This window comes from Desulfosporosinus sp. OT (assembly GCF_000224515.1).
Taxonomy (GTDB): domain Bacteria; phylum Bacillota; class Desulfitobacteriia; order Desulfitobacteriales; family Desulfitobacteriaceae; genus Desulfosporosinus.
Window position 1 is genome coordinate 1 of record NZ_AGAF01000061.1, and the last position, 41,816, is coordinate 41,816.

The following is a 41,816-nucleotide window of genomic DNA, read 5'->3' on the forward strand; positions in this document are numbered from 1 at the left end:
TCTGCTGGCAGACCGCGTCAGTCTAATTGTATTCGGTATGGCTGCAGTGATTTCGGTATTTGCTGCGCTGTATTTACCTGGTAAGTGGTATATTATTATCGCCTGTCTTACAGCCAGTTTAATAGGAGGCTTATTAGAGGGGGAAAGTGACCATGCGTAGTGAGGTTTTTTACATCATTATCGGGATGACTTTAGTTACTTATTTCACCAGATTTGGTACTCTAGCTTTATTCCGGTTTACGGGGGTACCAACCTGGTTAAACAGATGGTTAAAATATGTCCCGGTTTCCATATTGACAGCCTTAATCATACCGTCCTTACTTTTACCCAAGGGATATTTGGATCTTAGTTTAAACAATCACTACCTGATTGCGGGCATAGCAGCAGCTTTTGTGGCCTATAAGAGCCGGAATATTATTGCCACCTTATGTCTGGGAATGTCGATTATGTTCGTCCTGAAGTTAATGTAAGTTAATGTAGATAACCTTAAATAGCCCCTCATTCCTTTGAATGAGGGGCTATTTAAGGTTATGATGTGAGCGATGCAGATCATAACGACTCCTAAACGCCATCGTAATATGTCATATTACCATAGCACGGAAGAATGACAAAATAAAGGATTTTTGCTAATAAATGTAGAAAATTATACTTATTCGAGACAAGGGAGGAAATACCTTGAAAAAACAGATAACTGAAAAGGAGTCTCTTCCAATCTCAACACTAAGCAGCAGTTTAATTTTAGAAAGGATAATCGATGCTTTCTTTGCACTCGATGAAAATTTTCGGTTTATATACTTAAATGATCAAGCTGGAAGAATCTTCATGCGGTCAAAAGAAGAATTAATGAATAAATCTATTTGGACTGTTTATCCAGATTCGACCAATACAATAATATATGAAGAACTCCATAAATCTTTGCAAAATAAGGAACCTGTACATTTTGAACATCATGGTTGCAGAACAGGTAAATGGTACGAAGTTAAAGCATATCCATCAGAAAGCGGATTGTCAGTTTTCTTCATTGATATTACCGAGAAAAAATTAATAGAAAAAGAATTATTTAAATTAGAAGCGCTTAATATTATCGGGGAAATATCAGCGAGTATTAGTCATGAAATAAGAAATCCTTTAACTACTATAAAAGGGTTCCTCCAATTACTTCAAGGTCGGGAACCTAAAAATAACGAGTATTACAGAATAATGATTGACGAGATTAATAGGGCTAACTCCATTATTACAGAGTTTCTATCCTTAGCAGGTACTAAAACGGCTTCGGTTAGTTCAACAAACATTAACTCAATTATAGATTTAATGAGTCCCTTAATCGAAGCCGATGCTCTCTCCACTGATAAAGAGATAGAATTCCTTAAAGGAGATATCCCAAATCTGTTATTAAATGAGCATGAAATTAGGCAACTCATTCTAAATCTGGCTCTTAATGGCCTTGAGGCCATGCCTGCTGGCGGAAAACTAACCATACAGACATTTAGCGAGGAAAATGAAATTATATTGTCTTTTAAAGATCAAGGAACGGGCATTAGTCCTGAAATATTAGACAGAATTTGGGTTCCCTTTTTTACTACTAAAGATAAGGGTACAGGTTTGGGTCTAGCGGTGTGTTATAAAATTGTTGACCGACATAAAGGTAGAATAGAAACAATTACCTGCTCAACAGGAACAACGTTTTTAGTCAGATTCAAAAACAATCATTAAGTCTGGTTCTTATTCGTGACCAACGATCTGAGCTCGATTAATAGAATTCTGTTAAAGCATGTAGAAATGGATAATACTAAAATAACAACTCGCAGGGAGAGGTGATAATCTTGATCGAGGGATTCAACAATTTTGAAGTTGATTCGGATCAACAACAGACGACAACTAATGGCGTAGAAGGTTCCTTGTCGTTTACCGATCTTTTTACATCGGAATTTATGCAACTGAACACTCAGTTTGACTCTATCGAAGAACTTCTATCTGCTGGCGGATTTGTAATAAATTCCGAGGAAGATTACGAGGCTATCCCAGATGAAGACATTGATGCTCATGTTGCAAAAACTACCAAATTTGATTCTTGGAAAGAACTGCTTACCAACGCGATAGAAACCACATTTACTTTGAAGAATTAGGTATTAAGAAAACTTACATGGTTATCGTACATCGGCCCCGCAAAATTCAAAATACTGGCAAGTTGTGCTTTAGAACCTAAATCCACATTCTTCAGCATCTCCTCTTTAAAAATAGGATAGCCCGTTCGATCCACGATGTACCCCACATGTTCTTTGGGAAGAGAGCGATCAATGTGCTTATCAATATAGACATAAAGGTTAGCACAAAGTTTCAAGACCACTTCGCGTTCTGCCCATTCCAAGAAAGTGGCAGCTACGCGAGGATTCTTTTTCCCAGTTCTCCCCATAATCACCACTCGATAATATTTTCCTCCCCGAGTCCAAGCAGCTGTCGGGCATTTTAGTACACACTCACCACAGCCAATACAACGTGAGGCATCTCGTTTTACTTTATAATTAACCAGGGTAAGAGCTCCTGTGGAAACCTTGTGACAATTATTAATACAGGCCTGGCAGCCTATACAACGTTGAGCATCATAAAGCGGTTCAACCTGCCCTAAAATTCCTATATCATGCATATGAACCTTTACACAGTCATTTGGGCAGCCAGTGACAGCAATCTTAACGTGCGGATTATTAGGATAGATTATTTTCTCAATATCTTTCGCTAAAGCCGTCGTATCAAACACAGCATTGGTGCAAACCTTGTTGCCAATACAGGCTACAACATTACGTGTCCCAGCTGAGGGATATCCTTGATCAGGTTGATCAATAGTTACTCCAATCTTAACTTCAAGCTCTTCAATTAGCGGTGTCAGCAAAGCATTAATTTCGGTCATATGTTCGAAGGCGATTCCGGGAATTTCAAACCCTTGCCGAGTAGTAATATGCACTGCGCCATTACCAAAGCGTTCAGCAATCTCCTGGATAAGCGGAAGTAACTTCACGGGTAAATACCCGCCAGGCACCCTAATACGCAAGCACGTAAGATTCCTGTCTCTGGTGATACGCCAGGCATTTTTCATAACCCTTTTCGTATTAATCGTCAAAATAATCCCTCCTACTTTAATCCAAGAGAGTTTGCGCTTTAGTAAAATTAAACACAGGTCCTTCCAAACAAACATAGGTCTCGTCGATCTTGCAGTGCCCACATTTGCCGAGCCCACAGGACATCTTACGTTCGAAGGAAACCCAGATATTCTCTTGCTTCAAGCCTCTACACAGAAATTCTTGAGCGGTATATCTCATCATTATAGGTGGCCCAACGATGACAACTCGCACATCCTCAAGTGAGGGGAGCTGAACTTCTGGGATCAGGCTAGTAATTAGGCCTGTTTTACGCGAGCAGGAATTAGGTATAACTTCGAGATTCCCAAACTCGTCCAGTTTATCCACCGTGACTTCAACCCTAAAGAGTTGCGACCATTTATCTAAATCGCTTGTAAATAAGACATCACTGGGAGTTTTAAACCCGGTTAAGATATCACATTGTTTCAGAAGTTCTGGATGAGCATAGAAGTAATTAATGATACTCTTGACCGGAGCTAATCCAGTTCCACCGGTTGCGATAATTAAGTGTTTATTATAAAATGACTCAATCGGGAACCCAATCCCGTAGGGACCACGCAGATATAGATAATCTTCCGGGTTCAGTTTTTCAATACCCTCAGTCACTTGGCCAACTGTGCGAATCGTCATTTCAATATAACCCTCACCAAAATCACTGATCGAAATCGGGCACTCCCCAACTCCCGGGAGAGAAACTTCCATAAACTGACCAAAGATTGGCTTTATCTGGCATTCTAAACGATATGTCCAATCCAGTTCAGTTTGTTGGTACTTGTCTAAGATCTTTGCCTTAAATGGCAAATAATTATTGTTAACCACAGTTGCCTACCTCCTCTTTGCCCAATCGATCGATGCAGTGAGCCAAGGAGATATATTCCGGACAGGCATTATCACAACGTCCACATCCTACACACATATGAACTCCAAATCTTTGTTTAAAGTCGTTAATTTTGTGCATGACCTTAAAGCGCATGCGTTCCCCGTTGGTGCGGCGAAAACTATGCCCACCTGCCATATCTGTAAATCCATCAATATGACAACTAGCCCACACACGCCGTCTCTCTCCACATTTAGGATTATCTTCATAGAAAATATCCTGCATCGTATAACAACTACAGCTTGGACAAACTACCGTACATCGTCCACAAGCAATACAGCGAGCACCATACTCCTCCCAGATAGGATTTATGGCAACTGACTCTAGGTTTAGATTTTGCGGAACCTGAACCATTTGCTTATTGGTCTCAACAAACTGGGGAGATACCTCAAATTGCTCACCATAGAGAGCAAACAATCCGTCAATATCTATCTTGACATCACTAAGGTAGAGACCATTTTCATAACGCACTGAAGCACTATAATTCTTAGTGGTATTCGTCCCCATGCTGACACAAAAACAACTGTCAAAGCTTTCTTGACAATCCATAACAATAAATTTAAGGTGCTTTCTCAACCGCTCATAATAATAGTCCGGTGAGAGACCGTTTTCTAACATAATCTTATCCAGACGTTCTACAGCTTGAATATCACAAGCGCGAAGGAAAACAATGATACCCTTTTCATCGACGACGGATTCCTTAAACTCATCTCCGGCAAAATAAAATAGTGTCTGGGTAATCGGATAAAAGGTTTCCTTGGGGGAAAAATACGATTTCTGATTAAATACAACCTCTTCAACTCTCGCTATTTCGTCATAACCAACCAAATCGGCATCCGAAAACTTTCCCTTACCTTTTAATAAGATTGGAGCATAAACTCGATGTTTTTTCCTTAGATTCTCAAGAAGTTGATTAAATGCTGCGGCAGTATACTTATAGCCCAAACTTAACACTTCCTCTGATTTTCTTAACTTCAAGTATAAACCACTGATTCCTTTGTGACTGTGATTCCTATCACAATAGAATGAGACTATAAAGGGAGAGCCATTAAAGCTCTCCCTTTATAGTCTCCAAAACCGATCACCACCAAAATAGTTTTTCTAGAGCAATGCCGATTTTCGTAAGGACCCGTAAACACTCTTCGTCAGAATACCTGCCACAATTGTTCCTACTAGGGCAGTTATGCATGAACTTAAAAGTGCGATCTTCCAATCAAGATGAATGACATAAATTAATCCCGCCATTACGCATAGATTGCCAGTAACAGTACAACCGATCTGCGCCAGTATATGGTGGCTTAATTTTTCCATGGAAAATTTCATGGCAATTAGTGAGTAGACAATCGATCCAATGGTATTAGCAAATAAGAAGAAAAAGGCCAGTGGTGAGTAAGCTGTAGCCATAGCTACAATAGCTTCAACTAAACCAGCTATAATACCCGCCGGTTGTTTGTACATTAAAACTATGAGACCTGTAAAAAATGCCCAGCATGTACCATTGAGCAGTAAGAGGGTCGGGTCCAAAACAGCATCAATACGTCCAGTTACCTGCTCCATAATCACAAATACGATTCCAATAATAACTGCGCCAACAAGTGCTTTAGTATCTGTTCTGACTAACTTCTCTTTCATTTTTAACTCTCCTCCTAAATTTATGATAATTATATTAATGGTAATACCTTGCTTGTAAGGCTGATGATCATTACCAATAACATCGCTGTGATTAAAGCAATATCGTATTGCTTAATAGCTAAAGCAGAAGAAAAAGTTCGGGTTCTGCTTCGTCCATATCCCCTCAACTCCATAGCCAGAGCTGTTTCTGTTGAGCGACGGACGGCGCGATATAAAAAAGGCAGGAAAGTTGGGATGATACTTTTGAGATTGTCCCAGACGCTTTCCATTTTTAGTCCCCGGGTACGTTGACTGTCCATTATGGATATGTATTCGGCTTTCATCAGAGGGAAGAAACGAACGCTCAGTCCTGCCAGCATGGCATAGCGGTAGGGAACCTTAAACTTCATGAGCATTAGGGTAAATTCTTGGGGCGAGGCTGAGGTGAAGAATTGCATGCTTGCAAAAAAAATAAGGGAAGCTTTCAGGATGCCAGTGATCGCTAGGGGTATGGCTTCACTGTAGATTTTAAGAATTCCCCATTGATAGATTAAAACTCCTTCGCGACAAAAGATCAGTTGAACGATCAGTATCTGAAGCCCCAAAAGCACTAGAATCATAATCATGCTCTTATATTGCTTCAATGAACGAGTTAAAATAAAAGACGCCATAATACATACTAGTAAAACACTACCCAGTTGAACGGTAGTTTGACAACTCAGCGAAAAATAAATCATCAGAGCATACCAGACAAGTTTCGTCCGGGGATCAAGCTTAGAAAGTCCCATCTTATATCTTAAACCTCCCTGTATTAACTTGATTTTCTTGGTTTTCCTCTTTTTTTATAGGATTGCTAACTCACCAAAAGAACTTTTCACGTGTTACTTACAGGAATGCTCCCTGAATGAAATTATATTGTGGAAATCTAGGCCAATAGCATTAAGAGTCGCGAGGTGCTTATCGAGATCTTTGATCGAAATATCAAGCTGAATCCGGTGGTTATGCATGGCAACCAACCTGTTTGAATAGTTTCTAGCCATGGTCAGATCGTGAGTAATAACCAGGATTGTCTTGCCATTTTTCGCTAAAGCAAATAGCTTATCCATGATCATATATCCTTGGTTTTCGTCGAGGCCCGATGTCGGTTCATCGGCAATGATGAAGTTCGGATCATTGACCAAGATGGAGGCTAGTGCCAAAAGCTGGCGTTGGCCGCGGCTTAAGCGCTGGGGATGCATTTTTTTATAGTTCTGCAGCCCCACAAATCTAAGGCATTCATCAATCTTCTGATCTATGACTTCATTTTGTTCACCCCTTAGCTTTAGTGAAAATCCAACCTCTTCTTCCAGCGTGCTGGCAAAGATTTGATAGTCGGGATTTTGAAACAGGAAGCCTGTGTGCACACGGATCTCTGGGAGATTTTCCTTAGTTAGGGGCTGATTAAACACTTTAATTTCACCCTTAGAAGGCTTCATCAGCCCGATAAGCAGTTTGGCCAAGGTCGATTTTCCAGAGCCATTTAAACCAACGACCGATAAAAAATCGCCCTTATAAATTTCTAAATTAATGTCTGCACAACCCTGTAGATTGTTCTTGTACTGGTAGGTAACATTGATCATTTCTGCAACGATTTCCTTGGGTACAACGTTCCCCGTATGGAAAAAAATGTTGTTTTTTAGCCTTTCTCTGCGTTGTTCGATCTGATCCTTGTAATATTCCTCAGGAGCATACTGTCTGACAATCTCACCGTCCTGTATATAGAAGACTCTGTTGGCATAATTAAGGACTTCTTCGATTCGGTCCATGACCAAAACAATCGTCAAATTCTTAGTTTTATTTAACAAAGCTAATCGTCTATACAGCTCATCTCGACCCTGGGGATCCAGTTCAGCAGTCGGTTGATCAAGAATCAAAATTGGGGCATTGAGGGCCAATACACTGGCTAAAACAACTCTTTGGGCCTCTCCACCTGAAAGCGAAGCAGTCTGTCTGTTTTCATAGCCTGCTAGACCCACAAATTCCAAAGTATTTTTGACCGTCTGATCAATTTGCTGAAGGGGGATTTCCAAGTTTCCGAGACCGAAGGCCACCTCCTCGTAAACATCTAGACTGATAATTTGATTCTGAGGTTCTTGCATCATATATCCCACATAGTCGGACATTTTATTGAGGTGCATGTCCTGGAGATCGTTTCCCAGGATTGTGACCTGGCCTGTTAATTCGGCTTTATGGTAGTGAGGGATTGCCCCTGTGATGGAGTGTAATAAAACTGATTTACCAGAGGCTACACCCCCGGTAATGACGATGAAATCTCCTTGATTTATCTCAAAACAAATGTTTTTGAGCACAGGTTTTTCTTCATGTGGGAATACAAGTCTTTCAATGTTAATTTTTGCAATCGTTTCCATAGCAACTCCTAAAGCATTAAAAAATAAAAAAGTTCTAGCTTAATAAAAAGCTAGAACTTTACCATTGTCCTAATTGCAATATTTAGTAGGCAGGTCTCCTGACTTATAGACTAAAATGTACGCCTTCCCAGTTATCCCAGTGGCCAATGTACATTCTTAACGTCTAATTACAGTGGTGGGTCCGTCCAGGATTACTACCTGGTTCCCTATTATCCCTTGCGGGCACCTATAAATAAACTATTCACTTGACCATATGATAGAATAATTTATTTATTTTGTCAACAGTAACGTTTCAATTAAGAAATTCATTTATTCATTAACCTCTTTTCTAAAAAATACACTTTTGGAAAAGTCAGCCTTCGATGCTCACCATGTCACCTACCTCTAAATGAAAGTCAATTAGCTGTCAATTCCCCCTATATTGGGTAGGCGCAATTCGCTGGTTGCTGCCCAGTCAATCCCTTCCTTCGTTAAGACAACCCCATAATCTTGCCTGGCCTTAACCGGAGAAATGAGACCATTCAAAACATCTTGCTCCACTCTCTCTGGTTCACGCTGTCTAGGGTCTCCCCAACCACCACCGCCTGAGGAAATCACAGTGAGTACCGTCCCCTCTGGCAAGATACGTGCATTTTCTTTGCTCGCCAGAGTCAACGTTTGTCCATCTGGCAAGGATAATTCGGCAAAGTTTAGACTTCCAGGTTGACCGGACGAAGTACCAAAGGGGGGAATTTTCATGCCATCACCAAACATAACAATATTCGTCGGCTCACCGTAAAACTTAAGGCTATAACGAACACCCGGTCCGCCACGCCACATTCCAGACCCAGCAGTGTCCATTTCCATCTCATGGCACAAGGTCAAATGCGGGTATTGAATTTCATTCGCTTCAATATTAGGGGCACGAACACCTCCATAATTGGACAATGGAGCCATATAGGGATAACCATCTCGCCCGGATATCCCCCCGCCTGAACCTAAGGCGCAAAAAGCAAAACCCACGTAAAAACCCTGATTACGGGGATCAATGCCATAAAAGGATGGCCCACAGTAACGCCCAAAACCAGCAGGCAAACATCCCCCCGCGATTGGATCTAGGGCTTGAAAGATCGCGCTGATGATTTCACTGGCTGGGGTAAGTGTACTTAAGGTGACCGGAGACGGGTCCCGAGGGTTCAGCAAACTCCCCTCAGGCAAACAAACTTTGATCGCTCGAAACGCCCCGCTATTGCGGGGAATATCGGAGCCTAACGCCCAAAGGGCCCCAATCCAAGCTGCGGTCGTACTAGTGACTAAGGCAGAATTGACAAAACCTTGGACTTGAGGATCGGTACCTTGAAAATCAAGTGTCATTTCCTCTCCGTTAATGGTCACTGTCACTCTAATCCTGATCGGCTTCTCTTGAAAGCCATCATCATCAACCCATTCTTCAGCAGTATAAGCTCCATCCGGCAAACGTTTAATCGCTGAACGAGTGAGGCTTTCGGCATGATCGAGGAGATAAGCAACCGTTCCCTTGATCCTAGCAACTGAGTAATGCCCTACTAACTCTCTTAGACGAGCAAGACCGATGTTGTTCGCCCCCATCTGGGCCCACAAATCATTTTGCAGCATTTGCGGATTTCTGACATTTTGCAGGATCAGATCCATGACCTCGTTAATCACCCGCCCTCTGCTCACAAGCTTGGTGGGGGGGATGCGCAAGCCCTCCTGAAAAATCTCCGTAGCTTTGGCATTATAACTACCCGCCACGGAACCTCCTATATCTCCATGATGTGCTCGGCTAACACAATAGAAGAGTACCTCTCCCTCCATAACTAACGGTGTAATAATTCCGATATCCGGAAGATGATTTCCCCCTTGATAAGGATCGTTAAGGATAAAGACATCACCCTCTTCGATCTGTCCAGCGTATTTCCTGATAACTTCTTGGACGCTAAACGTACCAGCTGCTGCTAAAATAGGGATTCCATTGATTTGAGAGACTAGATCTCCAACCCCATTACATATTCCACAGGCAAAATCACAGGCCTCAGCAAAAATTGGGGACCTGGATGACCGTTCTAATGCATAGCCCATTTCTTTGGTGATTGTATCAAGACGGTTGGCAATCACTGCACGCTCGATAATCTCATCCATTTTGGCATTCATTTTTACGCCCATCCTTTCCTATTATAATAGATAGATTTCCTGCCGGATCTATTTTAGCCTGGCAGTGTTCTTCCACTAAAATTGTCGTATACTCCTTCTGAATTAAAGCGGGCCCTTCGATGCACCCTCCGACCTCTAAGCCTTGCCAAGGGTAAACTTTCATCGTTTGCAAACTCCCACGCCAGTAGATTGAGCGTTGCTTAATTCGAGGTATGGAATTCTTAGCAGCATCATCGTTCATACTAGGATCTTTGAACATCGCTCCTTGTGCCTTCCACTCTGAGGAGAGTTCTTCCTTCTCTAGGGCTAACAAGCGCAAGTTAACAAGTTCTAAAGGCTTCTCCGGCTGACTATACCCATAAAGTTTCTGATGCGTTTGATGAAACTCCTTCTTTAACTGTTGCCAAACGGCAAGGTCTTTGAGGTCACCAGACAGAGTGATATTAAGTTCATGATGTTGATCAGGGTACTTTAAATCAGCAGACCAAACATATCTGCGCTGCTCGCTCTTAACTCCGAGGCGGGTCAACTCTTGGTCGACCTGATGTTGCATCTCAGCAAAAAGATCATACCATTGTGGATTGGGTACTTTTCCCAGCTCTTCAAAGACACTGCGAAGAACCTCAAACTGAAAACGAGCATGATGCAATCCTTGGGCACAAAAAACCGGAGCTAGTTCCGGAACTTCAACCCGCTGGATACCTGCCCCTGCTGCTAAAGCTGTGGCAAACAAAGGCAGGGCCCCCCCAACAGCTGCCAACGCGAAAGAACGAGGGTCATACCCTTTTTTTACAGTCATTAAGTAGACGGCATCAATCATCAAGGAAAGAGCCACCTGATAAATAGCATAGGCCGCTTCGTGGACAGATAATCCTAAAGGACGAGCTATTTTCGTTTCAATAGCCTGGTAAGCCAGTTGCGCATCCAACGGCATACGGCCGCCCAAAAAATCCGAACTATCTAATAAACCCATGATTAACGCTGCATCCGTTATCGTTGGTTCTTGCCCACCCAAGCCATAGCAAATCGGCCCAGGCTTGGCACCCGCGGATTGCGGTCCAACCCGCAACATTCCTCCCTTGTCCAACCAAGCAATACTTCCTCCGCCAGCCCCGACAGTATGGATATCTAACATCGGTAGTTGAACTGGGTATCCAGCAATCTCTGCCTGGGGAGTCATTTCCATTTCCCCTTGTCTGATTAAAGAAACATCGAAGCTGGTTCCCCCCATATCGGCTACAACCAATTCGGACAGTCCCTGCTCACGGGCCAGTGCCCATCCCCCTTTAACTCCTCCTGCAGGACCTGAAAAAAGGCTGTGCACAGCGCGCCGGCTTGCTTGCTCTAAATCAGTCAAACCACCATTATTTTGGGCAATCGAAATGGGCACCCTGAGTCCTTGATCGCGCAGATGAGTCCTCAAGTCCTGCAAATAATGACTTAACACCGGACTCAAACGCGCATTTAAGACTGTTGTTGTGGTCCGCTCGTATTCCCCTAGTTGGGAAGAAAGTTCCGAGGAAAGGGTGATAAAGAGATCGGGCAAAAGGGCCTGCAAACGCTCTTTAAACTCTATTTCGTGTTCCGAGTTGCGACACGCAAAGAGCAAGCAAACAGCAACGGCTTCTACCTCTTCTCGTTGTAAGAAAGCAGCAATTTCTTTCACTTGCACACTATCCACAGCCTTAATCGACACACCCCTATAATCCATGCGTTCTTGCAGTCCAAGGCGCAGAAATCGAGGGACTAGAACGGGTGGTAAGGCCTGACGGAAATTCCATTGTTCAGCCAAACGGGAACGACGTAATTCTAAGGCATCACGAAAGCCCTCCGTCGTAATTAAGGCAGTTTTCACGCCTTGACCCTGCAAAAGAGCATTGATCCCTACGGTAGTCCCATGTATAAATTTCTCCGTTTGCCCAAGAAAGTCTGGAAGCGAGAGACCGAATCTATGGGCTAGTTCTGATAAACCACGTAGCATCGGTTGCAGAGGATCATCCAAACTTGATGGGACTTTGGCAGTATAAGTGCGCCCTTGCTGCTCTCGAACCACAAAGTCTGCGAATGTTCCCCCGACATCAACGGCTATTTCGAACATGTTTATCCTCCTTTGAAAAATAAGAAGTCCCCAGGACGGGGACCAAATGTAATCTTTTGAAGTTCGATATTCGATATTCGAACCTCGAACTGCGATTATAAGCCAAAGGACCCCATGAATCGCCGAATCTGCTGTTGTACTTCGGTCGACATTTCTACCACGGGTGCAAACCCTTGGAGGGGTTTCGTTGCATCGATACCCATTTTTGCCGTTCGACTTAATTCATCACTGGACGGATCTAGCGTACAACCCATTCCCATATGTTGAGGCACGATGGTCACTCCCCTATCTGCCTGCAGTCGGGTCGCCATGGCCCAAAGAACCTGGCGCTCATCAAAGACATCCACGTCTTCGTCGACTACAACTACCATCTTCAGATTATGGTCCACTGAAAAAGCTGTAAAAATCGCTTGCTGGGCCTGACCTTCAGCAATTTTCTTCATGGAAATGTAACAATGAAATAGCCCGCAAGCTGAAATGGGAGCATGGACGTTCTTAACGTTAGGTAGGGTTCGGTTCAGGGCATTCAACACATCCCCTTCTCGTTGCACGGCGACAATCGTAATGTGCTCCGAACTCATGCCAGGCGTAATATCCTGAAACAATGGTTTTGTACGATACTGAATCGCTTTAACTTTGAAAACATTTTCCGTACTACGATAACAGGCATAATTGGTAAATTCGGCAAATGGGCCTTCGGATTCCCGAGCTCCTGCGACAATTTCCCCTTCAATCACTACCTCAGCATAAGCTGGAACCATCAAATCCACTGTTTTACAGTGAGCGACTTCCATAGGAGCACCGAACAATCCCCCCATGGCTGCAAACTTTCCTTGATTGTAGGGTATCAAAGCCATGGAGCCCATGGAAATATTAGGATGGATACCGAGAACGATGCTCGCTTCTAGTGACTTACCTAGTTCTTCTGAGCGGCGAAAGTACTCCCATAAACGTTGGCGGGAATGGAGGCTGATGCCTAGTTTGTCCTTCCCTTTCAATTGCATCCGGTGATAACCTGCAGTTTCTACTCCTGTCTCTGGATCTCGAGCAATGACCAAACCTGCGGTAATGTAAGGCCCTGCATCAATCGGAAAGTGAGTTAAGATCGGCAATTTATACAGATCAACCTCAGAGCCTACAAAGACATTCTCTTGAAACGGAGCATCAGCTACCTCCACTGGTTCGATCCGCTGATTAATACGCTTGGAAAACTCAGCGGCCAGATCGTTGGGAGCTACGTTCATCGCTAAGGCCAAACGCTCACGAGGGGCCAAGACATTGGTTACCACAGAAATATCATGGCCCTTAACCTTTTCAAAAATCGTCAATGGATAGCGACGCGCTTTCTCCAATTCCATAATTAACGTACTTATTTCATACTTAGGATCAATTTCCTCCTGAACATGGACAACCTCTAAGGGATTTTGCTGTTTAACTCGTTCAATAAATGTTCTCAAATCCTGTTCCACGATGTTTACCTCCTCCAGCTTCGTATAAAGAAAAAAGGCGATAAAAAAGCCCACAGTCACAAAGACTGTGAACTTTACCGTCGCCCACTACAGTCTGCCCAAGGCAAACTAATCAACATTACAGGCAGGTCTTCTGGCTCAAAGGTCATCATCTCTGTACGCCTTCCCAGCGAAAGCCAGTGGCCAGTGTACAAGACTCTCTCTTCACAGTGGTGGGTCCGCTCAGGATAAGTACCTGATTCCCTATTCTCCCGTTAAGGGCACCTGTAACATAAAAGTTATCGTTTTTATTATTGGAATAGTTAATCTTTCGACATAAATTTAATAATTCCTGCTTTTTGCGGATTTATAATTCTAAACTCATCCAACATTGCTTGATCTCCTGTGCCACGTCTCTTCGAATATCATAATTTTGGGCGGCCACATTTTCCCTGGCAGTATCTTTAATGTATAACGCTTTACCCTGATGATACGGCGCTTTGCCTTCAGCTGTATACCAGATTATCGTTTCTCTGTTCTCGTTTACAATGTCCTTGATAATCAGTTTGCCCATCTTTCCTGGGAAAGCTCAAACGGGAATTTGCAATCTAAAAATCCACTTTCACTGGGAATTTTACCTGGATCTTCTGAGCACTAGGCTCCAAACTAATCTTGACATCTTTGAGTAAAATATGAAAGGGGCTTGAAATGCCGTCCACCTCTAATACAGTGATGGACGGCATTTCTTCTGGATCATACACTAAGAACACGGAAGTATTTTATAATTACCTTATTTTCATCCAAATCGTCTTCATTTCAGTATATTGACGGTTCGCCCAGAGGGACTTGTCCCTACCCATAGAACCCGATTGTTTAACCCCCCCAAATGGGGTACCCATATCCTGTTCAGAACAACAGTTCACTGAAACTGTGCCCGCTTGAATTGCTTTGGATAATCGATGGACCTCATTGACATCATTTGACCATATAGAGGCATGCAATCCATATTCCGTATCATTGACCATGCGTATTGCTTCTTCCTCATCGCTGAAAGTCATTACCCCTAAAACTGGTCCAAAGATTAAATGAATCTTGTATACTTGCCAAGATCATATCTCACAATCTTGGATCAACCGGTTCTGCTTCGAAAGCCAACGTCGCTAACACACATTCATGAATACGGCTAAGTGGCTCCTGACTGACAAAGCGTTTAACCCCTTCCACTCCTAAGGCAAATTCCATGAGCGCATGACGTTGTTTTCGTTTAACACTGCGTTGCTTTAGGCGAACCAGATTCTCAGGCTGTAAGTAATCCATTCCGTAAATAATATGCAGATACTTGCGCCCTCGAACTTTGATTGCAGGTTGCACCAACCAGCCTTTTTCATTCCTGGCAATAAACGTTTCCGGCTTAACGACAAAGCCTTCATGTCCCTTTTCCGTCATTTCCTCCCACCAGAGAGTCGCTTCTGCCTCAGTCTTTTCGTTAGTCACGACTTTGTACTCAGTCTCAATCAATAGCTCAGACAGCTTAGCGAGTTCCCTATTCTGCTCCATATGCCAAAGATGCGATCGGTCAAAATAAGTTCGTCCCTGGTGAGCCAAGACATGAAAAGGAGCGATCTTTATTCCTTCGACCCCTCGGGTATCCCAGCAATAGTTTTGAAACACCTCACGAAAGACTTGAGTATTCTCAACCTTACCCTTATATTCCTCTATCCAGGAGTCAACATCCCAGCCATTCACCTTAGCCAACTCGAGTTTTTCTAAAAGCTTCTGGCGATCCAGAAGTGAGACTTCAGAAACATGGGCGTACTGAGAACTAATAAGTTCTTTGGCCTTCAAATTCCAGGGCAAAATTTCCGCATCTAACAGCACGAAATCCGTGTTGTTTTTCGTAAAGTATTGACCTTGATTTAAGTCCGTGTTCAGTTGCCTGATAATCTTCCGGGACAATTCTTGGTCAAAAAATGCTCGACCCGTCCTTGTATAAATGCTTCCCAACATGGGTCTTCCGACATATCCGACCGCAGTATCCTGATCCTTAAATAGAAGTAGAATACCCCTGCTGCCCATATGTTTTTTCTCCACAACCATAGTGGATATCCCCTGATTTTTATAATACTTGAAGGCCTCGTTCGGATGCTCAAAATAATTATCCAGCGAGGAGGGCTCAGGTGAGGGACTCATGGTGGGAGGTATATAGAGCAATTCCTCGATTGGGATCGTATAGTGAGAGATGTCTTCAATCGCGGATTTCACATAGTCAGCATGAATTTTTATTTCCCCATAGTCTTCAGTCATAACGGAATAACCCTTGAGAACGCTCTGGATATTTGGTGGATTGAACCGTTCCTTTTTCCACTTCTGCAAAAAGCTCTCCGGATCTTCGGCATAGTCTTTCTGCGCTGCAACTGCCACAAACGTCTTTTCAGGATAACGATAGGCAGTTAACCTACCGCCGAAAACGACGCCTTGGTCAATATTGATCGTGTTATTGATAACCATTGGCTGGGGCCTCGGGTCATGTCCCCAAACAATGGTTTCTCCAGATCGATGATTGACAAACCAGTCTTTGCGGACTGGTTTTCCGCTTTCTTCGAAGCCCTCTGTATCACCATACCGACAAAAGTCACTGATTCGCTTGGATTCCTTTCCGATATAGTGATCTCGTATTCCAGCATGGGTTGCAACAACCACTCTGACGCCGTTACGGGTAAACACTAAGTTTGAAGGGGCACTCAGAAGAAGACTCTTAACGTTTTCTTTCAACTCATCTGTGGCTTCTTTACCGTATTCTCTTTCATAAAGATCAAACTCAGCGGCAATTAGCTCATCTCCATGGGCTAACTCGACTTTTCGTCCGGACAACCAGCGAGCAATCTTCCATCCATGGTTGCTATCAACCATGAAAGCTAAGTCTTTTTCTACATGGCTGATAAAGAATTTTAGGCATTCAATATTATTGGGACCTCTAGAGAGCACATCCCCTACTGATACTAGTTTGCGGCCCTCGGGATGGGTGTATAAACCCTCTGCATCCGACCGATACCCTAGTTTCTCAAGCAAGGCAAGAAATTCGTTATAACAACCATGGATATCCCCTATAAAATCAAGACCGCCCCCAACCTCTCTGAGCAAGGGGTTGGTTGAGCGCCTAAAAATCGTATCTTCTGCTTCCACTTCATTTAAAACATAAGATCTTGAAAACCCTTCCGTCTTTAGAGAACGAAGATTATTCTTAAAGGATCTAATTTGCTGTTTGATTCGCTGACGTCCTCTAGGCTGCTCCCTTTGCTCATCTCTCTCGAATAATAATTGATCTTTAATATCAAAGGCAATAGCTATAATCTCAACGTGTTTGCGACGAGCTAAGTCAATGTACTTCTTCCGATCTTCTGGCCAAAGATGAGTCGCATCCACTACGGTAAGTCTGCCTAAACCACAACGAGATTCTAGGAGATAATCCATCGCCTCAAACGTTTTCTGGGAAATCAATTGATACTCAGCATAAAGCACTTCTTGTTCATCTTTAGAACGTTTATTAAGTTCTATAAATTCCGTGTCAGCGACTAAGACTCTAAATTGGTCCGAACTGACGACTTCTGACCGTATTAAAATATCCTGATCAATCAGCCGCTTAAGTAAGGTCGTTTTGCCACTGTTTGACGGTCCAATCAGTAAGACAATACCTGCATGGGGAAATCTGATTTCTTTACTCATTCTCTATCCCACCTTGTCTTGTGAAGATAGCTATTTGAGAAGGGTGTCCATACCCTTCGACTTCTTCGCCAATACCGTCTAATTGAACGTCATAAGAATAGTTTCTTGCCAAAGTATGAGTCCACTCCGAAAATTCAGACCGAGTCCACTCGAACCGATGGTCCTTATGACGAACCGCCTGATCATCCATTTGATAAACAGTATTATATTCCACATTCGGTGTTGTAATCAGCAAAACCTGAGGTTTGTAGCTACCCAAGATCGTGTCCATGACTCTCGGTAACCGACTTTCATCAATATGCTCAATCACTTCGTTGAGAATCATGACATCTTTAGCCCGCAATTGCTCATCATAGTAAAATAATGAACCCCAAATTAGGATCGGTGAAATAAAGTCATCCTTGCGACTCGCTTCTGAGAATCGTTTGAGGGCGCGAAGCTGCTCCTTCTCCGTGGGTTCCACGGCCAAAATCTCTTGGACACCCGGTATAAACCCAAGCCGTGCAGACAACTTACCTTCCCCTGCTCCGAAGTCAACAATGCTTTCTCTAGCGGGTAAATTTTCAACAATCTTAACGACCCTTTGATAGCGTAGCTCATTTAATCTGACGACAGGTTGTGATTTTAATTCGAGTTCTGGCGTCAAAGCTTCATTATTCGTATCAGCATTTGTATCTGCTTGATCAAAATTCTCTCCCACCTGATCAATTAATTCTCTAAACCGCAACGTCCGTTTAATAATGAGATCTTTAAGGGGATGATCAGCTAACCACCCTTCCCCATATCGCTCCAACTTTTCTATTTCACGCTCATCGATAAAGTAATGCCGATAATTATCAAGGACCGGAATTAAGACAAAAAGATGTTTAAGTGCATTTTGAACAGTGAGCGTTCCTTGCAAATTGATAAAACGAGCTGAGCTTCTCTCTTTGAGCTGGAAGTTATAAGCCGCTTGACCTCGCTCAATTTCGATTCGATAACCTAGCGGTTCAAAAAGTTGCTTAATTGCCACATCAGGTAAATCAGTAGCCACTGGCCCAAAGCCTATGGTCAGCAGAAAGGCATGCTTAGCCCAGTCTAGATACTCGTCTTTGGGTCGACCATTCAGCGCAGTACCCAAGGCCGAGCGAATATACGAACAAAAAATACTGCTGACCACGAATTCCCTGTCGTTAATATATTGAGTTATTTCATAGGTATCCGGACTATTCTTAACCAGTTCGACGGGATCAGGCGTAACAAAAATTACCGCTTCAACTTCGCTGTCACTGAAGACCGTATAGGTTAAGCGAATGCGATGCCCCTTTTCCATTCGATCATAGAGATTTTGAGGATTCTTGGACAAGAGAAACGAAAGCATCTTGGCCCCTTCTCCCGTCGCCTTAATTGCTAGCTGCACAAGAATAAACTCCTGTCATTAAGAACTTTATTTAGTTATACCCGATGAGTAGTTATTCCATTACTGATCATGTCAAGGTTTCTCAAACTCAAGCCCCACGCTGGGAAGTATTGATTGGTTCATAGAAACAGGTGCTTTCTTATAAATTTAAGAAAGCACCTGTTGTAAATCACTTGAAAGTTTCCAATTTTCCGCCTTAGCATCCCACAAACCATTGACTTACAAAAATATCAATGGTAAACTAAAATTTGTATATATTATATTAAAAACTATAGTGTTTCACTTTTATCATACCACATAAGCTACCTTCTTGTCAAGAGCTTAGAGCAAAAATATTGGAGGTATTAATAAAATGCAGAGCATGTTTACCCTAATTCCTTCATCTGTGACAAACCAACTAGCTATTGCGGAAATTGTCGATTGCAATGAAAAAACTTCTCATTATGGATTAATTCTTTCTCAAGCAGATGCACTAGAACTCGTGATAACCCGCTCAGAAGCCCTAAGCAACTACGGACGCATTGAATTCAACGGTGGTATTATTAGTAAACTTATATTAAGTTTCTCTAACTCCCCCTTCCTGACTAAACACAACTATGTCGCAACATTAAACGATTTGATAGAGACTTTCTACTACTTTAAAAATGAGACACTTGACGAAATTAGTGACGATGAATTGATTTCGTTAATAAAGAAGTATTTTGATCAGCGTTGCCAAGGTTCCGTTGAACTACTGCAAAATCGCGAATTTGAAGTCTTAGCACGCAATGTACGATACGGAATTAGTGATTATGAAGATATCTACAAAGCTACCGAAGAGTCTTTTGATGAGGAGGGTTTTGATGAATAAGCTAGAGAAACAACAATCGATAATTAAAAGACAAAATCTTAATGAATCGGATTACTTTCAATCAATTTTACAGGAATCCTATCGGCTTAACTTATTAAGCGTTACTGAATATGAAACCATTCAAGTGCAAAGCCTTCAACTCTTAGCTAAACAAGTACAGCGGTATACTGGTGGCGAAAGCAGTTCCGTTAAAGTAGAAACCGCCCAAAGCATTATGCAATCGATTCTTTATGTTATTGGTAGCTACCTCAAAACTTTTCCAGAGGCTGAGCTAGGCTTGGCAGCCCTTAAACAAAAACCATTATTAGAACTCTACCAACATGGCAAAAAGTTAATCACAGTACAACTAGCTAGTGCTAAACAATTGCTAATCGATATTCAAACGGATGGCTTTATCACAGATAACCAAGCTTACAATGATACGATTCAGAACGCCATACCGCCTTTTTTCACTGATTATGATGTAAATTTTGCAGCCCACGATACCCCAGCATCAATCGATTACCCTTTATGTAATGATAAGATGGATTTGATTGGTATTGAATATATCTCAAATTATCTTGAAACACTCTGTTTAGAGAATAAATTCTTGGATCTTTTCCCGATGCCGGCAATTAGTCGCTTATTACAGGGTTTCAATGACCACCATAAAGACCTGCTAATTAATATTTTTGGACTTGTGCTTACGAACGCACTCGGGTGTGTATTGTTAGGCAAAACTATCACTCTTCTTAATATAGAACCGAAAGAAAGAGAATATCTGCAACAAAAATTACTAAATCTTTCACACACCGAATTAAATAATCGTTTGCATACGACATTAAGGCAATTATGTATAGATCTTGAACTATCGGATCGGTCATTAAAAAACCACATGATAGGAATTATCCCTGATTTATCTGTAAGACTAAAAAATGCTCTCGAGAATAACAGATTGGAATCAATCTTTATTAGCTTCAAAGAGTATCCACTGCAATCAGTCCTTTTTGAAGAAGGCAACAAAATGGATGACGAACTATTTCGAAGCATCGCTAATGAAATTAAAGAATGTAGATATGTCTCGGATAAAATTGCAATCATTCAGAAAGAAATTCACAGTATAAGTGATTTTATTGATATTCTCGGAAGTTATTGTATCTTTGACGATGAATTCACCGATATCTTCCAATCGCTTGGAGATATGGAACTTGCCCTTCTTCTGAAGATGATACCCTCTGGCAATACCATAGACTCGGATATCCATTTCACTGAAAGCGAGAAGGAATGGCACAATAGGCTGAATACTTTCTTTTCCGAACTTAGATTACCCAGACAGAAAAGGATTAGAAAGCTCGTTGGAAATATTGTGTTCATCCTTGACAGGACCTCATGAACAGCAAGGTTTGTGGGTGCTAGGTTATACTACACATTATTTTGCCCCGCTGATGGCGGAGCTAAAATAAACTCGTATTCGCCTGAATACTGTTGAAAACGAAAAGTTTGCGAAAAGGGGTAACTTTAGCTTAGAATTGAGGTTATTGACCACTATATTTCAAGGAGGCAAAATCGTGAAGAGTTTTCTAAGTTTCATTCAAGAAAGGGTTCTATTATATGATGGTTCTAAAGGGGTAATGCTCCAAAGGAGAGGTCTAACCGGAGCAGAAGCATCAGAATCTTGGAATTTATCCAATCCAGAGGAGGTTAAAAACCTATATAACCAATACAAAGTTGCCGGTTCAGATGTGATTCAAACAAATACGTTTCCAGGTAATCGAGTTACCCTAGGAAAGCATAGTTTAGGGGATAAAACGTATCAACTAAACTTTGCAGGTGTAAAACTAGCCAAAGAAATTACCGGCGATAGTACTTACGTTGCTGCTTCAGTGGGTCCGACTGGTGAGTTATTAGAGCCTTCGGGCAATTTGAGTTTTGATAAAGCCTATAGTATTTATACAGAACCCTTAAAGGCCATCGAAGATGCAGGTGCGGATCTTGTTAATTTTGAAACATTTTCAGATTTGAATGAATTAAGGGCAGCTATATTGGCTGCTAAAGAAACTACAAAGCTTCCTATTATTGCTTCGGTAACCTTTAATGCCAACAGTCGAACGCTGTTTGGTAATTCAGCCGAAGTATGTGCTATAGTCTGTCAATCTCTAGGTGTTGCTATCGTAGGCGCTAATTGTTCAGGTGGTCCCGATAGTTTAATTGAACCCATTAAAAAAATGTATTCTGTAGCGTCCATTCCTCTTTGCGTAAAAGCAAATGCCGGGATGCCTGTACTGGATGATGATGGAAAGGTAATCTATCACCAAAAACCCGAACAGTTTAGTTCTTACACCAAAGAATTTATAGAAAATGGAGTACGACTTATTGGTGGATGTTGTGGAACTACCCCAGAATTTATTAGTGCGATTAAGAAGGAACTCGCTGAGTTAGAAACTCCAGAATTAGAGTTGAAATTTATGCCAACGATTGCTTCGGCCTATAATCATCTTGTTCTTTCCCCAGACAAGAAATATTCGGTTAAAAAACTTTCTCCAGAAGCCGTTACTATATTAATAAACGGTAATCTTTCTACCTTGGTGAGAGAATCCAAGTCCGAAGATGTTGATTACCTATTATTAGATTTTGGTAATATCGATGTATCGTTTGATGTATGGAGCTTCGCTAGTGAATTCGGATTGTTAATCAAAAAACCTGTCATGATCAAGTCCGAGTCTCCAGAAATTCTCTATAAATTCCTAAGATATTATCCGGGAAAGGCCGGAGTGGTTTTATCCGATAACTCTCTACTATCTCTTTCTCAATTACAACACTACGGCGCTTTAATAGTAAACGATGCATTGGTACCGTATTTATAAGATGACTGACAGCCACGCGGTATATAATGCTCAGGATGTTGATTAATAAGAAACAGATCCATTAGTCCAGGAAGTTGTTGATAGTTACTTCATTTAAGTCCACTTTCGTAAATATTGCGGATCATTACCTCGATCTCCGGGTCTTGGATGGATAAATCCTTGATTTCGTAGTTCTCAGAGACCCGGCTAATCAAGTGGGAAGCACTCAGCTCATCACGCTTAAACTGCAGCCATATGCGATTTCCTTCTTGTTTAATCACTTCTGCCCCCTTGATCGAAAAACCGACTGCCTCCTCTTCGAGATCAATGATTAAAACCCGCTCCTTACCAAACCTCTCTTTAATCTTCGCTAACTCTCCATCATACATCACTTGTCCGTGATCAATTAAAATCATCCGCTCACAGAGCTTCTCGATATCGGACATGTCATGAGTTGTGAGGATGACAGTAACCCCTCTCTCCTGGTTAATTTCCCGGATAAAACACCGCATTCGTTCCTTGGCCACCACATCTAAACCAATCGTCGGCTCATCGAGAAATATAATCACCGGATCATGAAGTAAGGAAGCGGCAATGTCAGCCCGCATTCGTTGACCCAGGGACAATTGTCGGACAGGTGTTTGCAGGAATTCCTCAAGACCTAAAATATCGGAAAATCGGGCCATATTTTTCAGGTACAGTTCATTGGGAATTTGAAATACCTGCCGTAAGAGTTCAAAGGATTCAATCGTCGGTAAATCCCACCAAAGTTGTGTCCGCTGCCCAAAGACCACCCCGATTTGCCGCGCATTTTTTTGGCGTTCTTTAAAGGGTATTAGACCATTGACTCGGATATCGCCGGACGTCGGCACAAGAATCCCGGTCAACATCTTGATCGTCGTGGACTTACCTGCTCCGTTTGGGCCAATGTACCCGACAATCTCTCCTGCATTTACCGCAAAGGAAATATCCTGCACAGCCCGTTTCGTTGTATATTCTCTGTGAAATAGACTCCGCAGCGCTCCCTTAATTCCCTCCTGGCGTTTAGCAATTTGAAATTCTTTCGAGAGATGGTTAACCTCAATTAAACTCATGAAATCTGATATCCTCCCTAACTCTAACTCCTATGCTTAGGAACCTGCACTATTATAGCGATTTAAGCCTAACATCCAAAGTTGAAAACAGAGCCAAAAGAAAATAACTCCCACCAAGATACTGAAGAAACCCCAGTAGGGCGGATAGATGCCACTCGTTTTCCCCAACAGCAGAAGGGCCGGTAGGTAGTTGACAAAAGCAAAGGGCATAACAAAGGTCACCAGTACCTGCACGGCCCGCGGATAGATGGAGAGTGGATAGTTCATCAGGCTTTTGGCTGGCCACATGACGACCCAATAAACTCGTTCCGAGCGGGTGGTCCAAAAGGCCATCGCTGATATTGCAATCAAAAGGCCTCCTTGAATGAGAGTTCCTCCAATCACTGCCCCTAAGAAAACAAGCCACAGCCAAACGTTCCAATGAAGATTCAGCTTCTTGTATGCTATCACCATCGCCACAATACTAAAGAGAAATTGACCAAACGCACCTACGTCAAATTTCATGGCCATAAAATGAAAAAATGGATGGATGGGTCGAACCAAAAATCGGTCAAAAGTCCCTTGAACAATGAATTGATCCAAGGTCCGAAAATGAAAGAAAAAAACAACGCAAACTCCCCATGATAACACTGAAAGGGCGAACAGAAAAAGAAGTTCCCAAAAACTCCAGCCCTCGATGGCCCCAAAGGAATAAAGCAATACCCACATCGTAATAGCCGTTCCGGCATAGGTCATGGCCCAGCCTAAAATATTCATGACAAAGGCATAACGATATTGGAGCTGGGTTCGAATGCTGACCCCAATCATATAAAAGTACATTCTCATTCCTCTTAACCAGGACTGAAGCATGACTAACCCCCCTGAATAACAATTTTCATGGACGCCCTAGCCCAGACATAACGAAGAAGAGCATAACATACAGCTAACCAGACCACCTGGGTAAAGAGCGCTATCAGCAGGGCTTGCCCACTTAATTGTCCTACGAAAATGGAATTGGGCACAAAGTAAATTCCTTGAAAGGGTAAGTACAGGGCCACGTGTTCAAGCCAATTTGGAAAAAACCACAGAGGAACAACTGAGCCTGAAAATAAAGAAATTGAGAAATAGAAAATATCCTCTACCCCACCAGTTTCGACCAACCAAAAGGTAAACAAACCGAACGTCAACTCGATACAGTAGCGGATAAAATAACCCAGTGTTGCTGAAAGGATAAACAAAACCCCTTGGGAAAAGGTTGTAGGCATTATAGGGCTGATGATCAGAAAAATGGCGGTATAGAGAGGCAACACGGCCGTAAGGAAGTAAAAGAAGATACTCCCAAAATCGGTGAAGAGCATACGCAGAGGATAATCATAGGGCTTAAGCAACTCTATGGCGATATCCCCGGTCCGTACCCGCTCCTGAATCTCCCACAACGGAGTCCCGGCACCATGGATTCCCTGTAGGGCTTGGCTTATTAAGATATAGCTCAGCATGGAATGGAAACTGACGTTTCCTACCGAACCCTTGCCCCGATAAAGCGCATACCAAATAAACCCCCACAAGAAGAGCGTTATTACATTTCCCAGTATTCTTGTCCAAGCATCAAAGCGATAAGCTGCTGCCCTTTGAAAGGATTTACGAGTAAACACTCCATACATCTTTAATGTTCCAATCATCCTCTACCTTCACCACCATTTGTCCAGGAAAAATTCACTTACCTTATTTTGCCCTACCCACAATTAAATAGCAAATTTCACAAGCATTCTATTGCTTTAAGGGCTAACCTCGACGGGGTTAGCCCTTTTTTTATCATTAATGCTAGGATAATTGAGTCTTACAAAACAAACTATTTTTTTGCCAAACTTTTGCCACATTTCTTTAATAACATAAAGCTAGCAAGTTGTTAAAGTCATAACTTAAAAATTCAATCTAAACCTAAAGGAGTTGTTTATGTGAAGAAACACAGAATGACAATGCATTTAAGATCGGCCCTCTTGTCATTATGCGTTGTGCTTGTTACCTATGCTGCCTATCTCCATCAAGTATTAGGAGGAGCAAAGGCGCCTTCGATCCACGCACTGTGTCCCTTTGGAGGACTTGAAAGCCTTTACCAAGTGTTTACAACGGGCAGCTTTATTGGCAAAATTTTCGCAGGAACCATGACGCTTTTTGTCCTGACTTTAGTTCTAGCAATTCTCTTTAGACGCAGTTTTTGCGGGTTAATTTGCCCCTTTGGCGCAATACAAGAATTCTTTGCCAAGCTTGGTCAGAAGATTTTTAAGCGGAGAAAGGTAATGCCTGCTGCGCTTGATAAGCCCTTAAGATATCTAAAGTACCTGGTCTTAGCTGTCACAGTAGTCTATGCGTGGAAGACTGCCGGACTTTGGATGGCCCCATACGACCCGTGGTCAGCCTACGGGCATCTTTCCAATGGACTAGAAAGTGTTTGGCAGGAATCAGCAGTAGGGTTAATCATCCTAGGAATTACCATTCTAGGTTCACTGATCTATGACCGTTTTTTTTGTAAATACCTTTGTCCCATGGGGGCACTTTACGGTATGATAGGAAAACTTAGCCCCTTTAAAGTAGTTAGAAATGAAAGCCTGTGTGTCAATTGTGGATTATGCACTAAGAACTGTCCCATGAATATTGATGTTCAGCACAGTTTGAAGATTTCCTCTGCAGAGTGCATTAATTGTCAGACCTGTGTCTTAAATTGCCCCCAGACTAACACTCTGAATAGCTATGAAGGACAAAGAATAATTCAACCACTTAGCGTGATCATTATCGTATTGATAGTGTTCTTTGGCTCAATATTTGCAGCTCAGGCCGCAGGAGTCTATAGACTAACTCCAGATGCCCTCAAGGCCGGCGAAGCCATAGGATATGATGAAGTTAAAGGTTATATGAGTATCAAGGAAGCAGCGGAATCCAGTAAAACCGAACTTAAGGAATTTTACGAAACATTCAAGATCCCTGCAAACGTTCCTGCAGAAACAAAAATGAAGGAGATCTCCACCGTTTCTCCCGGCTATGATTTTGATAATGCCAAAGAATCCCTCAAAGAACTTAAGTAATTAGCCGATAGCTTCACTTCAATTCGGTGGAGGGCCACCATCACCAGGTGGTCCACCCCCACCAACCAAATTAAATCCCGAACTAGAACTAGATTTGGTTGTTGGGGTAGTTGAATTCGTTCCCGTGATGACTTCTTGACCTTCTTCTAAGCCACTCTTGATTTCTACATTCGTCCCATCATCAAGACCAGTCTCCACTGGAATAAAGCGAACATTCGTGATTGCATTTCCGGCATTATCCGTAGTTGAATTTCCGGGAACTGTAACGCCGGTTTGAGTCCCACTAGTTTTAACCGCTTCGCTAGGAACTGTTAAAACATTATTTGCTTGAGCCACTATGATATTCACATTGGCATTCATACCCGCGCGAATCAAATCGCTATCTTGATCGACCGTCGCCTTAACCTCATACGTCGTAACGTTCTCGGTGGTTGTGCCTTGTAAGGCAACGGAATCAACTGTCCCACTTATATGCTCATTCGGATACGAGTCCAGAGTAATATCTACTTTCTATCCTACTTTGCATTGCGAGATATCCTCCTGATCTATCGAGGCAGCAACTTCAAGTTTATCTACTGTAGGAGTGATCGTAATGATTGAATTAGAGTCAGAGTCTTGACCCAGTTCAAGTGGGCAACTGACAACTATGGCATCCACCGGGGCAACAATTGCAGCATCATTCAAATCCGCATAGGCACTGACTAGTTGCGCCTGCGCAATTTGAATGTCCGCCTGAGCCGATTGTATGTCTGCTGCCTTAGGACCCTGGGCTTGTTGATCCACTTCATATTGAGCGGATGTAACATCGGCCTGTGCAGCAACTAAGGCTTTAGACGCTCCTCCATTTTTAAGATTCTTTGCAGAGGTTAAAGAGTCCATTGCCTGATTCAGAACGGATTGAGCGGATTGGATAGAGGACGTATTTCCACTCTGCTGGGCCTTGGCTAAATTATCACTAGCCTGTTTCACATTCTGATCGGCCAAAGTGACTTGGTTATCTAAATAACTGGGATCGGCATTTTGCATAGCCGATGTTAAACTTTGCTGCACCTTGGCCAAGGTAGCCTGAGCCTGAGCACGGGTTTGGTCATTGAAGGATTCTTCAAGATTTTGCACTTTCGACTCAGCGGAGGTAACATTGGCCTGTGCTTGCAAAACGGACGTCTTTAGCTTCGTTTCATCTATCTTGGCAAGAACTTGACCCGCTTTAACTGTATCTCCTTCCTTAACATTGAGTTCCACGATCTTCCCAGCTGTCGAAGAGCTCCCACTTGTTGGGAATGTCAACGTAATCGCGTGTGGATAGTTAATCGTTCCGGTAGCCGTGATGACCTTTTTAACGTCTGCCATTTTTGCTTCAGATGAGTTAAACGAAGCCACGGCAGGTTTCGTTGTAAAATGTTTATAGCCCCAATAACCTGCCCCCAAGAGGATGAGAAAGCCCACTACCCCTCTAGTCACCCATTTCTTATTCATGCTCTTTCTTCCCTTCTTCCGTTGCCAGGTGATTTATTCACAAAGTAACCCAATGGCCTAAGTCCACTTATTTATGTAGATGTGACTATCTCAGATATTAAAAATTACAACATCAAAATGAATTTCAGCTGAAACATGACTGAATGTTGGCTGAAAGTTTCTCGCTACACTGTTGCGCGATATCCTGCACAATTTGTTCATTTTTCTATAAAGAAAACTTGGCTGCCGTGCGAAGCCACTGTCTTCGTACGTGTTAACTTGCGGAGAAGCCTTGGGGAAGGTGACTTCCCTAGTTGCACTTATGCTTCAGAAAGTATGCAACGAAAAGTTATACTTTCTGAATTAGCTCAAAAAACAGGGAGGTTACCGTACGGTAACCTCCCTGAAACTCTGGTCTATTCATAATAAGATGTAATTTATGCAGCTATTTAATCAAACTAGTCCACTGAATTGTAATACTCAATATCGCCGGTAAAATAGTCAGTTCCTTAACTGCAGCAAAAAACCATTTCACCAAGATGAGCTCCCAAATTTTTCGCCACAATCTCACACTTAGCTCGCAGCAAGAAATACAACCTTCTATCCTCTTTGCCAAACGCTTCTAAAGATTCATAATTAGCCTGCCCTTTACTGATCACTAGGTCAGCCTTTTTAAAGGCCTGCATAAATTCTTCGGAACAGTCTTTGAGAATTGTTCCTAAAAAACCGCTGCCGTTAGAAATTACCCGGATTTGCTCTGTCATACCTGTCATACCCACATGAGCCGCATCTTCCATCGTGGCATCATTCAAAATCGGTTGATCTTTAACTGCATAGGTTATCTTGATCCCAGATTCGGAAAGTTGCTCAGCTAATAGCCTATCAAACGCAATTTCGCCACTGTTATCTCCGAGAATTAATATCTCTCGGGCTTCTTTTAGTCTTTGGACGAAAGAAGCGTAATCATCCCGGGCAAAATCCTTCACCATGGCCTCCTGAATACTCCCCTCAACATCAAAATCTTTCAGGATGCCCATATCGATAATATTCCCGGCCACAGCGATTTTCAAAGCCATAAAGAGTGGATCATCACTTTGGTCAATTCTTTCTTTTAACTGGGGAAGGAGCTTGAGAGCCAATTCATTGGATTCCTTCTTAGCACTATGAAATGGATCCTCGATACCCAGCAGCTCATTGACCTTTCTGAGAATAATAGTTGAGTTCTCTGCGGGAGTCCCTTGTGGGTCTAATCCAGGAAAAAGGGGCAAAGTCTGATGAATAATCTCTCTCATTTTCTCCTCTGGGAGTTCTGTTTGTGCTAAAGTATTGAGCGTTTGCTTAATATAGCAAGGAATACAGTCCAGGGTAACGTTCACAACTAGGAGCCTCCTCGTTTATTTTATTTTTTAGCAGCTAGCAAGTCTAAACTCTAAGGTAATTGATAATATTATTTATTTCCAATTCGGCGCCTTACACAGAATAAATTTCACTTTTTTATTCAAACGCCCACCCGCCATGTTAAGTTGTACCTGTTGATTATATCATGCGATTCTGCCATTTAAAATTTGAATCTAAAGAGACAAAGAAGCTCTATTACCTCGCAGTTTTCCCTTGCAGGATGCCTAGTTCAAAGTTATTCTTAATAGATGCAAGAGCAAAATGAAAGAAAATTCAATAAACGGAGGGATATAAATGGCTAAAGAAGAACTGAAAAAATACCGTGACGCTTTAGAACATGCCAAACGTGAATTTGCCAAGCGCAGCTTGTCTAAGATTCTAGACCTTTCCGGAGCAGAACCTCAGGGCGAGTCAGGGTTGGTCATCCGCTACGGGGGGGCGTTATACCAAGTCCAGTACCCTGGAGGAGATATCAGCCCTTGTGAATTAAAGGAACACGGGGATGGGGTTGAAATAACCGACCGGATTCTTATTCTCCAATACCTAACTGAGGTTTGTGGGGTGCAGCCCAGTGGCAAATGGATCTCTTTTAGGGAAGTACCCTGGGGAAACAACCACTATGCAGCCTTTAAGCTGGAAGCAATGGAGCCTTTAGCTAAACGTTTTGGTTCCTCTCCAGCCGAGTTTGAGCTTGCCTGCCAAAAGCTTGGCGGTAAAAAACTGGCTATGGGTGACCGGGCATTTGCCATACCGGTTTTCCCCAAGCTGCAACTTGCCTTTATTCTGTGGCTGGCTGACGAAGAATGGCCTGCTCGGGCCAACATTCTCTTCGATGCTACCGCAAGCATGCACCTTAATACGGAGGGTTTAGAAGTTCTAGGCATCAACACAGCGGAGAGGATTATCTCTTTATCAGACCGCCAGGAGGAGTAAAATAGTTCCACTGAGGCCCTTCAGCTATGCTCAATGTTATGAAGTCGCTTGTCTGAACCTTACTTTCTAGTTGCTGTTTCTACAGTTGTAGGGGTAGCGCAATGTTGGAAATCGGTGCTACTGTACCCCTTGGGCACTATGAACGCTTCCCCAGAATCCGTGTTCCTGGGGAAGAAAAAATTCTTGACTATCTATGTATTGTTTGCTAAGCTAAGACAAGCAAGAGGGAGTAGTTTTCAAAATAGTGTCAACACACTGGCCCAAAGCCTGGCATTATTTCGCTTAAAAGCGTAACGAGACTTTTGACGTATTGAGGTACGTCAAAAGTCTCGTTTTTGATTTGAAAGGAGGAGAACAATGGCACTAACTTTTGTAACACTAATTATTTCGGCAATATTAATCTATCTTAGCTGCGAATTATTCGTAAATGGAATCGAATGGGTGGGGTTAAGATACAATATCTCAAAAAATGCTGTCGGAACGATTTTGGCCGCATTTGGCACTGCTCTCCCTGAAAGTGTCGTTACCTTTATTGCAGTAGTTTTTGGAACTAATGCAAATCAAAAGGACATTGGAGTGGGGGCGGCACTCGGAGGGCCACTGGTCTTGAGCACTCTTGCATATGCTATTGTTGGACTAGGTATTATATTTTTTAGAAAGAAACGAGTTCATGGGATAAATATTGATTTAAGCAATAGTAAACTTGGTAGGGATCAGCTTTGGTTTTTAGGTATTTTTGTCTTTAAAGTTGCCTTAGGTTTTGTGGTATTCCGTGGTAAACCATTGATGGCCTTTTTATTCTTAGCTGCATACGGATTATATTTTTTCACCGAAATGAAAGAAACTGCTGATAACCATAATGAAATACTCGAGCCTCTTAAATTTCGCCCTAAGACTAAAAATCCAGAAACCCGATGGGTTTTGGTGCAAACCTTTTTATCACTTGCTCTAATTGCGGTTGGTTCCCAGGTTTTTGTTAAGAACTTAGATCATTTAAGTCTTGCAATTGGAATTGCACCACACATTATAGCATTATTCTTAAGTCCAATAGCCACTGAACTTCCGGAAATACTTAATGCGGTAATATGGGTGAGACAAGGAAAAGAAAGGTTAGCATTAGCAAACATAAGTGGATCAATGATGATCCAGGCCACAGTTCCTAGTGCACTTGGAATACTATTTACTCCTTGGATCTTTGACTCCTATCTTGCACTAGCAGGGTTTTTTACAATGGTATCCATCGCTTTTCTTTGGTTAACATTAAAAAAATATCAGCTTTCCGCAAATAAACTCGTATTAGCTGCTGGGTTTTATGTATGTTTTGTAGTTACAGTCGCATTAATACACAGTTGATAGATACAACTTATGAAGTAAGTCAAACAACTCCCATCTCTAGAAGGTTATTTCTTAGCGATGTCGAAAATAATGAATATTACAGATGGTAGGACGGTGGAGATAGATGGGATTATGGGTAATTTTTATGACAAGCTTAGTTATGGGATTTTCAGGAGCGATCATGCCAGGGCCTTTGCTAACGGTTACAATTAACGAGAGTCTTCGTCGCGGTGCTAGGATTGGACCACAAATTGCCTCAGGCCATGCGCTTTTAGAGCTTGCCCTAGTGATTGCAATTTTCTTTGGTCTGGGAACCTATATCACTTTACCTTCTGTGAAAGGGACAATTGGAATTGTGGGAGGTTTATTCCTCTTTTGGATGGCATATGGAATCTTGAAGGAGTCTTTTCATGCTGTTGCCCTTGATCTTTCGGGCAAGATAACGGAAAAGGGTCTCAGTCCCTGGGTGGCAGGAATTACAGTTACTGCATCAAACCCTTATTGGTTTTTGTGGTGGGCAACGGCAGGTGCTGGTGCTTTGATGGTTGCTGCTGGTCAGGGTATCCTAGGAGCCATTAGCTTTTACATAGGGCATGTTTTATCGGACTATATCTGGTTTATGTTCGTCGCTTTTACAGTTGCTAGAGGAAAAAGGCTCTTTACTCCGATAGTTTACCGCGTTGTTTTAGGCGTGTGTGGCTTGTTTCTTGTGGGGCTTGCAAGTTACTTTGTTTATTCAGGCACCAGTTTCTTGTTGTTGTCCAAATCTTAAGTTTAGGCAATTACAGAATGAATTCTTATTTGACGGGATTATTTGTGCTATAACCGCAAATCCTGTTTTGACCTGTTTAATATTCTCAAGTAATGATTAGCTTCTCTTAATACATGATCTGCTAACAGTGGAATGATTATTGATTTTATTTTACAGGTTAATAAACCTTCTGTACCGGCTGCTTTAAAATCCCTGAAGGCACGGGTTGTTGTGATAGTTTCTCCTGTTAACTGCCCTAGCGTTATTGTGCCTTGCCCCCCTCCCTGGGCTATATGCTCAAGCCTATCAAACTGTCCCACAAAATTATTTGCTTTAGCAATTAGATCGGATTCAGTTGGGTCTAATAAATGACTAATAAACTGTGCGTGCTCAGCCATTTGCCTATTCCAAAACTTTTCTTCTTCGATAGCTTCCTGAACAAAATCAACTACCAAGCGCCGTTGCAAACGTTCTAATTGATGTATGTAGAAAAGTGCTTCTCTTCGGATATGTATTATTAATAAAGGAAAATTGAAAGTGAACAATTTACATTGCAGCATTCCTTCAAGAATGTTGGTTTTAAATTGAACCAAAGCATTCGTTAAACTAATACCTTTCTGATTTATGGCAGTGACTTGGGCCTCCAGTTGGGATAGATTTACACCTGCATTGGGAGTTAGTCTGAGTTCTTCTGTCGTTATAACTGATTCAATGGAAATACCGGAAAGTTCCTCGGTAATTTGTTCTGCCCGTAGAGTTTTATCTGTTATCGATTCCCCCGAAGTTAATGTTTCCTCGCTAACTACCCCATTAGCGAGGATTACAGCTTCGTGTAAGACCTCGGCAAATTGCGACTTAAACATATCTGCTTGCTGCGCAAATGCGGCATCTTTTGCTACAAAACCAGCTTCTAGAAATATTGAATGTTCTTTCATAATTCGCCCAAAAAAGAGGTGTAGTTCCAGTGATTCGCGGACAAAATCTCCTGGTAGTAACAGTGTGTTCAAACAAATCCCTCCCCGTTCTTCCTTTCCAGTATTTTAGTTTATTCCCCCTATCTTTTAAAAAGACCCCCAGCTAAATGACCAAGCGACCAATATGATTTCCAAATTTCTTTATGAAATCAACTATAAAATTCCAAACATTATTCCTGAAATTCAGGGAAGACTTTATATGTAATAAGTTGAAAATTTAAGGGAGGTGTTCTTTCTTGATCAATAAAGAAATTGAAATAGTAGGTTCTACCAGTAAATCAGAACAACTTAAAGATAGATATTCGCAGATGGAAGATAGTTTTAGCGAGTTAAAACGACAGGCTTTATTACATGAAACACAAGGATTAGTACCGATTCAAGAACAGCAGGCTCAACTGCAACAACGACAAGGACAAGGACAAACAAGTTAATCAATCTCATCATTTAAAAAAGAGAGCGCTCACCGGGAAATACTTATCTAGTTCTATATAGCAATTCTTAGAAACATTAAGAACCTGTTGCCTATTTGCAACAACTCGAAAACATATCGAGAGTTTAGGTTAAAAGAGATAAACCTAATGATTCAAAAAGACTCGCCTAATATTTGGCGAGTCTTCATTTTTTTCCAGAGTTTGTTGGGCAACACGTAAAAAAATATTCCAAGAATTTACTCGACGGAACCGGTCGCTACGCAACTGAACCAGATCATCCCAGAATCTGTTCTGCGCAAAGCACTCCGTCCACCGCAGCCGATATGATACCTCCCGCGTATCCTGCTCCTTCCCCACAGGGGTAAAGACCTTTGATGCCAATAGCCTCTAAGCTGTCCCCTCTTGTGATGCGCACTGGGGAAGAACTGCGGGTTTCAGCCCCCGTCAACAGCGCATCTGGATAGGCAAAGCCGGGCATCCACTGGTCCATCTCTAAGATCGCTTGTCGTAGCGAATGAGTGATATATTCCGGTAAAAAAGAATCCAGCTCGGCGAACTCAGTTCCGGGCAGATAGGTAGGCAGGACATCTCCGAAAGCTGTTGTTTTGCGCTTTTGGAGAAAATCTTCCAACCTTTGTACTGGTGCTTTATATCCTCCGCCGCCCGCTGCAAAGGCTGCTGCCTCTATCCTGCGCTGAAAAGCACAACCGGCAAGTGGATCATCGTTGTCTAGATCATTCTTCCCGATGGTCACCAAGAGCGCAGTATTGGCATTTCTACCGTCTCGCGCGAATTCGCTCATTCCATTCGTTGTCAGTCTGTTTTCCTCTGACGTCGCTGCAACAACTGTCCCTCCTGGGCACATGCAAAAAGTATATACCCCTCTTCCGTTTTGCAGATGCACTACCATTTTGTAATCGGCTGCGCCAAGCTCAGGGTGCCCGGCGAAACCACCGTACTGGATTTTGTCGATCATCTCTTGGGCGTGTTCAATGCGCACTCCCACTGCAAAGGGCTTTTGTTCTATATAAACGCCGCTATTCAGCAAACTTTCAAACGTATCCCGTGCGCTATGTCCGATGGCCAAGACAACATTGTCTGTAGAAACTTCGGAATTTTTCCCCTTTTCTTCAAAGCGTACACCTGTCACCTGTCCATCCTTGATCAATATTTCTGTTACGGTCGCCTTAAAGCGCACCTCACCGCCGAGACTTATTACTTGCTCCCTAATTCTCTTAACCGTGTCATTCAAACGATCGGTACCGATATGCGGCTTGCTTAAATACAGAATTTCTGGCGGCGCACCGGCCTGCACAAACTCGTTGAGCACCTTCATTTTGCGACAATTCTTCTGCCCAATTTTCAACTTGCCGTCTGAAAAGGCACCTGCGCCTCCCTCACCGAACTGCACATTCGTTTGGGTATCAAGAATTCCGGTCCGCCAAAAGTTTAATACCTTTCTTTTGCGGCTATCGACATCGAGTCCCCTCTCCAGTAGAATCGGTCTGGCCCCTGCTTGGGCCAGAATCAAGGCCGCAAACATTCCTGCGGGGCCGCAGCCTACAATCACTGGACGCTCTTTGAGTTTTTTAATCGTTGGCACTGTATAGATTAACTCCGTTTCTTGGGAGATACTTTTGTTCCTATTCATGGCAATGACTTCGTTTTCGTCTCCTGAAATACAGACAACCACCGTCATATCGAAATGGATGTCCTCTTTGTTGCGAGCATTTACTGTGCGTTTTGTAATGCTGATCCGTTCTATACGGCTATGCTCTATATGCAACCTTTTGGCGACCATGTCCTCCAGCATTTTTAAATCATACGTAAGCGCTACTACTAAATCAGTGATTTTAATCATTATTTTCTCCTAACAGATAAATTGATAACTAGAAGCAAAACAATGCTATTTTGCATTTGCCTTACCACAGCCTAACCCCTACCTAATTTAACAGGCATGGGTTAGTATACTACAAAATTAGTCTCGGGGTTATCTTAATTTGCGAATATCCCAAAAAGCCATCGACTCTGATCTTTGAAATAAATCCTCTAGATCCGCCTATTGACAATTTGCCTGAATGCTGTATTATTGTATTAAGCTCCTAATACAGTCATACATGAGGTGATAAAATGCTATGGGAATTAAAATCTGACAGACCCATTTACACCCAGCTCGTCGAGCATATCAAACAGAGGGTATTTTCCGGAACTTATCCCCTAGGGTCGAGACTCCCGTCCGTGCGGGACATGGCTCAAGAAGCTGCGGTTAATCCCAATACCATGCAGAGAGCTCTAGCGAAATTGGAGGAAGAAGGCCTAATAATAACGCACCGAACGAGCGGTCGGTCGATTACGGAGGATGCAAGTATGGTGGAATTAGCAAAAACCAAATTAGCTAAGGATCAAATCTTGGAGTTTCTAGAAAAAATGCAGCTGATGGGCTTTGAACAAAAGGAGATCTTAACTATTATTACCAACTTGGTCAAGGAGATGAAGGAATGAGCACTATCTTAGAATGTAACAGCCTTACAAAAAAGTTCGGCAGCAAAATAGCTTTATCTGGGGTTGATTTAAAAATTGAGCGCGGGCAAATCGTGGGCCTCCTCGGACCTAACGGCAGCGGAAAAAGCACCCTCATCAAGCTGGCCAACGAGCTCTTGACCCCTACGAGTGGAAATATTCTCATTGGAGGCCAGCCCCCAGGTATTGAAACCAAGAAAATCGTGTCCTATCTCCCGGAAAGGACATATTTGAATGATTGGATGCGCGTACACCAAATCATCGAACTCTTTACTGATTTCTATGCTGATTTTAAACCTGAGAAAGCTTATGAAATGCTAAAACGGCTCAACATCAACGCTAATGACAGACTAAAAACCATGTCCAAAGGAACAAAGGAAAAGGTACAGCTGATTCTTGTTATGAGCCGCGAAGCAGAGCTTTATCTCTTGGATGAACCTATAGGCGGAGTGGATCCTGCAGCAAGAGATTATATTCTTAAAACGATTCTTGGTAATTACAACGAAAATGCTACAGTGATTATCTCATCCCATCTCATTTCCGATATTGAGAAAATATTAGATTATGTGATTTTCATCAATCAGGGCCAAGTGGTATTGACCTCTTCTGTCGATGATATCCGGGATGAAAAGAGTACATCAGTGGATGCTTTATTCAGGGAGGTGTTCAAATGTTAAGCAAGCTATTAAAATATGAGATAAAAGCTACCGGAAGGATATTCCTACCCTTTTTTCTTTCAATCCTGATCTTCGCTGGAATCACCAAATTCATTTCTGCTATTGATCCCCAGAAATGGAATACTCCCGCAACTATTAGCATGGTCATTTATATCGTTCTTATGGCAGGTATGTTCGTAATGACCTTAACGATGATGATTCAACGTTTTAATAAAAATCTACTTTCCGATGAAGGCTATTTGATGCATACCCTACCAGTAAAGCCCTGGAAACACATTGTCAGTAAGCTCCTGGTGTCTATGCTGTGGATGATTGGCAGTGTAGCTGTTGCCCTGATTTCCATTCTGGTAATCACTTATAAAAAAGGGATGCTTGGCGAAATCGTCAAAGGATTGGCAACTGTTCATAATCGAGTTATCGACCAGTTAGGTCCTTCAGCTTACCTTTTGACCCTTGAGGTTATCCTAGGAGTTCTTATAAGCCTGGCTTCGGGAATATTGCTGGTCTATGCTTCTATTGCCCTCGGACATTTGTTCAATCGGCATAAAATGCTGGCATCGTTCGGTGCATTTATTGCCCTTAATACGCTTACCCAGATATTTTTCAAGTTGGTAAGTTTAATCCCTGGAATAGCTCATTTCTATAATTTTTCGATCCATAATATGGCTGCGAGTGATTCTGTTCGCTATCAATTAGTAATCTGTTATGGAATATTTTTTGCCGGACTTTTATGTGCCGCTTACTTCGCAGCAACCAATTTCATTTTAAGCAAACGACTGAATTTGGAATAGAAACAGCAAAACAAGCTATGGCAATTTCCAGATATCAAATAAAGCTCCTAATCATAAAAGCAAAAAGCCGAAGCATTTTAGATCTTACAAAAAGGGAGTCAATCAGTCTATAGTCTGATTGACTCCCTTTTCGTACAGGGTCACATTTCTAATTATCTTTCGCAAGTCATCGCTAATTCTAAGTTATTAGATGATCCATTAAATTAGATTTGGCAATCTATAAATATTTTCAGTTCAACGTTACATGATATGGTCAACTTCCTTGCCCGGCTTGATGATGCTTTGCTGATTGCTTTTTTCTTTGTCCATATTTTATCTCCATCTAAAAAGCTGTTCAAGAAGTACAATACCTATTATTACCAATTCAGAAGATGATAATGATATGATACGATGTCAGTTCGAAACCTTTTTTGATTTCGAAAGTCTAAATAACTGTAGTAACTTCTCGTCTGTTTAATGTATTTGAAATCTTAGATATTTATTGCAATTGTCTTTGCTAACTCTTGAGTTCCTTCCAGCATTTGAAGGTCAAGCATAGCCTATCCAACTAGGCCTGCCGATACCCCTCCAGAAAATCGCCCAGACGGTCACAGGCAATTTTTAATTCCTCGATTTTTGGCAAATATACGATACGGAAATGATCAGGCAATGGCCAGTTGAATCCACGCCCATGAACCATGAGGATATGTTTTTCATGAAGAAAGTCCAGGATAAATTTTTCATCATCCGTGATATTGAACCGCTTGGTATCAATCCGGGGGAAGACATAGAAGGCAGCTTTAGGCTTAAACACCTGAAGACCAGGAATATTGTTTAAGGTATTGACGATATATTCGCGCTGCTCATATATCCGTCCTCCGGGCAAAAGAGTGTCGTCGCATTTATGGATGTCAGAAAGGGCTGTTTTAATAACGTACTGCGATTGTACATTTGAACACAACCGCATGGATGATAACATGTTTAACCCGTCAATATAGCCGCGCGCATGTGACTTATCTCCGCTTAAGCACATCCATCCGCAGCGGAATCCGGCGATCTTATGGGATTTGGAAAGGCCGTTCAGGGTTACAACAAATAAATCGGGAGCCAATGAAGCAATGGATGTGTGCTGATAGCCATCCATCACAAGACGGTCATATATTTCGTCAGAGAAAATAATAAGACTGTGCTGCCGTGCAAGTTCTACAACCTGTTCCAATAATTCGGTTGGATATAATGCACCGGTCGGATTGTTTGGATTTATAATAACAATGCCTTTCGTCTTTGCAGTTATTTTTCTGCTTATATCTTGTATATCCGGATACCATTCGGACTGCTCATCGCAGATGTAATGGACGGCTTTTCCGCCCGACAATGTGATAGCCCCCGTCCATAGCGGATAATCGGGAGCGGGGACGAGAATCTCATCTCCGTTGTTGAGAAGTCCCTGCATTGCCATAACGATTAGCTCGCTGACACCATTTCCGGTATATACATCGTTTACTCCAACATGCGGTATTTTTTTAAATTCGCAGTAATTTACGATTGCTTCACGGGCTGAAAGAATACCCTTTGAGTCTGAATATCCTTCCGCATTGTGTAGATTTTCTGTCATCTCGTGAATTATCTCTCTAGGAGCCTCAAATCCGAACGGGGCAGGATTGCCGATGTTTAAACTTAAAATATTGATGCCTTGACTACGCATGCGCTCAGCTTCCTCAAGCACAGGCCCACGTACATCATAACAGACATAATCCAGCTTCTTTGACATATTAAATGTTCTCATTACAAATCACCGCTTTCAAAAATTATCGCCATCTGTCTAACGGGTGGTTCCTTTTTTATTCGTTAGTTTAGTAACTTGAATAACTCTCTGCTTTAACGGAAAGGTGGTTTTGAATTCGCTACGCTTAACAGGCTAAAGCCTATAATAAAAGCCCTAAGCTGATTTAATCAGCTTAGGGCGAATTAGCAAATCCGTGTTACCACCTAAATTCAGAGGTTACTCTGCTCTCTGCCGGCAAAAAATGCCGCTCCGTTATAACGGCCGGAACTCCGGTAAAGCTTACTGGACAGATATCATTCAGCTAAACAGCTCAGAAATGGCTTCCTTGTTTTCTTCACGAAGATTTTCACCAACCATCTTCTCTCTGCGCATATAAAAACAGGTAATTTTTCTTCATAGCTTAATGTATTAATTTTTGCCATTATAGTTCATGCGTTTAAAAAAGTCAATATCTTTAATCTGTCTGCATAATCCACTAACAACGAAACTTACGGCGGAAGCTTACAGGCTGGCAATATTTCACAAAAACAAATTGGCAAGATATACTGTTCACGCCATTTGTTTCTAACATAATCGAGAATGAGTTCAGGTAAAGCATACCGTCTTGTCAGAAGTATAGGACTCCCTTGGCTGGCTGCATACTAAGCGATGGACAAGGCGCATCTGGGACGTTTTCTCCGGAGACGACAAAGACTTGCTCACTTGGTCCGAGATAATTAGCGGCCGCAGCCGATGTATCATACTGGGTTATACCTGCAAGACGTATCACCTGAATATTTCTTGACTTAAGATTTTCTTCAATCTGACCAGACACGACTCCCGTACCGCCGACGATAAACACTCTTTCCTACAGTCCGAGGTTACAAGCTCTTAATTACACCAGAATATTATTATTAACCCTACTCAGGCACGTCGATATATTCGGATAATCTAGATTTAAGAATTTCAATTAATTCTATATCCATAAATCGGTAATCATCTGGGATATCAAGACAGATAATCTTCTTAGTATAAATCTGAGAACCAAATTTAGTTTTAAGTCTTCTATTGTGCTTTTTCTCCATCACAAAAATTATATCAGCCCAACCTATATGACCACTAGTTACCTTAATACGAGCATTTTCTTCAGTACCAGCTGACCTTACCTCATAGCCATTGAACCCATGAAATATCTTTTCAGCAGTTAAACTACGCCATTTATTTCTGCTACATATAAACAGTATTTTAATATGCTTCACATCCATAACTATCTAATTTGGTACCTTACAAAGTAATTGTCACTAACTCTTATAATTCTAGTTATAGGCAATATATCCCAGTTGTATAGATAATCGAAACTATTAATTAGAATATCCTACGCTTTATATGAATACCCCTCTCCTATTACATGTCCATGGGACAAAACCGAATCCAATAGGAGGTTCGTAAAATCCATGGGTTCTGAAACAAAGAAATGCGTCGATTGCCATGGTTTGCCCCTCCCAGCAAAAAAAACACTCTCTTAAATATCCTTTTCAACTCATAGATGCTCGCAGGAATCCAGCTCATCTTTTGACCAGCCTTGTAAGTTGACCCTCCAACTGTGTTACCATTTCTTAAAAGCTCCGATAGTAAGTACTTTAGAAATCTCACTGTCGGACTTTTTTAATACGGATATCTTTAGTAATTTAGAACAAGAACTCAAATGAATCTGCAATTTCTCTCCGCCTGACTCTCTGCATAATCGAGATACATTGTGACAAATCGATCTAGAGATTTAATCTCCTTTTCTGTAAGATAGTTTTTGGCGACAGAAACATCACTTTTTATAATTTTACCGTTTGGGCATTTCTCCAAGTAGTTAGGCCCATATGTTCCTTTGTATTATCTGCTCTGTTATAAATAACTTCTGCTGCTGTGCTTCCATGGATTGCATAATGCAGTTTGTTTTGAACGGTCTTAAAGAAATCCTTTGTTAACTTTGTATTTGGGCTGTAATCTACAGCAGTAGCGTAAATATCCGTGATTTTTTGATAGAACCTTCTTTCACTGGCCCGAATTTCTCTGATTTCTTCCAGCAAATGTTCGAAGTATTCCTCGTTTAAGAAGGTTCCATTTTTTAATCTCTCTTTG

The 41,816-nt window shown here is 42.1% G+C and carries 39 protein-coding genes, 1 pseudogene and 2 riboswitches; of the genes and pseudogenes, 14 read left to right on the forward strand and 26 right to left on the reverse strand.

The window, feature by feature from the left end; all coding sequences use genetic code 11:
- The first annotated feature begins 152 nt into the window (after positions 1-152).
- The 3 genes from DOT_RS05205 to DOT_RS29605 all read left to right on the forward strand — a co-directional run bounded on the left by DOT_RS05205 (position 153) and on the right by DOT_RS29605 (position 2,126).
- Positions 153-470 carry an AzlD domain-containing protein gene (locus DOT_RS05205; RefSeq protein WP_009615251.1) on the forward strand — a complete coding sequence of 106 codons (318 nt, stop codon included), beginning with the start codon at positions 153-155 and terminating at the stop codon, positions 468-470.
- A gap of 205 nt (positions 471-675) precedes the next feature.
- Positions 676-1,713 (forward strand): ATP-binding protein, encoded by a 1,038-nt coding sequence (locus DOT_RS05210; protein ID WP_009615252.1) that lies wholly within the window; start codon positions 676-678, stop codon positions 1,711-1,713.
- A 110-nt stretch (positions 1,714-1,823) separates the two neighbouring features.
- On the forward strand, positions 1,824-2,126 hold the full coding sequence (locus DOT_RS29605; RefSeq protein ID WP_009615253.1) for a hypothetical protein: 303 nt from the start codon (positions 1,824-1,826) through the stop codon (positions 2,124-2,126).
- Here the strand turns inward: DOT_RS29605 and asrC are convergent.
- From asrC to DOT_RS05280, 14 genes are all read right to left on the reverse strand, one after another.
- Positions 2,123-3,115 carry a sulfite reductase subunit C gene (gene asrC, locus DOT_RS05220; RefSeq protein WP_040411316.1) on the reverse strand — a complete coding sequence of 331 codons (993 nt, stop codon included), beginning with the start codon at positions 3,113-3,115 and terminating at the stop codon, positions 2,123-2,125. The two genes, DOT_RS29605 and asrC, sit on opposite strands and share 4 nt — an antisense overlap.
- 16 nt (positions 3,116-3,131) lie before the next feature.
- Positions 3,132-3,953: an anaerobic sulfite reductase subunit AsrB gene (asrB, locus tag DOT_RS05225; RefSeq protein ID WP_009615255.1), complete on the reverse strand. Its 822-nt coding sequence runs from the start codon at positions 3,951-3,953 to the stop codon at positions 3,132-3,134.
- Positions 3,946-4,956, reverse strand: a complete 1,011-nt coding sequence (asrA, locus tag DOT_RS05230) for an anaerobic sulfite reductase subunit AsrA (RefSeq protein ID WP_009615256.1) — start codon at positions 4,954-4,956, stop codon at positions 3,946-3,948. The genes asrB and asrA overlap by 8 nt, the downstream gene beginning before the upstream one ends.
- Positions 4,957-5,112: 156 nt before the next feature.
- Positions 5,113-5,643, reverse strand: coding sequence for a hypothetical protein (locus tag DOT_RS05235; protein ID WP_009615265.1), 531 nt, complete (start codon positions 5,641-5,643; stop codon positions 5,113-5,115).
- Positions 5,644-5,672: 29 nt separating this feature from the next.
- A complete protein-coding gene (locus DOT_RS05240) occupies positions 5,673-6,410 on the reverse strand; it encodes an energy-coupling factor transporter transmembrane component T (RefSeq protein WP_009615267.1) in 738 nt (245 codons plus the stop codon).
- Positions 6,411-6,503: 93 nt separating this feature from the next.
- On the reverse strand, positions 6,504-8,030 hold the full coding sequence (locus DOT_RS05245) for an ABC transporter ATP-binding protein (RefSeq protein WP_009615269.1): 1,527 nt from the start codon (positions 8,028-8,030) through the stop codon (positions 6,504-6,506).
- Between the two features lie 70 nt (positions 8,031-8,100).
- Positions 8,101-8,275: riboswitch (cobalamin riboswitch) on the reverse strand.
- A 154-nt stretch (positions 8,276-8,429) separates the two neighbouring features.
- Positions 8,430-10,181 carry a hydantoinase B/oxoprolinase family protein gene (locus DOT_RS05250; protein WP_040411317.1) on the reverse strand — a complete coding sequence of 584 codons (1,752 nt, stop codon included), beginning with the start codon at positions 10,179-10,181 and terminating at the stop codon, positions 8,430-8,432.
- Positions 10,162-12,279, reverse strand: a complete 2,118-nt coding sequence (locus DOT_RS05255; RefSeq protein ID WP_009615273.1) for a hydantoinase/oxoprolinase family protein — start codon at positions 12,277-12,279, stop codon at positions 10,162-10,164. The genes DOT_RS05250 and DOT_RS05255 overlap by 20 nt, the downstream gene beginning before the upstream one ends.
- A 95-nt stretch (positions 12,280-12,374) precedes the next feature.
- Positions 12,375-13,748, reverse strand: coding sequence for a UbiD family decarboxylase (locus tag DOT_RS05260; RefSeq protein ID WP_009615274.1), 1,374 nt, complete (start codon positions 13,746-13,748; stop codon positions 12,375-12,377).
- A 105-nt stretch (positions 13,749-13,853) separates the two neighbouring features.
- A riboswitch (cobalamin riboswitch) is annotated at positions 13,854-14,031 on the reverse strand.
- Positions 14,032-14,094: 63 nt separating this feature from the next.
- On the reverse strand, positions 14,095-14,301 hold the full coding sequence (locus tag DOT_RS31675) for a hypothetical protein (protein ID WP_009615278.1): 207 nt from the start codon (positions 14,299-14,301) through the stop codon (positions 14,095-14,097).
- 34 nt (positions 14,302-14,335) lie between these two features.
- Positions 14,336-14,497, reverse strand: coding sequence for a hypothetical protein (locus tag DOT_RS31680; RefSeq protein WP_242833775.1), 162 nt, complete (start codon positions 14,495-14,497; stop codon positions 14,336-14,338).
- A gap of 15 nt (positions 14,498-14,512) precedes the next feature.
- Positions 14,513-14,818, reverse strand: coding sequence for an aldehyde dehydrogenase family protein (locus tag DOT_RS05270; protein ID WP_348982137.1), 306 nt, complete (start codon positions 14,816-14,818; stop codon positions 14,513-14,515).
- 25 nt (positions 14,819-14,843) lie between these two features.
- Positions 14,844-17,450, reverse strand: a complete 2,607-nt coding sequence (locus tag DOT_RS05275) for a polynucleotide kinase-phosphatase (protein ID WP_009615285.1) — start codon at positions 17,448-17,450, stop codon at positions 14,844-14,846.
- Positions 17,443-18,849, reverse strand: a complete 1,407-nt coding sequence (locus DOT_RS05280; protein WP_009615286.1) for a 3' terminal RNA ribose 2'-O-methyltransferase Hen1 — start codon at positions 18,847-18,849, stop codon at positions 17,443-17,445. Before DOT_RS05280 ends, DOT_RS05275 begins: the two co-directional genes overlap by 8 nt.
- A gap of 352 nt (positions 18,850-19,201) precedes the next feature.
- Here DOT_RS05280 and DOT_RS05285 point away from each other — a divergent pair, with 352 nt between their 5' ends.
- The 3 genes from DOT_RS05285 to DOT_RS05295 all read left to right on the forward strand — a co-directional run bounded on the left by DOT_RS05285 (position 19,202) and on the right by DOT_RS05295 (position 22,542).
- Positions 19,202-19,699 (forward strand): DUF6323 family protein, encoded by a 498-nt coding sequence (locus tag DOT_RS05285; RefSeq protein ID WP_009615287.1) that lies wholly within the window; start codon positions 19,202-19,204, stop codon positions 19,697-19,699.
- A complete protein-coding gene (locus DOT_RS05290) occupies positions 19,692-21,071 on the forward strand; it encodes a DUF6179 domain-containing protein (protein ID WP_009615288.1) in 1,380 nt (459 codons plus the stop codon). The genes DOT_RS05285 and DOT_RS05290 overlap by 8 nt, the downstream gene beginning before the upstream one ends.
- A 175-nt stretch (positions 21,072-21,246) precedes the next feature.
- Complete coding sequence (locus DOT_RS05295; RefSeq protein ID WP_009615289.1) at positions 21,247-22,542, forward strand: homocysteine S-methyltransferase family protein; 1,296 nt, start codon at positions 21,247-21,249, stop codon at positions 22,540-22,542.
- An 89-nt stretch (positions 22,543-22,631) separates the two neighbouring features.
- Here DOT_RS05295 and DOT_RS05300 read toward each other — a convergent pair whose 3' ends face one another.
- From DOT_RS05300 to DOT_RS05310, 3 genes are read right to left on the reverse strand one after another with little or no spacing between them, the layout of a single operon-like run.
- Positions 22,632-23,615 carry an ATP-binding cassette domain-containing protein gene (locus DOT_RS05300; RefSeq protein ID WP_009615290.1) on the reverse strand — a complete coding sequence of 328 codons (984 nt, stop codon included), beginning with the start codon at positions 23,613-23,615 and terminating at the stop codon, positions 22,632-22,634.
- Between the two features lie 36 nt (positions 23,616-23,651).
- Complete coding sequence (locus tag DOT_RS05305) at positions 23,652-24,464, reverse strand: ABC-2 family transporter protein (protein ID WP_009615291.1); 813 nt, start codon at positions 24,462-24,464, stop codon at positions 23,652-23,654.
- 2 nt (positions 24,465-24,466) lie between these two features.
- Entirely contained in the window at positions 24,467-25,273 is an 807-nt protein-coding gene (locus tag DOT_RS05310) for an ABC-2 family transporter protein (protein ID WP_009615292.1), read from the reverse strand.
- A 276-nt stretch (positions 25,274-25,549) separates the two neighbouring features.
- On the opposite strand from DOT_RS05310, the gene DOT_RS05315 reads away from it, so the two are divergent.
- A complete protein-coding gene (locus DOT_RS05315) occupies positions 25,550-26,674 on the forward strand; it encodes a 4Fe-4S binding protein (protein ID WP_009615293.1) in 1,125 nt (374 codons plus the stop codon).
- An 18-nt stretch (positions 26,675-26,692) separates the two neighbouring features.
- Here DOT_RS05315 and DOT_RS31685 read toward each other — a convergent pair whose 3' ends face one another.
- From DOT_RS31685 to DOT_RS05325, 3 genes are all read right to left on the reverse strand, one after another.
- A complete protein-coding gene (locus DOT_RS31685) occupies positions 26,693-27,034 on the reverse strand; it encodes an efflux RND transporter periplasmic adaptor subunit (protein ID WP_009615294.1) in 342 nt (113 codons plus the stop codon).
- 150 nt (positions 27,035-27,184) lie between these two features.
- Positions 27,185-28,150, reverse strand: coding sequence for a biotin/lipoyl-binding protein (locus DOT_RS05320; protein ID WP_009615295.1), 966 nt, complete (start codon positions 28,148-28,150; stop codon positions 27,185-27,187).
- A 488-nt stretch (positions 28,151-28,638) separates the two neighbouring features.
- Positions 28,639-29,505 (reverse strand): ARMT1-like domain-containing protein, encoded by an 867-nt coding sequence (locus DOT_RS05325; protein WP_009615297.1) that lies wholly within the window; start codon positions 29,503-29,505, stop codon positions 28,639-28,641.
- 316 nt (positions 29,506-29,821) lie between these two features.
- On the opposite strand from DOT_RS05325, the gene DOT_RS05330 reads away from it, so the two are divergent.
- From DOT_RS05330 to DOT_RS05340, 3 genes are all read left to right on the forward strand, one after another.
- Positions 29,822-30,460: a DUF3786 domain-containing protein gene (locus tag DOT_RS05330; RefSeq protein WP_009615298.1), complete on the forward strand. Its 639-nt coding sequence runs from the start codon at positions 29,822-29,824 to the stop codon at positions 30,458-30,460.
- A 357-nt stretch (positions 30,461-30,817) separates the two neighbouring features.
- On the forward strand, positions 30,818-31,813 hold the full coding sequence (locus tag DOT_RS05335) for a sodium:calcium antiporter (protein ID WP_009615300.1): 996 nt from the start codon (positions 30,818-30,820) through the stop codon (positions 31,811-31,813).
- Between the two features lie 127 nt (positions 31,814-31,940).
- Complete coding sequence (locus tag DOT_RS05340) at positions 31,941-32,567, forward strand: LysE family transporter (protein WP_242833776.1); 627 nt, start codon at positions 31,941-31,943, stop codon at positions 32,565-32,567.
- Positions 32,568-32,614: 47 nt separating this feature from the next.
- On the opposite strand, the gene DOT_RS05345 is transcribed toward DOT_RS05340, so the two are convergent.
- Complete coding sequence (locus tag DOT_RS05345) at positions 32,615-33,553, reverse strand: DUF2935 domain-containing protein (protein WP_009615302.1); 939 nt, start codon at positions 33,551-33,553, stop codon at positions 32,615-32,617.
- Positions 33,554-33,756: 203 nt separating this feature from the next.
- Here DOT_RS05345 and DOT_RS05350 point away from each other — a divergent pair, with 203 nt between their 5' ends.
- A complete protein-coding gene (locus DOT_RS05350) occupies positions 33,757-33,951 on the forward strand; it encodes a hypothetical protein (RefSeq protein ID WP_009615303.1) in 195 nt (64 codons plus the stop codon).
- Between the two features lie 274 nt (positions 33,952-34,225).
- Here DOT_RS05350 and DOT_RS05355 read toward each other — a convergent pair whose 3' ends face one another.
- The gene (locus DOT_RS05355) at positions 34,226-35,812 is read right to left on the reverse strand and encodes an FAD-dependent protein (protein WP_009615304.1); all 1,587 of its coding nucleotides are present in this window, start codon (positions 35,810-35,812) and stop codon (positions 34,226-34,228) included.
- Positions 35,813-36,081: 269 nt separating this feature from the next.
- Between DOT_RS05355 and DOT_RS05360 the strand changes: the two genes are divergently transcribed.
- From DOT_RS05360 to DOT_RS05370, 3 genes are read left to right on the forward strand one after another with little or no spacing between them, the layout of a single operon-like run.
- Positions 36,082-36,453, forward strand: a complete 372-nt coding sequence (locus DOT_RS05360; RefSeq protein WP_009615305.1) for a GntR family transcriptional regulator — start codon at positions 36,082-36,084, stop codon at positions 36,451-36,453.
- Positions 36,450-37,148, forward strand: coding sequence for an ABC transporter ATP-binding protein (locus tag DOT_RS05365; RefSeq protein WP_009615306.1), 699 nt, complete (start codon positions 36,450-36,452; stop codon positions 37,146-37,148). Before DOT_RS05360 ends, DOT_RS05365 begins: the two co-directional genes overlap by 4 nt.
- The gene (locus tag DOT_RS05370) at positions 37,142-37,939 is read left to right on the forward strand and encodes a hypothetical protein (RefSeq protein ID WP_009615307.1); all 798 of its coding nucleotides are present in this window, start codon (positions 37,142-37,144) and stop codon (positions 37,937-37,939) included. The genes DOT_RS05365 and DOT_RS05370 overlap by 7 nt, the downstream gene beginning before the upstream one ends.
- Before the next feature lie 547 nt (positions 37,940-38,486).
- On the opposite strand, the gene DOT_RS05375 is transcribed toward DOT_RS05370, so the two are convergent.
- From DOT_RS05375 to rhuM, 4 genes and pseudogenes are all read right to left on the reverse strand, one after another.
- Positions 38,487-39,704: a pyridoxal phosphate-dependent aminotransferase gene (locus tag DOT_RS05375; protein WP_009615309.1), complete on the reverse strand. Its 1,218-nt coding sequence runs from the start codon at positions 39,702-39,704 to the stop codon at positions 38,487-38,489.
- A 607-nt stretch (positions 39,705-40,311) separates the two neighbouring features.
- Positions 40,312-40,545 (reverse strand): cell wall-binding repeat-containing protein, encoded by a 234-nt coding sequence (locus tag DOT_RS05380; RefSeq protein ID WP_009615310.1) that lies wholly within the window; start codon positions 40,543-40,545, stop codon positions 40,312-40,314.
- Between the two features lie 58 nt (positions 40,546-40,603).
- Complete coding sequence (locus DOT_RS05385; protein WP_009615311.1) at positions 40,604-40,948, reverse strand: protein-tyrosine-phosphatase; 345 nt, start codon at positions 40,946-40,948, stop codon at positions 40,604-40,606.
- Between the two features lie 454 nt (positions 40,949-41,402).
- Positions 41,403-41,816, reverse strand: a pseudogene (rhuM, locus tag DOT_RS05390) (RhuM family protein); the annotation flags it as partial.

Bases quoted from the DNA above. Each gene is read 5' to 3' on its own strand.
- DOT_RS05205 (WP_009615251.1), top strand. From the start codon at position 153: ATGCGTAGTGAGGTTTTTTACATCATTATCGGGATGACTTTAGTTACT.
- DOT_RS05235 (WP_009615265.1), bottom strand. From the start codon at position 5,643: ATGAAAGAGAAGTTAGTCAGAACAGATACTAAAGCACTTGTTGGCGCA.
- DOT_RS05240 (WP_009615267.1), bottom strand. From the start codon at position 6,410: ATGGGACTTTCTAAGCTTGATCCCCGGACGAAACTTGTCTGGTATGCT.
- DOT_RS05245 (WP_009615269.1), bottom strand. From the start codon at position 8,030: ATGGAAACGATTGCAAAAATTAACATTGAAAGACTTGTATTCCCACAT.
- DOT_RS05250 (WP_040411317.1), bottom strand. From the start codon at position 10,181: ATGAATGCCAAAATGGATGAGATTATCGAGCGTGCAGTGATTGCCAAC.
- DOT_RS05255 (WP_009615273.1), bottom strand. From the start codon at position 12,279: ATGTTCGAAATAGCCGTTGATGTCGGGGGAACATTCGCAGACTTTGTG.
- DOT_RS31675 (WP_009615278.1), bottom strand. From the start codon at position 14,301: ATGGGCAAACTGATTATCAAGGACATTGTAAACGAGAACAGAGAAACG.
- DOT_RS05275 (WP_009615285.1), bottom strand. From the start codon at position 17,450: ATGAGTAAAGAAATCAGATTTCCCCATGCAGGTATTGTCTTACTGATT.
- DOT_RS05285 (WP_009615287.1), top strand. From the start codon at position 19,202: ATGCAGAGCATGTTTACCCTAATTCCTTCATCTGTGACAAACCAACTA.
- DOT_RS05290 (WP_009615288.1), top strand. From the start codon at position 19,692: ATGAATAAGCTAGAGAAACAACAATCGATAATTAAAAGACAAAATCTT.
- DOT_RS05300 (WP_009615290.1), bottom strand. From the start codon at position 23,615: ATGAGTTTAATTGAGGTTAACCATCTCTCGAAAGAATTTCAAATTGCT.
- DOT_RS05305 (WP_009615291.1), bottom strand. From the start codon at position 24,464: ATGCTTCAGTCCTGGTTAAGAGGAATGAGAATGTACTTTTATATGATT.
- DOT_RS05310 (WP_009615292.1), bottom strand. From the start codon at position 25,273: ATGATTGGAACATTAAAGATGTATGGAGTGTTTACTCGTAAATCCTTT.
- DOT_RS31685 (WP_009615294.1), bottom strand. From the start codon at position 27,034: ATGAATGCCAATGTGAATATCATAGTGGCTCAAGCAAATAATGTTTTA.
- DOT_RS05320 (WP_009615295.1), bottom strand. From the start codon at position 28,150: ATGAATAAGAAATGGGTGACTAGAGGGGTAGTGGGCTTTCTCATCCTC.
- DOT_RS05330 (WP_009615298.1), top strand. From the start codon at position 29,822: ATGGCTAAAGAAGAACTGAAAAAATACCGTGACGCTTTAGAACATGCC.
- DOT_RS05335 (WP_009615300.1), top strand. From the start codon at position 30,818: ATGGCACTAACTTTTGTAACACTAATTATTTCGGCAATATTAATCTAT.
- DOT_RS05340 (WP_242833776.1), top strand. From the start codon at position 31,941: ATGACAAGCTTAGTTATGGGATTTTCAGGAGCGATCATGCCAGGGCCT.
- DOT_RS05355 (WP_009615304.1), bottom strand. From the start codon at position 35,812: ATGATTAAAATCACTGATTTAGTAGTAGCGCTTACGTATGATTTAAAA.
- DOT_RS05360 (WP_009615305.1), top strand. From the start codon at position 36,082: ATGCTATGGGAATTAAAATCTGACAGACCCATTTACACCCAGCTCGTC.
- DOT_RS05365 (WP_009615306.1), top strand. From the start codon at position 36,450: ATGAGCACTATCTTAGAATGTAACAGCCTTACAAAAAAGTTCGGCAGC.
- DOT_RS05370 (WP_009615307.1), top strand. From the start codon at position 37,142: ATGTTAAGCAAGCTATTAAAATATGAGATAAAAGCTACCGGAAGGATA.
- DOT_RS05375 (WP_009615309.1), bottom strand. From the start codon at position 39,704: ATGAGAACATTTAATATGTCAAAGAAGCTGGATTATGTCTGTTATGAT.
- DOT_RS05385 (WP_009615311.1), bottom strand. From the start codon at position 40,948: ATGGATGTGAAGCATATTAAAATACTGTTTATATGTAGCAGAAATAAA.